The 57,173-nt window shown below is 71.5% G+C and carries 50 protein-coding genes and 1 riboswitch (2 of these 51 running past the window's edge); of the genes, 30 read left to right on the forward strand and 20 right to left on the reverse strand.

Features of this window, described 5'->3' with window-relative positions:
- The 3 genes from OG584_RS29895 to OG584_RS29905 all read right to left on the reverse strand — a co-directional run.
- Positions 1-339: the 5' end (the start) of a DUF5995 family protein gene (locus OG584_RS29895; protein ID WP_405782473.1), read on the reverse strand. 369 nt of this gene lie to the left of the window's left edge; the window shows 339 of its 708 coding nt (coding positions 1-339); it begins with the start codon at positions 337-339; the stop codon falls past the left edge of the window.
- 171 nt (positions 340-510) lie between these two features.
- On the reverse strand, positions 511-1,944 hold the full coding sequence (locus OG584_RS29900) for a uracil-xanthine permease family protein (protein ID WP_405782474.1): 1,434 nt from the start codon (positions 1,942-1,944) through the stop codon (positions 511-513).
- Between the two features lie 212 nt (positions 1,945-2,156).
- Positions 2,157-3,371, reverse strand: coding sequence for an MFS transporter (locus OG584_RS29905; protein WP_405782476.1), 1,215 nt, complete (start codon positions 3,369-3,371; stop codon positions 2,157-2,159).
- Between the two features lie 116 nt (positions 3,372-3,487).
- Here OG584_RS29905 and OG584_RS29910 point away from each other — a divergent pair, with 116 nt between their 5' ends.
- The 11 genes from OG584_RS29910 (at position 3,488) to OG584_RS29960 (ending at position 13,659) form a co-directional block, all read left to right on the forward strand.
- Complete coding sequence (locus OG584_RS29910; protein ID WP_405782477.1) at positions 3,488-4,663, forward strand: ROK family transcriptional regulator; 1,176 nt, start codon at positions 3,488-3,490, stop codon at positions 4,661-4,663.
- Between the two features lie 114 nt (positions 4,664-4,777).
- Positions 4,778-4,908, forward strand: a riboswitch (FMN riboswitch).
- A gap of 191 nt (positions 4,909-5,099) precedes the next feature.
- A complete protein-coding gene (gene ribD, locus OG584_RS29915) occupies positions 5,100-6,164 on the forward strand; it encodes a bifunctional diaminohydroxyphosphoribosylaminopyrimidine deaminase/5-amino-6-(5-phosphoribosylamino)uracil reductase RibD (protein ID WP_405784355.1) in 1,065 nt (354 codons plus the stop codon).
- A 5-nt stretch (positions 6,165-6,169) separates the two neighbouring features.
- Positions 6,170-6,799 carry a riboflavin synthase gene (locus OG584_RS29920; protein WP_405782479.1) on the forward strand — a complete coding sequence of 210 codons (630 nt, stop codon included), beginning with the start codon at positions 6,170-6,172 and terminating at the stop codon, positions 6,797-6,799.
- On the forward strand, positions 6,796-7,449 hold the full coding sequence (locus tag OG584_RS29925) for a nicotinamide riboside transporter PnuC (RefSeq protein WP_405782481.1): 654 nt from the start codon (positions 6,796-6,798) through the stop codon (positions 7,447-7,449). Before OG584_RS29920 ends, OG584_RS29925 begins: the two co-directional genes overlap by 4 nt.
- Positions 7,446-8,729: a bifunctional 3,4-dihydroxy-2-butanone-4-phosphate synthase/GTP cyclohydrolase II gene (locus OG584_RS29930; protein WP_405782483.1), complete on the forward strand. Its 1,284-nt coding sequence runs from the start codon at positions 7,446-7,448 to the stop codon at positions 8,727-8,729. The genes OG584_RS29925 and OG584_RS29930 overlap by 4 nt, the downstream gene beginning before the upstream one ends.
- 22 nt (positions 8,730-8,751) lie before the next feature.
- Entirely contained in the window at positions 8,752-9,237 is a 486-nt protein-coding gene (gene ribH / locus OG584_RS29935) for a 6,7-dimethyl-8-ribityllumazine synthase (protein WP_405782484.1), read from the forward strand.
- Positions 9,238-9,271: 34 nt separating this feature from the next.
- A complete protein-coding gene (locus OG584_RS29940; protein WP_164266345.1) occupies positions 9,272-9,544 on the forward strand; it encodes a phosphoribosyl-ATP diphosphatase in 273 nt (90 codons plus the stop codon).
- An 85-nt stretch (positions 9,545-9,629) separates the two neighbouring features.
- On the forward strand, positions 9,630-10,478 hold the full coding sequence (gene hisG, locus OG584_RS29945) for an ATP phosphoribosyltransferase (protein WP_405782486.1): 849 nt from the start codon (positions 9,630-9,632) through the stop codon (positions 10,476-10,478).
- Positions 10,479-10,513: 35 nt separating this feature from the next.
- On the forward strand, positions 10,514-10,981 hold the full coding sequence (locus OG584_RS29950) for a PH domain-containing protein (RefSeq protein WP_405782488.1): 468 nt from the start codon (positions 10,514-10,516) through the stop codon (positions 10,979-10,981).
- Between the two features lie 237 nt (positions 10,982-11,218).
- Positions 11,219-12,562: a hemolysin family protein gene (locus tag OG584_RS29955; RefSeq protein ID WP_405782489.1), complete on the forward strand. Its 1,344-nt coding sequence runs from the start codon at positions 11,219-11,221 to the stop codon at positions 12,560-12,562.
- The gene (locus OG584_RS29960; RefSeq protein ID WP_405782491.1) at positions 12,559-13,659 is read left to right on the forward strand and encodes a hemolysin family protein; all 1,101 of its coding nucleotides are present in this window, start codon (positions 12,559-12,561) and stop codon (positions 13,657-13,659) included. Before OG584_RS29955 ends, OG584_RS29960 begins: the two co-directional genes overlap by 4 nt.
- A 137-nt stretch (positions 13,660-13,796) precedes the next feature.
- Here the strand turns inward: OG584_RS29960 and OG584_RS29965 are convergent, their stop codons facing one another.
- Positions 13,797-15,686 (reverse strand): AAA family ATPase, encoded by a 1,890-nt coding sequence (locus OG584_RS29965; RefSeq protein WP_405782493.1) that lies wholly within the window; start codon positions 15,684-15,686, stop codon positions 13,797-13,799.
- Between the two features lie 442 nt (positions 15,687-16,128).
- Positions 16,129-16,710 carry a uridine kinase gene (locus OG584_RS29970; RefSeq protein ID WP_405782494.1) on the reverse strand — a complete coding sequence of 194 codons (582 nt, stop codon included), beginning with the start codon at positions 16,708-16,710 and terminating at the stop codon, positions 16,129-16,131.
- A 172-nt stretch (positions 16,711-16,882) separates the two neighbouring features.
- Between OG584_RS29970 and OG584_RS29975 the strand changes: the two genes are divergently transcribed.
- Positions 16,883-18,271 (forward strand): peptidase C39 family protein, encoded by a 1,389-nt coding sequence (locus OG584_RS29975; RefSeq protein ID WP_405782496.1) that lies wholly within the window; start codon positions 16,883-16,885, stop codon positions 18,269-18,271.
- A gap of 130 nt (positions 18,272-18,401) precedes the next feature.
- Here OG584_RS29975 and OG584_RS29980 read toward each other — a convergent pair whose 3' ends face one another.
- The gene (locus tag OG584_RS29980) at positions 18,402-21,167 is read right to left on the reverse strand and encodes an AAA family ATPase (protein ID WP_405782497.1); all 2,766 of its coding nucleotides are present in this window, start codon (positions 21,165-21,167) and stop codon (positions 18,402-18,404) included.
- A 618-nt stretch (positions 21,168-21,785) separates the two neighbouring features.
- On the opposite strand from OG584_RS29980, the gene OG584_RS29985 reads away from it, so the two are divergent.
- The 4 genes from OG584_RS29985 (at position 21,786) to OG584_RS30000 (ending at position 26,425) form a co-directional block, all read left to right on the forward strand.
- A complete protein-coding gene (locus tag OG584_RS29985) occupies positions 21,786-23,522 on the forward strand; it encodes a putative Ig domain-containing protein (protein WP_405782499.1) in 1,737 nt (578 codons plus the stop codon).
- Between the two features lie 426 nt (positions 23,523-23,948).
- Positions 23,949-24,539, forward strand: a complete 591-nt coding sequence (locus OG584_RS29990; RefSeq protein ID WP_405782501.1) for a hypothetical protein — start codon at positions 23,949-23,951, stop codon at positions 24,537-24,539.
- Between the two features lie 50 nt (positions 24,540-24,589).
- A complete protein-coding gene (locus OG584_RS29995) occupies positions 24,590-25,672 on the forward strand; it encodes a hypothetical protein (RefSeq protein WP_405782503.1) in 1,083 nt (360 codons plus the stop codon).
- A 147-nt stretch (positions 25,673-25,819) separates the two neighbouring features.
- Positions 25,820-26,425, forward strand: coding sequence for a GPP34 family phosphoprotein (locus OG584_RS30000; protein ID WP_405782504.1), 606 nt, complete (start codon positions 25,820-25,822; stop codon positions 26,423-26,425).
- A 51-nt stretch (positions 26,426-26,476) separates the two neighbouring features.
- Here OG584_RS30000 and OG584_RS30005 read toward each other — a convergent pair whose 3' ends face one another.
- The 3 genes from OG584_RS30005 to OG584_RS30015 form a co-directional block, all read right to left on the reverse strand.
- Complete coding sequence (locus OG584_RS30005; RefSeq protein WP_405782506.1) at positions 26,477-28,714, reverse strand: SpoIIE family protein phosphatase; 2,238 nt, start codon at positions 28,712-28,714, stop codon at positions 26,477-26,479.
- 643 nt (positions 28,715-29,357) lie between these two features.
- Entirely contained in the window at positions 29,358-29,843 is a 486-nt protein-coding gene (locus OG584_RS30010; protein WP_405782508.1) for an ATP-binding protein, read from the reverse strand.
- 73 nt (positions 29,844-29,916) lie between these two features.
- Positions 29,917-30,270 carry an STAS domain-containing protein gene (locus OG584_RS30015; protein WP_405782509.1) on the reverse strand — a complete coding sequence of 118 codons (354 nt, stop codon included), beginning with the start codon at positions 30,268-30,270 and terminating at the stop codon, positions 29,917-29,919.
- A gap of 266 nt (positions 30,271-30,536) precedes the next feature.
- Between OG584_RS30015 and OG584_RS30020 the strand changes: the two genes are divergently transcribed.
- The 3 genes from OG584_RS30020 (at position 30,537) to OG584_RS30030 (ending at position 33,397) form a co-directional block, all read left to right on the forward strand.
- Positions 30,537-32,096 carry a diacylglycerol/lipid kinase family protein gene (locus OG584_RS30020; protein WP_405782511.1) on the forward strand — a complete coding sequence of 520 codons (1,560 nt, stop codon included), beginning with the start codon at positions 30,537-30,539 and terminating at the stop codon, positions 32,094-32,096.
- Positions 32,097-32,415: 319 nt separating this feature from the next.
- Positions 32,416-32,571 (forward strand): hypothetical protein, encoded by a 156-nt coding sequence (locus tag OG584_RS30025; protein ID WP_405782513.1) that lies wholly within the window; start codon positions 32,416-32,418, stop codon positions 32,569-32,571.
- Positions 32,572-32,755: 184 nt separating this feature from the next.
- The gene (locus OG584_RS30030; protein WP_405782515.1) at positions 32,756-33,397 is read left to right on the forward strand and encodes a TetR/AcrR family transcriptional regulator; all 642 of its coding nucleotides are present in this window, start codon (positions 32,756-32,758) and stop codon (positions 33,395-33,397) included.
- 118 nt (positions 33,398-33,515) lie between these two features.
- On the opposite strand, the gene OG584_RS30035 is transcribed toward OG584_RS30030, so the two are convergent.
- Entirely contained in the window at positions 33,516-34,781 is a 1,266-nt protein-coding gene (locus tag OG584_RS30035) for a glycoside hydrolase family 18 protein (RefSeq protein ID WP_405782517.1), read from the reverse strand.
- A gap of 296 nt (positions 34,782-35,077) precedes the next feature.
- On the opposite strand from OG584_RS30035, the gene OG584_RS30040 reads away from it, so the two are divergent.
- The 3 genes from OG584_RS30040 to OG584_RS30050 all read left to right on the forward strand — a co-directional run bounded on the left by OG584_RS30040 (position 35,078) and on the right by OG584_RS30050 (position 39,153).
- The gene (locus tag OG584_RS30040) at positions 35,078-36,250 is read left to right on the forward strand and encodes an acyl-CoA dehydrogenase family protein (protein ID WP_405782519.1); all 1,173 of its coding nucleotides are present in this window, start codon (positions 35,078-35,080) and stop codon (positions 36,248-36,250) included.
- A 543-nt stretch (positions 36,251-36,793) separates the two neighbouring features.
- Positions 36,794-37,918, forward strand: coding sequence for a hypothetical protein (locus OG584_RS30045; protein ID WP_405782520.1), 1,125 nt, complete (start codon positions 36,794-36,796; stop codon positions 37,916-37,918).
- Between the two features lie 68 nt (positions 37,919-37,986).
- Positions 37,987-39,153 carry a phosphotransferase family protein gene (locus OG584_RS30050; protein WP_405782522.1) on the forward strand — a complete coding sequence of 389 codons (1,167 nt, stop codon included), beginning with the start codon at positions 37,987-37,989 and terminating at the stop codon, positions 39,151-39,153.
- Here the strand turns inward: OG584_RS30050 and OG584_RS30055 are convergent.
- The gene (locus OG584_RS30055) at positions 39,109-39,510 is read right to left on the reverse strand and encodes a hypothetical protein (RefSeq protein ID WP_405782524.1); all 402 of its coding nucleotides are present in this window, start codon (positions 39,508-39,510) and stop codon (positions 39,109-39,111) included. The two genes, OG584_RS30050 and OG584_RS30055, sit on opposite strands and share 45 nt — an antisense overlap.
- 202 nt (positions 39,511-39,712) lie before the next feature.
- On the opposite strand from OG584_RS30055, the gene OG584_RS30060 reads away from it, so the two are divergent.
- The 4 genes from OG584_RS30060 to fxsA all read left to right on the forward strand — a co-directional run bounded on the left by OG584_RS30060 (position 39,713) and on the right by fxsA (position 43,786).
- Positions 39,713-40,153, forward strand: coding sequence for an Lrp/AsnC family transcriptional regulator (locus OG584_RS30060; protein WP_164266613.1), 441 nt, complete (start codon positions 39,713-39,715; stop codon positions 40,151-40,153).
- Positions 40,154-40,219: 66 nt separating this feature from the next.
- Positions 40,220-41,860, forward strand: coding sequence for an amidohydrolase (locus OG584_RS30065; RefSeq protein WP_405782526.1), 1,641 nt, complete (start codon positions 40,220-40,222; stop codon positions 41,858-41,860).
- Between the two features lie 539 nt (positions 41,861-42,399).
- Positions 42,400-43,167 (forward strand): polyprenol monophosphomannose synthase, encoded by a 768-nt coding sequence (locus tag OG584_RS30070; RefSeq protein WP_405782528.1) that lies wholly within the window; start codon positions 42,400-42,402, stop codon positions 43,165-43,167.
- 46 nt (positions 43,168-43,213) lie between these two features.
- Positions 43,214-43,786, forward strand: a complete 573-nt coding sequence (fxsA, locus tag OG584_RS30075; protein ID WP_405782529.1) for an FxsA family membrane protein — start codon at positions 43,214-43,216, stop codon at positions 43,784-43,786.
- A 105-nt stretch (positions 43,787-43,891) separates the two neighbouring features.
- On the opposite strand, the gene OG584_RS30080 is transcribed toward fxsA, so the two are convergent.
- From OG584_RS30080 to OG584_RS30095, 4 genes are all read right to left on the reverse strand, one after another.
- Positions 43,892-44,266, reverse strand: coding sequence for an RNA polymerase-binding protein RbpA (locus tag OG584_RS30080; protein ID WP_161311542.1), 375 nt, complete (start codon positions 44,264-44,266; stop codon positions 43,892-43,894).
- Between the two features lie 255 nt (positions 44,267-44,521).
- Entirely contained in the window at positions 44,522-45,892 is a 1,371-nt protein-coding gene (locus tag OG584_RS30085; protein ID WP_405782531.1) for an MFS transporter, read from the reverse strand.
- A gap of 17 nt (positions 45,893-45,909) precedes the next feature.
- On the reverse strand, positions 45,910-46,674 hold the full coding sequence (locus tag OG584_RS30090) for a glycerophosphodiester phosphodiesterase (protein WP_405782533.1): 765 nt from the start codon (positions 46,672-46,674) through the stop codon (positions 45,910-45,912).
- A complete protein-coding gene (locus tag OG584_RS30095; protein WP_405782534.1) occupies positions 46,671-47,315 on the reverse strand; it encodes a YitT family protein in 645 nt (214 codons plus the stop codon). The genes OG584_RS30090 and OG584_RS30095 overlap by 4 nt, the downstream gene beginning before the upstream one ends.
- Before the next feature lie 110 nt (positions 47,316-47,425).
- Between OG584_RS30095 and OG584_RS30100 the strand changes: the two genes are divergently transcribed.
- Positions 47,426-48,925 carry a PLP-dependent aminotransferase family protein gene (locus OG584_RS30100; RefSeq protein ID WP_405782535.1) on the forward strand — a complete coding sequence of 500 codons (1,500 nt, stop codon included), beginning with the start codon at positions 47,426-47,428 and terminating at the stop codon, positions 48,923-48,925.
- Between the two features lie 6 nt (positions 48,926-48,931).
- On the opposite strand, the gene OG584_RS30105 is transcribed toward OG584_RS30100, so the two are convergent.
- Together OG584_RS30105 and OG584_RS30110 are read right to left on the reverse strand one after the other, a co-directional pair.
- The gene (locus OG584_RS30105; protein ID WP_405782537.1) at positions 48,932-50,596 is read right to left on the reverse strand and encodes an ATP-binding protein; all 1,665 of its coding nucleotides are present in this window, start codon (positions 50,594-50,596) and stop codon (positions 48,932-48,934) included.
- A gap of 40 nt (positions 50,597-50,636) precedes the next feature.
- Entirely contained in the window at positions 50,637-50,831 is a 195-nt protein-coding gene (locus tag OG584_RS30110) for a hypothetical protein (RefSeq protein ID WP_164267853.1), read from the reverse strand.
- 254 nt (positions 50,832-51,085) lie between these two features.
- On the opposite strand from OG584_RS30110, the gene OG584_RS30115 reads away from it, so the two are divergent.
- Complete coding sequence (locus OG584_RS30115; RefSeq protein ID WP_405782538.1) at positions 51,086-51,478, forward strand: ankyrin repeat domain-containing protein; 393 nt, start codon at positions 51,086-51,088, stop codon at positions 51,476-51,478.
- A 200-nt stretch (positions 51,479-51,678) separates the two neighbouring features.
- Positions 51,679-53,097, forward strand: a complete 1,419-nt coding sequence (locus tag OG584_RS30120) for a HEAT repeat domain-containing protein (RefSeq protein ID WP_405782540.1) — start codon at positions 51,679-51,681, stop codon at positions 53,095-53,097.
- 60 nt (positions 53,098-53,157) lie between these two features.
- Here OG584_RS30120 and OG584_RS30125 read toward each other — a convergent pair whose 3' ends face one another.
- Genes OG584_RS30125 through OG584_RS30135 form a run of 3 tightly spaced genes read right to left on the reverse strand, consistent with a single transcriptional unit; the run spans position 53,158 to position 55,491 of the window.
- Positions 53,158-54,036 (reverse strand): biotin-dependent carboxyltransferase family protein, encoded by an 879-nt coding sequence (locus OG584_RS30125; RefSeq protein WP_405782542.1) that lies wholly within the window; start codon positions 54,034-54,036, stop codon positions 53,158-53,160.
- Entirely contained in the window at positions 54,033-54,653 is a 621-nt protein-coding gene (locus OG584_RS30130; RefSeq protein ID WP_405782543.1) for an allophanate hydrolase subunit 1, read from the reverse strand. The genes OG584_RS30125 and OG584_RS30130 overlap by 4 nt, the downstream gene beginning before the upstream one ends.
- Positions 54,654-54,702: 49 nt before the next feature.
- Positions 54,703-55,491 (reverse strand): LamB/YcsF family protein, encoded by a 789-nt coding sequence (locus tag OG584_RS30135; protein WP_405782545.1) that lies wholly within the window; start codon positions 55,489-55,491, stop codon positions 54,703-54,705.
- A 193-nt stretch (positions 55,492-55,684) separates the two neighbouring features.
- Here OG584_RS30135 and OG584_RS30140 point away from each other — a divergent pair, with 193 nt between their 5' ends.
- Positions 55,685-57,173: the 5' portion of a hypothetical protein gene (locus OG584_RS30140; protein WP_405782547.1), read on the forward strand. It continues 38 nt past the right edge of the window; only the first 1,489 of its 1,527 coding nucleotides appear in the window; it begins with the start codon at positions 55,685-55,687; the stop codon falls past the right edge of the window.

Here is a 57,173-nt window from a genome sequence, read left to right on the forward strand (position 1 = left end):
GAACTGCAGCGGCCGCACCCCTGGATGGCGGCGGTGCTGGAAGAGCGGCCGCCAGCAGGCGGGCGGTCTGCGCCCGGCGGCCACCGCGTCGACGGCGGTCAGATAGCGCTCGGCGAACGCCACATCGAGGGTCGTGGCGTCGCGCGGATCGGGGAATTGCCGCCCCTCGATGCGACGGCCGACCTCTTCGGTGACCGTCAGATAGACGTTGTTGAAGACCGCCACCCCGTCCGTGGACGGCCAGGACGCGCGCAGGGCCCGCATCCTGGCCACCACACCGTCGACTGAGCGCCCGGCGGTTACCCCGGTCCGGGCCGCGAGTTGATCCGTCTGTGCCATGGGGGCAGCCTGGCAGCAGCGAGCTCCCGGACAGCGGCATCGCGCCCGTACTTCCTCAGAACGGGCGAAGGCCCCGTGTTCCGCACAGGGGTCGCGGACGGCCCGGCAACCTCTGGGCGGTGTCCGCGGCGTCGCGTCTTCGCACGCCAGGCGCGACGTCGCGGACACCGCCTAGGCGTCGTCGCGCGGTTCGCCGGGCGCCGGCTCGTCGCCGTCCTCGTTCTTCTCGTACGAGGAGGTGCCCGAGTCCAGCAGCGGCGTCTGCGACTTGAGATGCGGCGGTGCCATGGCCCGCAGGGCGTGATAGCCGGTGATCACCACGATGGTGCCGAGCGCGATCCCGCTGAGCTGGAAGTTGTCCGTGATCTTCAGTGAGACACCGCCGACACCGATGATGATGCCCGCGGCCGCCGGAACCAGATTCAGCGGATTGCGCAGATCCACCTTGCCGTTGATCCAGATCTGGGCGCCGAGCAGGCCGATCATGCCGTAGAGGATGACGGTGATTCCACCCAGCACGCCGCCGGGGATGGCGGCCACCACGGCACCGAACTTGGGGCAGAGGCCGAAGAGCAGCGCGAAGCAGGCGGCGGCCCAGTAGGCGGCGGTGGAGTACACCCGGGTCGCGGCCATCACGCCGATGTTCTCGGAGTACGTGGTGTTGGGGGGACCGCCGAGACCGGTGGAGAGCATGGAGGCGACACCATCGGCCGCGATGGCGGTGCCCAGCCTGTCGTCCAGGTTGGACCCGGTCATCTCGCCGACGGCCTTGACGTGCCCGGCGTTCTCGGCGATCAGCGCGATGATGACGGGGAGCGCCACCAGGATGGCCGACCACTGGAAACTCGGTGCGTGGAAGGACGGCAGTCCGACCCAGTCCGCCCGGCCCACACCGGAGAGGTCGAGGCGCCAGTGATCGGCGACCTTGCCGTCCGCGCCGACCGAGTGGATCTTCCCGAAGACCTGGTCGAACACCCAGGAGATGCCGTATCCGAACACCAGCCCCAGGAAGATCGCGATCCGGGACCAGAAGCCGCGCAGACAGACCACGGCCAGGCCGGTGAAGAGCATCACCAGGAGCGCCGTCCACTGGTCCTGGGGCCAGTAGGTGGAGGCGGTCACCGGGGCCAGGTTGAAGCCGATCAGCATGACCACCGCGCCGGTGACCACCGGCGGCATCGCCGCGTGGATGATCCGTGCGCCGAACCGCTGCACGGCGAGACCCGCCGCGAAGAGGACCGCACCCACGACGAAGACCGCACCGGTGACGGTGGCACTGCTGCCTCCGGTGGCCCGGATGGTCGCCGCGACCCCCACGAAGGAGAGCGAGCAGCCCAGGTAGCTGGGGACCCGGCCGCGGGTGGCGAGCAGGAAGATCATGGTCGCGACACCGGACATCATGATCGCGAGATTCGGGTCGAGCCCCATCAGTACGGGCGCCACGAACGACGCGCCGAACATCGCCACGACATGCTGCGCGCCGAGCCCCGCGGTACGTGGCCAGGTCAGCCGTTCGTCGGGGCGCACCACAGCCCCCGGAGCGGGGGTCCTCCCGTCGCCGTGCAAGGTCCAGCGCACGCCGAGGCCGCCCATGATCGCTCCCATTCGTTCAGTTCTCTGCTGATTCTCTGTCTCGCCTGGCAGCTGTCCGTGCGCTTTGCGGCAGAAATGGCCAGGACAATGTTAATCCGGAGCTTGGCCTTCCCCTTACCGGTGCTCACCGCCGCGCAGCCACGTCTGCGGGAGCGGCGGCGCCGGTGAACAGCTGGGCCTCCGCTGCGCTTCCCCGGCTCCGGCGCCCGCCGCCCGCCGGCCTCTCAGGGCCACGGGCCCCCGGCCTCCGCTCCGGCGGAACCGGCCTCCGTCGCCACCCTGTTCGCCGAGCGCAGCACGCCCGCTGCCAGCACCAGGCCGAACGCCAGCACCGTGACCAGGATGAAGGAACCCACCAGTGAGGTCGCGCTCGCGATCCCGCCGATCGCGGACGGGGCGACGAGCCCCGATGTGTATGTGATCGTCGCGACACCCGCGATGGCCTGGCTGGGGTTGGGGCCACTCCGCCCGGCCGCCGCGAACGCCAGCGGGACGACGACCGCGACCCCGAGTCCGATCAGCGCGAACCCGCCCATCGCCGCGAAAGGATTGTGGACCAGTACGACCAGCAGCCCGCCCAGCGTGGCCAGGACTCCGCCCGCGCGCACCGTCCGTACCGCGCCGAAGCGGTCGACCACCCGGTCCCCGACGAGTCTGGCCACCGCCATGGTGAGCGAGAAGGCGGTGGTGGATCCGGCGGCGACACCGGCCGAGGTGTCCAGGGTGTCCCGCAGGAAGACCGCCGACCAGTCGAGGCTGGCGCCCTCAGCGAAGACCGCGCAGAAACCGACAGCGCCGATGACCAGCGCGGATTTCGGCGGCAGCGCGAAGCGCGGCGGCGGTGTCTCCTCCGCCGTACCCCGCAGGTCGAGCACCCCCTGGCAGGCGGCGAGTCCCAGTACGGTGAGGGCGCCGGCGGCGATGCAGTGGTGCAGGCGGGCGTCACTGCCCAGGTGGGCGGCGAGCGTGCCCGCGGCCGACCCGATCAGCGCGCCCGCGCTCCACATGCCGTGCAGCCCGGACATGATGGAGCGGCCGAGCCGGTTCTCGGTCTCGACCCCCAGCGCGTTCATCGTCACGTCCGACATGCCGGCCGCGGCGCCGTAGAAGCACAGCGCGGCGCAGAGCGTGAGCAGGTTCGGTGCGAACGCGGGCAGCGCGAGTGCGAGAGTCCAGAGCGCGAGCAGCCCGCGCAGCGCGTTGCGCGCCCCGAACCGGTGGGCGATCGCACCGGAGACCGGCATCAGCAGCGACGCCCCGATCGCCGGGAAGGCCAGGGCGAGGCCGAGCTGCCCCGCACTCGCCCCGGTGTGCTCCTGGATCCACGGGATGCGGGTCGCGAAACTGCCGCTCACCGCGCCGTGGACGCAGAACACGGCAGCCAGGGCGTACCGTGCCCGCTTCACCGTCCGCAGGCTGAAGCCGGTCTCCCCGGTCATGCGCCCTCCCCGAGCGTCGTGTTCGCCGTCCCGTGCGGCTGCTGGGGACGGCCGTAAACTATCAGGCAGCCTGCCTGATAAATAGACCCGCTGAAGAACTCTGGAAGGATTCCGGCATGCCCGCATCCTCGATCACCGCTCGGGCCGTCAACGACCGCCGGGCCCTCGATCTGCTCCAGGGGGAAGGCCCGTTGACGGCAGGACAGCTCAAAGTCCTCACCGGTCTGTCCCGGCCGAGCATCGCCGACCTCGTGGAGCGGCTGCAGGCGGCCGGGCTGATCTCCGTCGTCGGTGAGGCGGGCGCGGACCGCCGCGGCCCGAACGCCCGGCTGTACGGGATCGTGGCCGACCGGGCCCATCTCGCCGCCCTCGACGTACGGACCGGAAGCGTCGCCGTCGTCGTCACCGACCTGCTCGGCGCGGTGCTGGCCGAGGCCACGCTGCCCGTCGGGCACGGCACAGGGCCCGGTCCCGCCGACGCCGTGGAGGAAGTGGCCGCACTGCTTGAGCGCACCGTGCGGCGGGCGGGCGCCGCCCGGCTGCACAGCGTCGGGATCGGCGCCCCTGGCCTCGTCGACCCGGCCACCGGGGAGCTCCGCTCGACCATCGGTCTGCCGGCCTGGCACCGCAGCCTCGTCGCCGCGCTGCAGGAACGGCTGCCCGCGACCGTCCTCGTCGAGAACGAGACCAACCTGGCCGCCGTCGCCGAGCAGCGCAGTGGAGCGGCCCGCGGACTCGACACCTTCGTCCTGCTCTGGCTGGGTCTCGGAGTCGGTGCCGCTGTCGTGCTCGACGGGAAGCTGCGCCGGGGTGCCTCGGGCGGGGCCGGCGAGATCGGTTTCCTCCCGGTACCCGGCGGGGGACCCCCTTCGGCCACCGACTGCGGGGACGGCTTCCACGGCCTGGCCGGCAGCGCGGCCATCTGCGCGCTCGCCGCCCGGCACGCTGTCACGGCGGTGCCGGAGCCACGGGAGCCGGCGGCGGCCGCGGCCGTACGGGCCGCGCGGTCGGCGGGACGCCGCGGCGAGGACTTCCTGGAGGCCGTAGCCGGACACGTCGCTGTCGGGGCCGCAGCCGTCGCCGCCGTGGTCGACCCGGGCTGTGTGGTGCTGGGCGGCGAAATCGGCCAGGCGGGCGGCGAGGGCCTGGCGGCCAGGGTGGAGCGGCACCTGGCCGCGCTCTCCCCGCTGCGCACCGAGGTGCGGGCGGGGAGGCTCGGCGGTGCGGCGGTGCTGCACGGTGCGCTGCTGACCGCGCGCGACGCTGCCCAGAACGACATCTTCGGCGGCTGAACGGTCACCTGCCACACGCTGTGACCGGGCCGTCGCACCCGCTGTGAGCCAGGCCACAGCAGGTAGCCCGCATGGCCGATGGCCGGACGTGGCAGACTTGTCCTGTACCAGCAGCAGCGCACTCCGGGGTCGGTGTAATTCCGAACCGGCGGTTATAGTCCGCGACCCGTCCGCATCCAGCGGGCGGTTGACCAGGTGTAATTCCTGGACCGACGGTGAAAGTCCGGATGGGAGGCAGTGCGCGGCGGGCCGTATTGGTACGTCGTAGCCGGTGGCGTGTCGTCCGGATTCCCGGATCACACCCACTCCTTTGGCCCGGCGTCCCTGTGTGGTCCCGCTCTCTGTCGTCATCGACAGGCCCCGGAGTCCGTGCCCGAAGAGGCAGGAGGACCCGGTGGCCACCGCAGCCGCTCCATCGCCGCAGGCGGTCGACGCCATGCGCCGAGCCGTCGCGCTCGCGGCGCGCGGACTCGGATCCACCAGCCCCAATCCCGTCGTAGGCTGCGTCATCCTCGACGCGTCGGGCGAGACCGTGGGCGAGGGCTTCCACCAGCGGGCCGGCGGGCCGCACGCCGAAGTGAACGCACTGGCAGCCGCGGGCGGCAGAGCGCGCGGCGGCACCGCGTACGTCACGCTGGAACCCTGCAACCACACCGGCCGGACCGGACCCTGCTCCCAGGCACTCATCGACGCCGGTGTCGCCCGTGTGGAATACGCGGTCGGCGACCCGAACCCGCAGGCCACCGGCGGCGCCGACACCCTGCGCGCGGCCGGCGCCGAAGTAGCGTCGGGCCTGCTCGCCGACGAGGCGGAAGCGGGCAACGCCGCCTGGCTCACCTCCGTACGCCTCGGCCGCCCCCACGTCACCTGGAAGTACGCGGCGACTCTCGACGGCCGGACCGCGGCCGCCGACGGAACCAGCCGCTGGATCACGTCGGCGGAGTCCCGCGCCGACGTCCACCGGCTGCGCGCCGAATCCGACGCGGTCCTCGCCGGCTCGGGCACCCTGCGCACCGACGACCCCCACCTCGCCGCCCGGGGCGTGGCGGGCGCCACCCAGCCACTGCGGGTGGTCCTGGACACCCACGCCCGCGCGCTCACCCCCACCGCCCGGGTCCTCGACGACGCGGCACCGACGCTGGTCGTCGTGGGCGAGGGTATCGCCGCCCCCCGGCTCCCCGCCGGTACCGGGGCCGAGGTGGCGCATCTGCCGTACGACGGAGCCGGTATCGCCGTCGAAGCCCTGCTGGCCGAGCTGCACGCGCGCGGTGTCCGCTCCGTACTCCTCGAGGGCGGCCCGACCCTGGCCGGCTCCTTCGTCGCCGCGGGCGCCGTCGACCGGGTCGTCGGCTACCTCGCCCCTGTTCTCCTCGGCGCGGGCCCCGCGGCCCTCGCCGACGCCGGAATCACCACCATCACCGACGCGTTGCGACTCGACGTCACCGAGACCGTCCGCATCGGCCCCGATCTGCGGATCACCGCCACCCCGAAGGAGCGCTGAGCGCCGTGTTCACCGGAATCGTCGAAGAACTGGGTGAGGTCACCGCCGTCGAGGACCTCGGCGACGCCTCCCGCTTCCGCCTGCGCGGACCGGTCGTGACCGAGGACGCCAAGCACGGCGACTCCATCGCCGTCAACGGCGTCTGTCTCACCGTGGTCGACTCCGGCGGCGGCGAGTTCACCGCCGATGTCATGGCCGAGACACTCAACCGCTCCAGCCTCGGCGCACTCGCCGCCGGCTCCCGGGTCAACCTGGAACGCCCCATGGCACTCGGCGGCCGCCTCGGCGGACACCTCGTCCAGGGACATGTGGACGGCACCGGCACCGTCGTGGAGCGCAAGCCGTCCGACCACTGGGAGATCGTGCGGATCGCACTCCCGGACGGGCTCTCGCGTTACGTCGTCGAGAAGGGCTCCATCACGGTCGACGGTGTCAGCCTCACCGTCGTCGACGCCGGACCGGACTACTTCACCATCAGCCTCATCCCCACCACCCTCGCCCTGACCACGCTCGGCATCAAGCAGCCTGGCGACCCGGTCAACCTCGAAGTGGACGTACTCGCCAAGTACGTCGAGCGGCTGCTCGGAGCCGACGGCGCGCGCCCCGCACCCGACCCGGAGGGACCGCTGAAGTGAGCGCACTGACCTGGCTGAACACCGAGGCGTTCACCGTCATCGGCCAGCACATCCTGTGGTCCGACATGATCGGCAACACCATCGGGCTCATCGCGCTCGCCCTCGGCTGGCGCCGCTCCATCCTGACCTGGCCCGCGCAGTTCCTGTCCGGCGTCATCCTCGTCGGGGCGTACTCCACCGCCCATCTCAGTGGCGGCGTCGGCAAACAGCTGCTGGTCATCGGGGTGGCCCTCTGGGGCTGGCGGGCCTGGACCCGTGGCAGGCAGCAGGCCCAGGACGGCAGCATCGCCGTGCGGTTCGCCACCTGGCGTGAACGCGGACTGCTGCTGGCGGGCGCGGTGGCCGGCACGGTCGCCGTCGCCGCCCTCTTCCTGGCCGTGCCCTCCCTCTCCTGGAGCCCGTGGGCCGACGCCTACATATTCGTCGGCACCCTGGTCGCGATGGTCGCCCAGGCGCGCGGGCTCGTCGAATTCTGGTTCGCGTGGCTGCTCGTCGACCTCGTCGGTGTGCCCCTCGCCTTCCACAGCGGCCTGGCCTTCTCCGGCCTGGTCTACGTGGTCTACTTCGCGCTCGTCCTCTGGGGCATGCGCGACTGGTGGCTCCGCTCCCGTACGAGCGTCAAGCCCGCCCTGGAAGGAGCAGCAGCATGACTGCCGAGCCCGTCTGGTACTCGACCGACAACACCGAGGACCTCTCCCTCGACCCCGTGGAGCAGGCTGTACGCGACATCGCGGCGGGCCGGCCCGTGGTGGTCGTCGACGACGAGAACCGCGAGAACGAGGGCGACCTCGTCATCGCCGCCGAGAAGGCCACCCCTGAGATCGTCGCGTTCATGATGAGCGAGTGCCGGGGGCTGATCTGCGCGCCCATGGAGGGCGACGAGCTGACCAGGCTCGACCTCCCGCAGATGGTCGAGAACAACACCGAGTCGATGAAGACGGCCTTCACCGTCTCCGTCGACGCGGGCGCGGCGCACGGCGTCACCACCGGCATCTCCGCCGCCGACCGTGCCACCACCCTGCGGCTGCTCGCCGACGGCCGCGCCGGCGCGGAGGACTTCGTACGCCCCGGGCATGTCTTCCCGCTGCGGGCCAAGCCGGGCGGGGTCCTCGTGCGCAACGGTCACACCGAGGCGGCGGTCGACCTCGCCCGGCTCGCCGGTCTGCGCCCCGCGGGCGCGATCGTCGAGATCGCGGGGGAGGACGGGGTGATGCTGCGGCTGCCCGAGCTGATCCCGTTCGCGCGCAAGCACGGCCTCACGATCATCTCCATCGAGGACCTGATCGCCTACCGCCGCAGCTCCGAACCCCGGGTCCGCCGCGAGGCGACCGTCCGCCTCCCCACCTCCTACGGCGAGTTCACCGCGTACGGCTACCGCTCCATCGCCGACGGCATCGAGCACGTCGCCCTGGTCCACGGGGAGATCGGGGACGGCGAGGACGTCCTGGTGCGGATCCACTCCGAGTGCCTCACCGGCGACATCTTCCACTCGCAGCGCTGCGACTGCGGACCCCAGCTGGAAGCCTCCATGGAGCGCATCACCACGGAGGGGCGCGGCGTGGTCGTCTACCTCCGCGGCCACGAGGGGCGCGGCATCGGGCTGCTCTCCAAGCTGCGCGCCTACGAGCTGCAGGAGCGCGGCCGCGACACCCTGGACGCCAACCTGGAACTCGGGCTGCCCGCCGACGCCCGCGACTACGGCGCCGGAGCCCAGATCCTGGCGGACCTCGGGGTGCACAGCCTGCGGCTGATGACCAACAACCCCGAGAAGACCGCCGCACTCGTCCGGCACGGTCTGGACGTCACCGGCCGGGAATCGATGCCCGTCCAGGCGGGCGAGCACAACCTCCGGTACCTGCGGACCAAGCGGGACCGGATGGGACACGATCTGCCGTGGCTGGACACCAAGTCCGCCTGCGGCAACCAGTAAGAAGCAAAAGGGAGAGACAGACATGAGCGGCAAGGGCGCACCCGAACTCACCGTGAAGAACTGCGGCGACCTGCGCGTGGCCGTCATCGCGGCCCAGTGGCACGAGAAGGTCATGGACGGCCTCGTCGACGGCGCGCTGCGCGCCCTGGGCGAGCTCGGCATCGACGAACCGACCCTGCTGCGGGTGCCGGGCAGCTTCGAGCTCCCGGTGGTCGCCAAGGTCCTCGCCGGCCGTGGTTACGACGCGATCGTCGCTCTCGGCGTGGTCATCCGGGGCGGCACCCCGCACTTTGACTACGTCTGCCAGGGCGTGACGGTCGGTCTCACCCAGGTCTCGGTCGAGACCGGTGTCCCGATCGGATTCGGGGTGCTGACCTGCGACACCGAGCAGCAGGCGCTGGACCGGGCAGGCCTCGAAGGCTCCAACGAGGACAAGGGGCACGAAGCGGTCACCGCGGCCGTCGCCACCGCGACCACACTGCGCACGGTCAGCGAACCCTGGCGCTGAGTGGAGACGCAGACCCCGTACTCTTAGCAGCATCATGGCGAACAAAACCTTCGAAGAGCTCTTCTCCGAGCTCCAGCTCAAGGCCGCCAACGGCGACCCTTCCACATCCCGCACCGCCGAACTGGTGGGCAAGGGCGTGCATGCCATCGGCAAGAAGGTCGTCGAGGAGGCAGCCGAGGTGTGGATGGCAGCCGAGCACGAGGGTAAGGAGGCCGCCGCCGAGGAGATCTCGCAGCTGCTGTACCACGTCCAGGTGATGATGGTCGCCCGCGGGATCTCGCTCGACGACGTCTACGCCCATCTCTGAGCACCTGCCCACGCGCCCCCTTTTTCCGTACATCCAGTCCCGCCATACCCCTGCCCCGCCACTCCGCACGAAGGAAGCCGACCTCATGCTGCGCATCGCCGTCCCCAACAAGGGTTCACTCTCCGGGCCTGCGATGGCGATGCTCCATGAGGCCGGCTACCAGCAGCGCAAGGAGTCCAAGGAGCTCGTCCTCGTCGACCCGGAGAACCAGGTCGAGTTCTTCTACCTGCGCCCGCGCGACATCGCGATCTATGTCAGCTCCGGCAAGCTCGACATCGGCATCACCGGGCGCGACCTGCTCCTCGACTCCGGGGCCGAGGCCGAGGAGATCCTCCAGCTCGGCTTCGCCCGTTCCACCTTCCGCTACGCCACCAAGCCCGGCACCGCGAAGGGTCCCGAGGACTTCGGCGGCCTGACGATCGCGACCTCGTACGAGGGAATCGTCGCCAGGGCCCTGGCCGACCAGGGTGTCGAAGCATCCGTCGTCCACCTCGACGGTGCGGTCGAGACGGCGATCGAGCTGGGCGTCGCCCAGATCATCGCGGACGTCGTGGAGACCGGCACCTCGCTGCGGAACGCCGGGCTCGAAGTGATCGGCGAACCGATCATGAAGTCCGAGGCCGTCGTCATCCGGCGTGTCGGTGCCGAGGCCGAAGAGCCCAAGGTCCAGCAGTTCCTGCGCCGTCTCCAGGGAGTCCTGGTGGCACGGAGCTACGTGATGATGGACTACGACTGCCGGGTCGAGCACCTGGAGCAGGCCGTGGCCCTGACCCCGGGTCTGGAGTCGCCGACCATCTCCCCGCTGCACCACGAGGGATGGGTCGCCGTCCGCTCCATGGTCGCGGCGAAGGAGGCCCAGCGGATCATGGACGACCTCTACGCACTCGGCGCCCGCGCCATCCTCACCACGGCCATCCACGCCTGCCGTCTCTGACCAGCACGTCCGACCAGCCCGAAGGACGCACGGACATGACCGCCCCCGAAGTTCCCGCCCTCCCGGTCACCTTCAGGCCGACCCGGACCCGGGTGGTGCTGCTGACCGTGGGGACGGTCATGTTCGTCGTCCTCACCATCGTCTCCCTGATGCTGGAGACCCTGACCCCCGGTGAGCGCGTCTCGTTCATCTTCACCGCGGCGGTCTTCTTCGGGGTACTGGCTCTGCTCAGCCGCCCCAAGGTCGTCGCGGACGAGGACGGCGTCACCGTCGTCAATCTCACATCCAGGCGCCGGCTGGCCTGGCCGGAGATCCTGCACGTGAATCTGCGCCCCGGTGACGCCTGGGTCTTTCTCGACCTCAGCGACGGCACCAGCCTTCCCGCCCTCGGCATCCAGCCCGGTATCGCCAAGGCCCAGGCGATCCGCGACGCCCGCGCGCTGCGCGCCCTGGCCGACTCGCGAGGCCCGGCCACGACCGGCCGCACCGCCGCGGAATCGTAGCCCCACCCGCCCCGCCCGACCGGTGCGGTGGCGCCGCGGGAGCAGGCGCGGCGGCCGGGTACCTGACGCATCGGGCTGCTGTTTGATTACTCTGGAGCGGGGCGCCAGGTGCGCCCCGCCCCGCTTCTGTGACCTCGCGGTCCGCGGGGCACCCCTGCGACATGAGGAGTGATTCCCTCCAGCAATGGACGGATCATCCGGTAGTACGTGCGCCGCCCCCCTCCTGGAGGCGGCGGCATGACCATTCCCCTTCTGCTCCTCGGAGCAGCCTTCCTTCTGATCCTCGCCAACGGATTCTTCGTCGCGGCCGAATTCGGCCTCGTCACCGTGGAGCGGCCGGACGCCGAACGCGCCGCCGCCGACGGCGACCGGCGGGCCCGCACCGTCGTCCGGGCCCTGCGGGAACTCTCCTTCCAGCTGTCCGGCACCCAGCTGGGCATCACCATCACCTCGCTGGTGGTCGGCATGCTCGCCGAGCCCGCGCTCGCCGAACTGCTCGACGGGCCCCTGAAGGCCACCGGACTGCCCGAAGGGGCGGTTTCCGGGATCAGCGTGGTGCTCGGCATGATGCTCGCCGCCGCCGTGCAGATGGTGATCGGCGAGCTGGTCCCGAAGAACTGGGCGGTGTCCAAGCCGCTGCAGGTGGCCCGCTTCGTCGCCGGCCCCCAGCACCTCTTCTCGACCGCGTTCCGGCCGGTGATCACTCTGCTGAACACGGTCGCCAACCGGCTGGTCAGGGCGCTCGGTGTCGAGCCGGCCGACGAGCTGGCCTCGGCCCGCACCCCCGGTGAACTCGTCTCCCTGGCCCGGCACTCGGCGCAGGCCGGCACGCTGGAGCAGGACACCGCGGACCTCTTCGTGCGGACCCTCTCACTGGCCGGGCTCACTGCCCAGCACGTGATGACCCCACGGGTGAAGGTCAGCGCCCTCCAGTACTCGGCGACCGCCGCCGACGTACTGAACCTCACCCGCGCCACCGGTCTCTCCCGCTTCCCCGTCTACCGGGAGCGCATCGACGAGGTCGTCGGCATGGTCCACCTGAAGGATGCGCTGGCCGTGGCACCGCAGGACAGGCACCGGACCTCGGTGGCCCGGGTAGCCGTCGCTCCGCTCCTGGTGCCCGAGACGCTGCCGGTGCAGCAGCTCCTGGGGCGGCTGCGCACCGAGCAGCCGATCGCCGTGGTGGTGGACGAGTACGGCGGCACCGCCGGAGTGGTCACCCTGGAGGACATCATCGAGGAACTGGTGGGGGAGGTCAGGGACGAGCACGACGGCGCCGACGCCGACCGGCCCGAACTGTCCCCGGCGCCGCCCGAGGACGGCAACCCCGCCTGGGAGGCCGACGGCAGCTGCCGGGTCCTCACCCTGCGGCGGATAGGTCTTGAGGTCCCCGAGGGGCCGTACGAGACCGTCGCCGGGCTCGTCGCGGACCTGCTGGGACGCATCCCGGCCCCGGGCGACCGGGCGGAGCTCCCCGGCTGGCGGCTCTCCGTCCGCAGGGTCGACCGCTACCGGGCCGAGAGGGTGCGGCTGGTCCGCACCGCCGACGTGCCCGTCCCGGTGATGGAGGGCGCGCGATGAGCTTCTTCCAGCTCCTCTTCGCCGCTGCTCTGGTGCTCGCCAACGGATTCTTCGTCGGCGCCGAGTTCGCCCTGGTCTCCGTACGCCGCAGCCAGGTCGAGCCGCTGGCCGCCGAAGGCTCCGCACGTGCCCGCAAGGTGCTGTACGGCCTGGAGAACCTGCCGCGGATGATGGCAGCCGCGCAGTTCGGCATCACCGTCTGCTCCCTGACGCTCGGAGCGGTCGCCGAGCCGACCGTCGCGCACCTCCTGGAGCCGGTCTTCGAGGCGGTCAGGCTGCCCGGCGGGCTCGTCCATCCGCTGGGGTACGCGATCGCGCTTGCCCTCGTGGTGTCCCTGCACCTGGTCATCGGCGAAATGGTCCCGAAGAACCTCGCCATGGCGGCGCCCGAGAAGACCGCGCTCTGGCTCAGCCCCGGTCTGGTCGGCTTCGCCCGGATCTGCCGGCCCGTCACGGTCGCGCTCGGCGCCTGTGCCCGGCTGATCCTGAAGCTCTTCGGGGTCGAGCCCAAGGACGAGGTCGAGGCTGTCTTCACCAGCGAACAGCTCAACCGGCTGGTCGAGGACTCGGGCCAGGCCGGCCTGCTGGACTCGGAGGCACAGGAGCGCCTGGAGGACGCGCTGGAGCTGGGCAGCAGGCCCATCACGGACGTGCTGATCGGCCGCTCCGAGCTGATCACCGTCGCGCCCTCGGTCACACCGCTCCAGATCGAGGAACTGACCGTGCGCACCGGATACTCGCGCTTCCCGGTCTGCGCGGACGGCGGCGCGTTCATGGGCTACCTGCACGTCAAGGACGTACTCGACCTGGAGGACCGCGAGCGGGCCGTCCCGCAGCAGGTCTGGCGCCCGATGGCGACGCTCCGCGCCGAGCTGCCGCTGGACGACGCGCTGACGGTCATGCGCCGCGCGGCGACCCATCTGGCGCAGGTGGCCGACGCGTCGGGGCGGGTGCTCGGTCTGGTGGCGCTGGAGGACGTACTGGAAATGCTGGTCGGTGAGGTACGTGACCCGGCGCACCGGGAAGTGCCGGCGCCGCCGGTGACGCGGGTGTCCGAGCCGCGCACGGACCGCAGCGAACAGGCACTGGCGGGTTAGGGGTCCTCGCACTGTGCCCGTCCGGACCCGGACGGGCACAGTGCGAGAGTCCCTTGGGCCCTGTCCGGTCGGTCCTGGCGGGCGGCCCACCAGGACCGACCGCGCAGCGCCCGGCCGGAGCTGCGGGGCGGACCCGTTCAGAGCGGTGGCTCCTGTTGTCCCCGGCCGACCGGCCCCCGCCCCGAAAGCACTTCCCCGTACGCCTGCATCAGATCGGGCAGCCGCAGCGTCGACAGATCGTTCCGGCTCGGAGTGGTCGCGTACCCGGTCAGCCGGAGATCGCGGTACGCGCAGCTCTTCTCGTACAGCGTGCGCAGGAACCGGCCGTTGCCCAGTTCGTCGATCCACCCCTGGTCCACCACATGGCCGGCGATGGAACCGAGCTCGTCCAGTGACTCCTCGTCCCACGCGTCACCGTTCTCCGTCGCCAGTACCTCACCGATGGCGGTCAGCTCCAGCGGCCGGTAGCTCGGGAAGTCGACCCGTGAGGTGAAACGCGAGGAGAGCCCCGGATTGGTCGCGAGGAGGCGGTCCATGCCCTCGGGGTACCCGGCCAGGATGACCACCAGGTTGTCGCGGTTGTCCTCGGCCCGTTTCAGCAGGACCTGGAGCGCCTCGTCGCCGTAGGCGTCGCCCTTGCTGTAGCCGGAGTTGGCGAGGCTGTAGGCCTCGTCGACGAAGAGCACACCGCCGAGTGCGGAGTCGATCAGCTCGTTCGCCTTCACGGCGGTCTGTCCCAGGAACTCGCCCACCAGATCGGCGCGCTGGGCCTCGACCAGATGATCGCCGCCGAGCAGCCCGAGTGCGTAGAAGACCCGGCCCAGAATGCGGGCCACCGTCGTCTTTCCGGTGCCGGAGGGGCCCGAGAACACGAAATGGCGCTTCGGGGGCTGCACCGGCAGCCCCTGACCGGCTCGCAGGCGGGCCATGTTCAGCTGCGCCGATAACGCCTTGACCTGCCGTTTCACAGGTTCCAGGCCGACCATGCCCTCCAGCTCGGCCAGTGCACGCGCCAGCAGTTCGGGATCGGTGGGCCCCGCAGGAAGATCCGGCGGTAACTGCTCCACGGGCGCCAGATTCCTGTTCCGTACGGTGTCGGCAGGCGCGCCGGGGCCGCCGAGCGGATCGCCGCCGGCGCTTCCCGGGCTCCCCGGCCAGGGATCCCGTCCCTCCGCCGCATCGCCGTCCGCGAAGGCGCCCTCGCCCTGCCCGTCCACGGCGTCCTGCCCGAACCCGGCGAGCGACACAGCGGCGTAGTCCGCCGCGTCGTCGAACCCGTCGCCCTCGGAGATCGCGGCCAGCCGGGCGGCCGTGTCCATGAACGCGGGATCCACCCGGTGCACCGCCCGGTACAGGGGCAGAGCAGCCGCACTGCGTCCGGTGCCCTCGTGGGCGCGGGCGAGCCAGTAGCGCAGCTCCTTGCGCTGCGGCTGTTCGCTGCGGCAGCGCATCAGCGCGGCCGAGAGCAGCGGTTCCGCCTGTCCGTACATCTCGAGGCGTACCCGCGCCATCCCGCCGAAAAGCCCCGCCTCGATTCCCAGGACCGGGTCGTCGACCAGTGAAGCGGTGTAACGCACCAGGCGTTCCCAGTCCTTGGCGAGGTAGGCGCGGCACGCGTGCAGGAACCGCACCTGCTGATCGGTGTCGACCGGCGGCAGCCCCGCCAGGGCCCGGTCCAGCTCGGGCACATGGCGCCCGTCCAGCCAGTGCGAGGCGTGTGCGAGCAGCAGATCGCGTGGGCTCTCCAGTACCGGCTGCACCCACCAGCCGAGCCAGTACCAGGAGTTGAGAGTGCGCCGCAGCCTGCCGCGCTGCTCGCCGAACCGCTCCCGGTGCCGGAACATCCGCAGCAGTGCCGTGGTGGTGTCCACCCGCAGCGCGTGCAGGCCGAGCCAGCCGTCCGCCATTCCCGGGTCGAGCCGCACCGCCGCCCGGAACTCCTCCTCCGCCTGTGGGTACGCCCCCATGGTGTAGGCGTCCACCCCCCGCAGCCAGGCGAGATCGGCCGGGGCGTGCGAGCCCTGCATGCCGAAATCCATCACGTCCCCCACAGACCGTGCCCCCGTACCGTGCCGCCGGGCTCAGCGCCCTGCGGCCTGTGAACCGCTGTACAGCGGACGGGAATTGACCGGTGCCGCCCGAAGGGCATCGTACCTGCGCAGAGGCCCCGTGCCGAAGGGCGCGTGGGGCACTGATCGCGGCGAGGAGCGGTTGGCTCACGGTGACCGAGGGTGAGCGATCAGCGAGACCGGCTGTCCGGTTGGGGAGGGTGTGGGCAGAACGAAGCCCCCGATCACGGGGGAACAACCGGGGGCTTCGCGTCTGCGGCGGCTTCGAAAAGCCGCACATTGAGAACGTAAGACCTGTACGGGCCCTGGGTCAAGCGGAGTTGAGGCACCGGAACGGCGGTTTTCCGCCGGGTCGAGGTCTTACGGAGAGGCCATGACTGTGAGTGACCAAATGGATCGCTCACGCTGTCGCGGAGGGAGGCTCGAACCACTCGTAACCCGCACCGCACTCACGTACCAGCAGATCCGCGAATGGCTGGGAAGGGTCTCCGGCGAAGTGCCGGGCCTCGGCCACCGTCCAGCCGTCCCAGAAGCCCGTCAGGCCCGGTCCGTCGCGTCGGCGCCCCCGTGCCCAGGACGCGTCGGCACCCCGGTCCATCCAGAGCAGCTGTGTGAGGTACGGGCGCAGGGCCCGGCGGCCGGCACCCACGCCTTCGACAATGACGACGTCAGCGGCGTCGATGGTCCGTGGGGCGCCGAAGCGTCGCACCGTCCAGTCGTACGGCGCGTACCGGGCGGCCTCGCCGCGGGTGAACGGCCCGAGCACCTGCGCGCACAGCCGCCCGGTCCACTCGAACAGCTCCTGGTGCGTGGCGAGATCATCCAGATGGAGTACGGGCACACCGCCCAGCGCGGCGGCGAGCTTGGCCGAGAAAGTGCTCTTCCCCGAGCCCGCGTGGCCGTCGACCGCGACCAGCCGGACGGGCCCGCAGGAGACGGGCCGTGAACGGAGCGAGGTGGCTAGGCGGTCGAGGTCTCTCATGGGGCCAGCCTAGGAGCAGTTGACGGCACCGCAGGTCACGCCAGTGGTCGAGACCAATATTGGTTGCAGGACGCGAGGTGAATCACTGGCAGAAACACGTCGGAAGCCGGGATAGTTGTCCCACTGTCGTGCACTCGTCGCCCCATCCGTATCCGACTGGGGGTCCACCAACGTGACCAGTACCACTCCGCGCAGAACCGTCCTCACCGCCGCGATCGCCGCCGTGGCGGCAGCCGTGTCCGCCACACCCGCCGTCGCCGCTCCCGGCGCACGCGCCGGCACACCCACCACCCGGCGCACGCCGCCCGACGCGGGAGGAAGGAAGGCCGCTCCACTCGTGGACAACAGTGTCTGGGCCTCCTACGCCGACTGGCGCTGCGGTGACGCCAATGGCACCGAGGCCGTCCGGGGCCGGGGCGCCGGGCTGGTCGTCGGAGTCCCGGCAGGCCGCACCGACTACACCGATCCGCACAACGGGAAGACCGCCACCTGGGAGTACGCGACCTGGACCTCGCCGGTCCACCGCTCCCGCGTCCCGGCCACCGAGGTCATTGCGTCCTGGAACGCGCACACTCCGCCGGGCACCTGGATCCAGACCGAGCTGCGCGGCACGTACACCGACGGCACCGAGACACCCTGGTACGTGATGGGCCGCTGGGCGTCCGGAGACGCGGACATCCGGCGGACCTCCCTCGACGGCCAGAGCGACGGCAAGAGCTCCATCTCGACCGACACCTTCGCCGTGGACGACGCCGCGAGCGGGCTCCGGCTGGTCTCGTACCGGCTGAGGCTCACCCTGTACCGCACCCCCGGCACCCGGCTCACGCCCACGGTCCGGCGGGTCGGCGCGATGGCCTCCGACATTCCGGACCGGTTCACCGTCCCGGCTTCGGTGCCGCGGATCAGCCGCGAGCTGACGGTCCCGCGCTTCTCGCAGAACCTCCACGCCGGGCAGTATCCGCAGTACGACAACGGCGGCGAGGCCTGGTGCAGCCCGACCTCGTCCTCAATGATCATCAAGTACTGGGGGCGCGGGCCCGCCGCCGCCGACCTGGCCTGGATCGACCCGTCCTACGCCGACCCGGAGGTCTGCCAGGCGGCCCGCTACACCTACGACTACCAGTACGAGGGCTGCGGCAACTGGCCCTTCAACGCCGCGTACGCCGCGTCGTACGAGGGCATGAGCGCCGTGGTCACCCGGCTCGGTTCGCTCGACGACGTGGAGTCGCTGGTCGGGGCAGGCATCCCGGTCATCACCTCGCAGTCCTTCCTCAAGGAGGAACTGACCGGGGCCGGGTACGGCACATCGGGCCATCTGATGACGGTGATCGGCTTCACGGCCGACGGCGACGTGATCGCCAACGACCCGGCCTCGCCGGACGACAACGCCGTCCGCCATGTCTACCGGCGGGCTGAGTGGGAGAACATCTGGCTCCGCACCAAGCGGCACGACGCGACCGGCAAGGTCGTGAGCGGCACGGGCGGTGTCTGCTACCTCTACTGGCCCGTTGACCTGGCCCCGGGTCAGCGCCGGGTCCTGGAGTCGCTCGGCCTGCTGTGAGAGCGTGCGGCGCCACGGTTCTCGTCGCGGACTCGCTCAGCGGCGGCAGGAGCGCGCGCGGAGGGGAAGACTTCGGCGACGAGGCGTCCGCACACACCAGCACACCAACCGTGAGCTGAGCGGCGCACGATCAGACCACGGTCGAGGTGAGGGCGGCAGCCAGTTGGGTGCGTGAGCGGATGCGGAGTTTTCGGTAGATCCGGCTGAGCATGCTCTCAACGGTTTTGACGGAGAGGTACATCTGCTGTGCTGCCTGCTGGTTACTGGCGCCCTGGCTGACGAGGCCGGCCAGGCGACGCTCGGATGCGGTGAGTTCGGCTTGCCCTGGCACGGTGCGCTGCGGGTGACCGTTGAGACGGGTCAGGAGCTCGTCGGCGGTGGCCAGCAGGGGCAGCGCCCCGGCCACGGTGAGGAGGTGCGCCGCCGTCTGCAGCGCCGCGCGGGCGGCGGCCTGGCGTCGGCGGGCGCGTTCGGCGCGTCCGAGGACCAGGCATGTGCGGGCTTCCTCGAGCGGCAGTCCGGCGCCGTGGAAGACGGCGGCGGACTGCCGAAGGAGCAGAACCGCCCGGTCGACGTCACCTGCGCGGGCCAGGACAAGCGCACGTGCACGCATCCATCCCGCCCCGGTGCCCGTGTCCTGTCGCACCGCGTCGTCGTGTCGCCGGATCAGATCGCGTGCCGCATCCAGCATTCCGCCCGCGACGAACGCCTCGACGGCGTCCGGCTGCCAGCGGAACATGGACGGATCACCGGACGGCCGGCCGCTCTCTGACCGGTCCAGCCGGGTGAACAGGGCAACGGCCTCGTCGATCTCCCCGGTGTGCAGGCGGACCGTGCCGGCGACCCACAGATTCCGGGCCAGATGCAGAACGTCTCCCTCCTCCCGCGCGGCGCTCTCACCGCACGCCGCGTAGCGCAGCGCCGCGGCGAAGGAACCGCCCGCACTCTGGGCGAGGGCCGCGGTGTAGCAGGCCGGCCCGAGTGAGAGTCCCGAGTCGGCGGATGCCTGGAGAGCCGTGCCCGCCCACACCACGGCCTGCGCACACGCGCCGCTACGGACCTCGACCTCGGCGAGGCTGCGCCAGATGTCGACGAGGTCCTCGCTCTGGCCGTGTTGCTCCGCTATCGCCAGAAGAGTGGTCAGGCGGGTTCTGGCCTCGGCCAGTCGGTCGTCGAAGACGGCATGCCGTGCCGCGAGGTACTGGGCGCTGTTCCCGATACCGCCCTCGTGCACAGGTACGTTCAGGGCCAGTGCACGGCTGAGGGTCCGGGCGCTCTCCTCGCTGCTCAGTACGCGCTCCATCCGCGCCCGCATTGTCAGGGCCGCCGCTTCCAGACGGGGTTGGCCGGTGTTCCGGGCCAGATCCGCGGCGTGCTTGGCGGCTCCGAGCGCCTCGTCGGGGCCGCTGTGGGAGACATTGGCGGTGATCGCGGCGCGCAGTTCCACGGCGGCCAGCAGCTCCGGGGCGTTCGAAGCGATCTGCCGGCAGCGCTCCAGCAGCCCCGCCACCCCGGCCAGGGCCTGGCTGTGGGCATCGACCACGGCCAGCAACGCCGTGACGTGCTCCGCAGGCGTAGGTCTGGAAGCGGCGACGGCGTCCGCCGCCTGCCATGCGAGGTGACTGTCGCCGGAGGCCGCGGCTTCCCGCGCCCCGGACAGGAAGCGCTCCAGACGCAGGCGCGGCCGGGAGACAGGGGTCAGTTCAGCGGCGAGGAGGAAGAGCTCGGCCGACAGCGCGCGGTCGCCGTCCCTGTGCGCTCGGGCGGCGGCCTCCGCTGTGTCCTCCGCCAGGCACTGGTCGGTTGCGTCCTCGCAGCCCAGAGCCCGGTGGCGGACCTGCTGCACCGGATCAGCGACCGCACCGGCCAGCGCTCGGTGCGCACATGTCCTCTCCTGTCTGCCGGCTCCGCTGGTCAGCGCTTCGGCCACCACCCGCGCGGTGAAGCGGACGGCTCCGGACCGTTCGTGGCGGACGATCCCTGCGGCGACCGCGAGGCGCAGGTGGCCCTCGGCGTCCCGGCGCCCGGCCCGCTCCAGCAGGCACAGTGTGGGGGCCACGGCCGATGCCGCCGTCAGAAGTGTCGCGAGCACCGGGGCGGGAAGTACGGCCAGCCACGCCTTCGAGGTCTGCACCGTCGCCGTCGGCGTGACGTACGCGTACCGGTCGCCCGGCCTCTGCTGCGCCAGTGCCGTGCAGGTGACTGCGGTGAGCAGGCGATGCCCGCCGCAGCTCTGGTACACGGCTGCCGCCCAGCGGTGGGGGAGGCCTCGGGCCGCTGCGACGGCTGCGGTGTCTGCCACATCCAGCGCCGGGACCGGCACATGCGCCGGATGCCCGCCGAGCAGCCGGGCCGCGGCCCGGGGCCTGCCCTCGACCCGTTCGCTCACCAGGACGCCCAGGTGCGGTGCCGCGACCGTGCGTACGGCATAGCCCAGGACATCCGTGCTGGCTTCGTCGAGCCACTGAGCCCCGTCGACAGCGAGGACGAAGCCGGGGGAGGACCGCAGCAGACCTGCCACAGCGAGTCGGGCCGCGCTGATCTCCTCCAACGCCGCCGGTTCGGCGGGGGAGCGGCGCAGCAGCCGTTCCACCACCGGGCGCCACCTGGCCGGTTGCCCGGCGAGGACCCGAGAGGGAAGCTGCGACAGCAGCTGCGCCACGCCACCGAACACGTGGGCCCGGTCCTCGTCCGCGCACGTCACCCGCACCAGGATCCGGTCCTCGTCGCGGACTTCGCCGAGGACTTCGGCGAGCAGTGTGGTCTTTCCCGCCCCCCATACACCGGTCACGGCGACCCGGCCCTCACGCCGCAGCGCCCGTACGACCTCATGGACCGCGTCCTGCCACGACGAGAACTCGGTCTCCGAGCCCGCTGCCGCTTCGACATCCCTCACAAGCAGGCACGGTAGGACCGGACGGCGACATGTGACAACGGCCGGGTGGCAGGCCCGTCAGGTCAAGGGTTTCCCCTGATGGCACGACAGATCAGAAACCGCATCGTTTGTGGCGTGTTGAGCCGCCCGGCCTCCGGAGACGGGACGGCGCCCGCTGCCGGGAGCCAAGGTCTCCGGCACGGGGGCTCATGGCCCGCCCGCCGGTGCCCTCCCGGCGAACGTCCGGCAACCGGTGGACATGCAGGCGGCCTTGGGCCGTGCGGCGCGGCCGGCCGCAGTCGGGCACATCTCCACCCACACGGGGCCGGCGGTCCTCCCAGGACGCTCCTCCCGGGGTGAGGACCGCGCCGTGGCGCCGGGGTGCGCCGGGGTGCACGGCCCCCGCGTCCTCCTCCGCTGCCCGGCCCTTCTCCGGCCGGACTCCGGCTGCGCACGAGGGAATTCTCCGATGCTCCCGACCCCCTTGCGAGCGGATCGTGTTGGCCACCCCCGGACGGCGTCCGGACCGGCCCGCCGATCCAGGGCTCCCTCCGGGGGCTGCCCCCGGCCCCCAGCCGGTTGGGGCCCGGCTCGTGCGGGTGTCCCCACCGGTGCGCTCCCTTCGAGAGGAACACCTCCGTGCGTGCTCTCCCACACCGGCCCTTGCTGGCCGGCCTCGCAGCAATCGCCACCCTCACCGGGCTCGTGGCCCTCCCCGCCACGGCCGAAGCGGCCTCCGGCCCCTCCGTACCGCCGCAGGTCATGGAGGCCATGCAACGCGACCTCCACCTCACCGCGAACGAGGCCCGGCACCGCGTCGCCGACGAATCGGCGGCCGGGCACAGTGCCACCCGCATCCGCGCCGAGCTGGGCGACCGCGTCAGCGGCATGTGGTTCGACGCCGCCTCCGGCAGGCTCAACGCGGCCATCGTCGATCACAGGGACGCGGACTCCGCCCGCGCCGCCGGTGCGGTCGTCCACCGGGCCGCCTACACCGGGGCCCAGCTGGCCGCAGCCACCAGGAGCATCTCGGCTGCCGTCGGCGCCGGAGTCCACGGTGTGCGGGCGTGGGGTCCGGACGTCCGTAACAACCGCGTCGAAGTAACGGTTGCCCGAACCGGACGTACGGCTGCCACCGAGTCGTTCCTCACCGAAGTGGCCGAGCTGGGTGCGATCGTGCACATCAACGAGTCAGACCAGGTCCCCCGCCAGCAGGCGGACGTTGTCGGCGGGGAGAAGTGGATACCGGGTACCGAGAGCCCCTGTTCGATCGGCTTCCCCGTCACCCGTACCAGCGGTGGGGCCAAGGCTTTCCTGACAGCCGGACACTGCACCAACGACGCCGACCAGGCTGCTTACGGCAAGGACGGAAGCCGGGTCGGTACGTCCAACAAGAACGGCGTCGGCAGCGTCGACGCGCGTGAGGGCGACATGGGCATAGTGGATGTCGACCAGCCCGGCTGGAACCTCGCCCCCACGGTCTCCGGTTACACACAGGGCCCCGACATCACCGTCACCGGGTCCGCCGACGCGGTCGTGGGCACCGCGGTCTGCCGCTCGGGACAGACCACCGGCCTGCGGTGCGGTGAGGTGACCAAGGTCGACCAGAGCGTGGACTACGGCAGCGTGGTCATCGACGGCCTCTCCTACTCCAGTGCCTGTTCCGACGGCGGAGATTCGGGCGGCGCCTACGTCACCGCCACCGGCGGCAAGGCGGTCGGCCTCCACTCCGGCGGTGGCAGCGCTACCTGCAGCTCCGGCAGCGGGGAGAAGTTCACGATCTTCCAGCCCGTCAACGAGGCCCTCACCCGCTTCGGTGCCACCCTCGTCACCTCCGCCCCGCAGCCCGGCGATGTCACCGTCTCCGCGGTCTCCGCGCGAACCACCGCCGTGGGCAGTGCCGCAGAGGTGCGGAACACCGCCGAGGGCGGCACCGCCCCGTACACGTGGAAGGCGACGGGTCTGCCCGCCGGTCTGTCCATAGCGTCCGCTACCGGCACCATCTCCGGCGCCGCGACCACCGCCGGGACCTCCCACGTGACCGTCACCGCCACCGACAGCGCGGGCAAGTCGGGCTCCACCAGCTTCTCCTGGACCGTCACCACCAGCCAGGGGGGAGCTCCCACCCTGGCCGATCCGGGCAGCCAGACGTCCTACATCGGCAAGCCGGTCACCCTGGCCCTGCGGGCTTCCGGCGGCAGCGCCCCGTACACCTTCAAAGCCACCAACCTCCCGGCAGGCCTGACTGTCGGCCCCACCACCGGAATTGTCACCGGGACCCCGACCACGTGGGGTCTTCGAACCAGCACCTTCACCGTGACCGACAGCAGCGGGAAGGCCGGCTCGGTCAGTCTCACCTGGAGCATCTACTCCTAGACGGCCGGGAGAACCGACCGCGCCCGGGGCCGAACCTGCCCGGCGCGTGCCCGCGGACAGGCGACCGGCGGTGCTCCTACCGGAGTACCGCCGGTCGGCATACGGCACGGCTGCGGCTGCCGGGCTGCCGGGCAGCCGGGCGAGAGACGCGTGGACTCGGCGCACCGTGGCTCTCCCGCATCCCGGCCCGCGTAACGGACCGGTGTGCGGGCCGCGGACGTCGGGGGCATGACGCCGGGACGGCCCAGGGCAGGATTGTCACGGTCTTGTCATACAGCGATCAAGCCGCGAACTTCCTGGTCCCACCCCGCCATCACACCTCGCAGAACCACGGCAAGAGACCAAGGGGCACCGGCCGGCCGGCCGATGCCCCTGATGGCCGGAAAGCCTGCTCACCAAGGGCAGGGACCTGTTGAGGAGAGAATGATGCTCGTTCGGAAGAAGAAGATCTCGGTGTTCGCCCTTGCCGCTGTGGCTGCCGGTCTGGCACTCACGGCCTGTGACAACCACGGCACTGACGCGGCCTCCTCCTCCCGGACCGGCTCGTCATCCTCCTCTTCGAGTACGCGGTCGCCCGCTCCCGCGTCCCACTCCGCCCAGGGCTCGGCAGCGGGTACGTCCGCGAAGACGGAGGTGAGCTGCACCAACCGGATCAACTACGCGGGCGACTCCCGTTCCAACGCCGAGATCAACACCATCGGTGAGAGGACCGGCCACTGCCCGGCGCCGGAAGAGCAGACCGGGTCCGCGGGTACCGCCAAGGAGTCCGGGACCAGTTGCACCGACCAGATCGACTACGCGGGCGATCCCCGTTCCAACGCCGAGATCAACACCATCGGTGAGAAGACCGGCCACTGCCCGGCGCCGGAGAAGCAGACCAGGCCCGCGGGTACCGCCAAGGAGTCCGGGACCAGTTGCACCGACCAGATCGACTACGCGGGCGATCCCCGCTCCAACGCCGAGATCAACACCATCGGCGAGAACACCGGATACTGCCCGCCGGTCAAGCACCAGTAAGGGACAGCGGACACCGTCGTCGTGGGCACGGCAGGAGAGAGGTGGGAGCGGTGACGCGGCAGGAGCGCCGGGCGGCGCAGGACGGAGCGGAGCAACAGGAGTTCCCGGAGAGCGGGGGAGCCCCTGAGAGGGCGCCGCGCCGGCGCGGACTCACCACAGGCACCTTGGGGCTGTTCCGCAGTAGATGGCGTGGCCTGTACGGCTTCTCCTTCGGCGTCGCGCTGTTCGCCGCGCTCGTGGGCTCCGTGCTGGTGGCAGCGGCATTCGCCGTCTGCCGGCACGACTTCGCCCTCACCTGGAAGTCCGCACGCTCCGATATAGCTTATGAGGACCCGCCCCTCGGCTACTACCCGGACCAGAGGGTCTCCATCTTGCTGAGGAGCCTGCCCTTCATGGGGCTGCTGCTGCCTCTGGCCGTCTTCGTCCTCGCCCTGCTGCACAGTGCGTACGCCGTGGCCGCCCGTGACACCGGGGCGGCGGAGCGCCGCCCCGGTCCCGGCGAGCTGTGGCGGCGCAGCCGCCCGTACACCTGGCTCGCCCTGCGCGTGCAACTGCTGACGAGTGCGTGCGCGGGAGCACTGGTCCTGCCGGCCCTGCTCGGCTGGATGTTCTTCGAGAACGGGGGCGTGGGAGGCATCGACATCGAGGTACTTTCACGGTCGGCCAGCACGCCCTACCGGCTGCTGGGCCACGGGCTGCCGCTCGTCGTCCTCGGCCTCGCCTTCGCCGTGTGGTTCCGCCTGGGCCTCGCCACCGCCGCCGCTGTGAACGGCGCGTCCACCGCGCGGGCCGCCGTGCGCCGGTCCTGGACACTGACGGGTGGCGCGCGGCGGTGGCGGGCGTGCAGCGTGTGCCTGCTGCTCACGGCCGTCGTCGTCGCGGCGTACGGGGCCCTGTCCCACGCGACGGAGCCCCTCGCTCATCCGGTCGGTCTCGCCGTGCTGTGGCTCACGGACGACAACCCGTACGCCGCCGGTGCTGTGATGGAGATCGTCCCGGCCGCGGCGGGCCTGCTGCTCCTGACGGCACTGGTCGTACCGCCGGTCAGCGCGGCGCTCGCGCTCCTGCGCACGGAGTTGCTCCCGGCAAAGGCCGGTACGGCGCGGATGCCGTCAGCAGACCTCCTGCCCTGACACCGCCGTCTCCTCGTTCGCGGCTCCGGCGTGCTCCTGCGTGCTCCCGCCGGTCGCGGGGGCCAGAATCGACCGGGGGCGTCCCGCCTGACGCGGTCGGCCCCGAAGCGCTCGCCCGACATCCGGCCAACTGACGTGGAGCCGCTCATGACCACCGCACGGGACCTGGCGATTGTCGCCCTGGAACTCAAACCCGGCCTCCCCGTGGCACAGGGTGAGCTGTCGCTCGCGCTCGCGGGAGCCGAGGTGTTCGACCTCATGGAGGCCAGGGCTCTGGTCGTGGAGGGTGACCGCCTGCTGCCCAGTGCTCAATCGCCCACGGCGGACGGCCTGTTGGACGAGGCCGCTGGGGCGCTCGTGCGGGAGGCGCCGTACGAGTCGGTGGAGGACTGGCTGTGGCGCAGGGGCCGCGGGCTCTTTTCGGCGTACGCCGACGACCTGGAGCGGGCAGGGCTGACGGTCCGGCCGCGGGGCCGCCGGATTCCGCTGCGGAAGGGGCGGGCGGAGCTCGTCGACTCGGCTGCCCGGCGCCGGGCCGCGGATCGCTGGGCGGCGGGCGAACCGGTGCTCACGGCTCTGGCGTCGGCCGCCGGAATCCGCGACGAGTCCGCCGATGACGTACCGGAACCCTCCGACGACACGGTCGCAGGGGTACTGGCCGCTGTCGGCGGTGCTGTGCAGGAGCTGCGTGCCGTACGGCAGCGCAGGGAGATCGAGGACGCGGCGTTCGACAACGTCTGGCGCGGCTACTGAGCGGTCGGCTCCGAAGACCTCCGGGCCGGCCAGGCCCCGGACGGACATCCTCTACTGGCTCACCCCGGCGGCGTCGATCGCCCGGGTCGCGGTCAGTACGAGAGCGGCCTGGTCGTCGTCCATGTGCTGGGCTCCGGTGAAGGCGCGTACCGCGTGGACGAGGACGTCGAGGATCTCGGGTCCTGTGGTGTGGTGCGGAGCGTTCGTGAGTGCCCGCGCCAGGCGTTCCTCGCCGAACTGCTCTCCGCCCGGCGCTCGGGCTTCGGTGATGCCGTCGGTGTAGAGGAGCAGGCTTTCGGTGGGGCGCAGGTGGACGCGGTGAACCGGCAGGTCCGGGTCGGCTGTGATGCCCAGGAGCGAGCCGTCGCTCTCGACCGGTCGTACGGTGCGCTGCGTGTCGATGAGGACGGGGAGAGTGTGGCCGGCCCGTACCAGGGCGATGTCGAGGCCGTCAGCGGTGGGGGTGAGGTGCCCGTAGACGAGGGTGACGAATCCGTTCCCGTGGCTGTCGGGGCGGTCGAGCAATGCCCTGTTGACCGCTCGGACGACGGCGTCGGGGCCGGGCAGCAGCGGGGCGACGGCACGTGCGGTGTGGCGGACAAGAGCGGTGGTGGTGGCTGCGGTGGCACCGCGTCCGCAGACGTCACCGAGCAGGAAGGCCCACGCGCCGTCGCCCAGTTCGAAGACGTCGTAGAAGTCGCCGCCGATGTCGAGTCCTTCGCCGGAAGGGTGGTAGTAGGTGGCGATTTCGGCGCCCGGCAGGTCCGGTACTTCGGGCAGGAGCAGACCGGCCTGCAGGTCACGGGCCAAGGTGACGCGCTCGGTGTACTGGCGGGCGTTGAGGGCCGCTGACGCGGCGCGCCGCGCGAGTTCTTCGGCCAGCGCGACGGCGTGACCGTCGAAGGTCTGCTCGCCGGTGGTGAGCAGAGTCATCGCACCGAAGGCAGCGCCGCGGTCCAGCAGAGGAACGCACAGGTATCCGGTGACCTTCAGGTCCTGCCATGGGCCGGGCCCGGTGGGTGTACGGCGGGCGATCTCGCTCACGCCGGAGGCGAGGACACGGGCGACGGCGTCATCGGCGGCGTCGTACACGGGGATGTGGGACGCGAGGAGTTCTTCCTCTTCACGGGTGGGCCCGGTCGTGGCGATGCGGCGCACGCGGCCGGCGCCGACGACATCGATGGTGCACAGCGGTGCCAGAGCCGGAGCGCAGGAGCCGGCCAGGCGCTGGAGGGTCTGGGCGTAGTCCAGGTCGGCGGACAGCGTGGTACTGGCCTCCAGCAGGAAAGCGAGGTCGTCGCGTGCTGCCTTCTCCCGGGCCTCGGCGGCAAGGCGGGCCTGCTCGGCCCGGTGGCGCTCGATGGCCAGCGCCGCGGTGTCGGCGAACACCCTGGCCAGGGCGAGGTCGGACTCCTGCGGACTGCGGGGTGTGCGGTGGTACATCGCGAAGGTGCCCAGCAGCGAGCCGTCTCTGGCGAGGATGGGCGTGGACCAGCAGGCTGCCACGCCTGCCCGGTCGGCCAGGTCGCGGAAGTCGTCCCAGAAGGGGTCGGTGGCGATGTCGGTGACAATGACGGGCTCCCGCCGGTGGGCGGCGGTACCGCAGGAGCCGACACCGTCACCTGCGGCGATGCCGTCGATGGCCTGGTTGTAGAAGCCGGGCAGGCTCGGTGCGGCCCCGTGGCGCAGGTGGCGGCCGTCGGCGTCGGCGAGCAGGACGGAGACGAGGACCTCGTCGGGTGCGAGGTCCTCGATGATCCGGGCCATGCCCTCCAGCACCTGGTCCAGCGGGGCCTGACGCGCGATCTGTTCCAGCAGAGCACGGTGCTCGGCCGTCAGCTGCTGTGCGTGCTTGACCTGGGTGGTCTCTATCCCGATCAGGCGTACCCCCATGACGTTGCCGCCCGCGTCGAACCGGGGTTCATACGTGAAGTCGAAGAACACCTCACGGGTGTCGGCGCCGGAGCCCAGCAGGAAACGGGTGTCGCGCCCGGTGTAACGCTCGCCGGTGCGGAAGACCTTGTCCAACAGCTCAACGAAGCCCTGGGCGGCGAGTCCGGGCGTCAGCTGCCCCAGCGGCACCCCGGTACGAGCACGCCCGCCGCCCATCGCGGCGAAGAATGCGGCGTTGGCCGACTCCACCATGTGCGCCGGCCCCGCCGTGGAGGCGAATACGGCAGTGGACAGGCCGAACAGAGCCCGGAGATCATTCTCCGCAGTCTCCTCCCCGGTGGTGCCCCTGGCTGGGGCGGCGGCCAGGGGAGGCCGCTGGTCCGGAACGCGTGTCATCGCCCTGTTACCTCTCACTCGCCGAACGGACCGAGGACAACATGCCCTCGCTGTATGGCCGATGCGCACCACGGCCCCCGGCCGGCGCCTCCTGTGCCGTGCCGCACAGGACGATCACCCGGCCAGGCCCGCCGGCGCGAGGAACCGGGCCACCGCGGCGGTCGACGCGGCCGGACACAGCAGACCCCCGCATGCGGACCGCTGCCGGCAGATCCCGACCGGGCCGCCGGTACCGGTGCGAATCGCACAAGCCGAGGGCGCCGCAGCCGGTCACCACAGGCAGTGGTGACCGCGCCCCGGCCAGTGGTGAGTCAGCCGTCGGCCGAAGCCGGACAGCGCCTTCGAAGTCCAGGTCGCCGCGCAGAGTGAGCGCCTCTCCGGCCGGACTGCCATCCACCGAGAACACCCTTCGCTGCCTTCCGCTTCGACCTGACGACGAACAACCGACCGTGCACAACCGGCCGAACAGCCGGTCACAGAGACCTCCGAGCATCCACCGGGAGCCGCTGACGGCCAGCACCACCTACCCCCGACTACCCTCGATGCGCGCTTTGCACCTCATCACGTGCCGCTTGAGCTGTACCCCGCGATTCCCTGTCGAAAGCTGTCAGGCAGGACCGGCGACCGGCCCCCACCTGTCTGTTCAGGTCAGGGGGATCAGCGCGGTGATGCGCTTGCCACCGGAGTGACAGGTGATGGACACACGCGTGGCCAGGCGGAGCACCAGCGGCCAGCCGTAACCGCCGATCCGGGCTGCTCCGCTGTCACCCTCGTGATGGCCGACCGGTGTGTCGGTACTGGTGTCGCTCACGGCGACGCAGAGTCCCTCATCGGTGAGTTCGGCCGAGAACCGGGTGAGGCCACCGCCGTGCCGGAAGGCGTTGGTCACCAGCTCGGAGGTGACAAGCAGCGCGTCGGCGACCACCACGTCCGCGAGGCCTTCCGCCTCCAGTTCACAGAAGTGCGAAGTCAGCAGCCGCGCGACCGCGTCACGCGCCGCTGCGGCGTTGTGGGGTACCGGTGATGCCGACTGCGCCGCCGGGGCTGCCGGCCGTGCGGCAGGGGCCTGCGCCCCGACCGGTGCTTCATCCGGATGGGGCGGACCTGATGCCTCGCGCCTGGAAATCATTGCTCGGACCGCCTGCCCTCCAGGGCGCGGGCCACACTCCGTACACGGTCGCGGCGGTGCACGGAGCGTGGGCTCAGCATGTGCGCGCCTGCTCGACACTGTCTGCGAACCGGAACGCCGCGTGCGTACCGGTGACTTCGAAGAGGCGGCTCACCGACGGGTGCAGCGGGCCCGCCAGCACCAGCGGTATCCCGTTCTCGGCGTGCTTGCGCAGGCCGTGCAGCAACGCGTGCAACGCGGTGGAATCGGCGAATGTCAGCCGGGACAGGTCCACCACCGTCTGCTGGGTACTGCCCTGGGCGGCACGGCTCAGCGCTTCGGCCAGGGCGTCGCAGTCCGACCATCCGTCCAGGCTGCCCCGGACACTGATCAGCACCACGTCGTCGGCACTGGTCTCCACCGCCACAAGCAGGTCATCACTCGGCATGGCCCTCATTTTGCTACAGGACCGATGGGGGCGACGGTGCGGGGCGGCCGGAGGCATCGCACCCGCCGCGGGATCCCGGAATTCGATCCCGCTCGGGTGGGAGCGCGGTGGGCAGGCGCCGTCGCGGACGAGCACGGCAGTCCCGGTGTTCTCCGCACCGCAACCACTCGTCGGACGGCGGAGCCCGTCGCGGGTAGGGTGAGGCGGCGCTGCGGTCGGGCCCGGTCGCGCGCAGCGGACTCTCTGTGCAGGGGTGGGGCGGGCGTATGAAGCGACCTGGACGGCTGTGGACGATACCGCGGCAGGGGCGCCGGCTGGCCGCGTCCCTCGATATGGCATCCCCCGCGCGGGGGAGTGCCGCGGTGCAGCTGCTGCGCAAGGCCTCCGGGCACGACGCCGTCTGGCTCGGCGCCGCGACCGTGCTGGGCCTTTCCGGAGGCAGGAACGCCCGCCGGGCCGCGCTGCGCGGTATCGGTTCGGTGGCGATCGTCGCGGCGATCAATCACACACTCGCCAAACCGGCGGCCCGCAGTGCCCGCCCCTTCCGGGACGCGTTCCCCGCCGTGTTCCCGCGCCCGCGTACGGCCTCACTGCCGTCCAGCCCGATGGCGTCGGCGGCCGCCTTCGCCTCCGGCGTCGCCCTGGAGTCGCCCCGTTACGGTCTTGCCGTGCTGCCGTTCGCCGCGGGGCTGGCCCGCGTACGCGGCCGTGAGGGTCTCGATCACCGGGGCCGTGCGGCCGCCGGCGTGCTCGTCGGCGTGGGCGCGGCCCTGCTCACCTGCCGCTGGTGGCCGGTGAAGCCGGAGGCCGCGGCGGCCGCCGCTCCGCCGCGCAGGCCGGCCCCCGCCCTCAAGGAGGGCAAGGGGCTGTATCTGGTGGTCAATCCGTCCTCCGGTATCTCCTGGACCAAGGACACCGCCGAACGCCTGCACACACTGCTTCCCGAGGCGGTGATCACTGTCTTCGAGCCGGGTGACGATCTTGTGGCCCTGCTCGACGAGGCGGCCGGGCGAGCCGTCGCGGACGGCGGGGCGCTGGGTGTGTGTGGGGGTGACGGCACCGTCAACGCGGGCAGCGCGACGGCCGCCCGGCACCGAGTGCCACTCGCGGTCTTCCCCGGCGGCACGTTCAACCACTTCGCCGTGGACCTCGGCAACCAGGCCCTGGAGGATGTGGTCCGTGCGATCCGGGCGGGCGACGCGGTCACTGCCGACGTGGGCCGGGCGTCCTCATGCGAGAGCCCGGGGAAGGAAGCGCGGGCCGGCTCGCCCGCCGGTCCCGCCGAGGTCTCCCCGAGCGGCGGTGAACAGCAGCTCTTCCTCAATACGTTCAGCATCGGGGTGTACTCGGAGCTCGTGCACGCCAGGGAGCGGCTGGAGAAGCGCATCGGCAAGTGGCCCGCCCTGGCCGTGGGCCTGGCCAAGGTGCTGGCCACCGGCAGCCCGCTCTCGGTGGTCATCAACGGTCGCCCCCGCAGTATCTGGCTGCTCTTCGCGGGCAACGGGATCTACCACCCGGCCGGATTCGCCCCTACCTACCGCACCCAGCTCGACGACGGTCTGCTCGACGTGCGCGCGGTGGAGGCGGGCACCCCGCTGGCCCGCACCCGGCTGCTCCTCGCTGTCCTGACCGGGACTCTGCACAACTCCCGGGTGCTGACGACCGGGCAGGTGCGCCGGCTGGACCTCGAAGTCCTGCGGGGCGAACCGCACTTCGCGTACGACGGAGAAGTGACCGAAGTCCCGTACCGACGCCTGGTGCTCGACAAGATCCCCCGGGCGGTCACGCTGTACCGCCCCGCCGACCAGGACCAGTGGTTGCGCTGACACCGCTGCCCCCGCGTACCGCACGTACCGCACGTACCGCCGTCCCCCTGCCGTAACGGGACGGCGGTAGTCGCACATCGCAGGGGATCGGCAGTCCCGTACGCGGCCCGGCACATCCGGCTGCGGTCGTCGGTCTGCGGCCGCATGGGTGGCGGAGCGCGGGGCACACGGAGGTAGCAAGACAGAGACCCGGTAGCCGCCGAACACGCGGCCGACCGGATCTCACCCGGACCGGGTTACGCAGCGGACGGGAAGAGGGGGCAGCGGGCCTGGCGAAAGGGCCCGCCGCACCGAAGAGACTTGAAGATCGGAAACCACAATGATCATCCTCGGCGTCATTCTGCTCATCATCGGCCTGCTGGTCGGTGTCTCGTTGCTGACGACCGTCGGCGGGATTCTCGTCGTGGTCGGTGCGCTCCTGTGGATCCTCGGCGCCACCGGGCGCAAGATCGGCGGGCGTAAGCACTACTTCTAGAGGCTGTCCCGGCTTCCCCGGGCTGTCCGGTACCGCACGAAGCGGTACGGAGGCGTCCGCCGACCCGGCAGCTCCAGGTCAACGGCCCTGCAGCTGGACGCGCTTGACCTCAGGGGGGTCTGCCATACTTCGGGCTTCCGAGGCAGTGGCAGCCTCCTGAGGCAGTTGCGGGGCAGGGCCGGACGTGAACCAGAGCGGACCGTACATACACCAGCGCACGCCGACCGAGCGCTCTCAGCTCCGTCGCGCGGAACTCATCGCCACCGGGCGGAGACTGTTCGCCAACACCTCGTACGACGCGTTGTCGATGGATGACATCGCCCGGCACGCAGGGGTCGCGAAAGGGCTCATCTACTACTACTTCAAGAGCAAGCGCGGCTACTACCTCGCAGTCGTCGAGGAGTCGGTGGCCGATCTCGTCGCCCGCGCGGCCGGCGAGACCGAGCTGCCCAGCGCGGACCGCGTGCACCGTACAGTCGAGGGCTATCTGCTCTACGCCCAGAACAACAGGGCGGCCTTCCGCACCATCGTGACCGGTGGCGTCGGCTTCGACACCGAGGTGCAGGGGCTGCGCGGAGCGGTCCGCGAGGAGCTGATCGCCACCATCGCGGAGGGTGCCTACGGGCACCGGGACATCCCGTTGCTGGCCAGGCTCGCGCTGCTCGGCTGGCTGAGTGCCGTGGAGGGCATCGCCCTCGACTGGCTCGGCCACCAGGAGCTGGACCGTGCCCAGATCCGTGAACTGCTGGTGCGGATGTTGCGCAACACCCTCGACACCATCGGTGAGTTCGTCGCCGAGTGCCCGTCGCCGCCACCACCGCAGTGACACAGCTGGCACAGCTGGCACAGCCGGACACCGGGCGCAGACTCCGGGCACAGGGCGGGGCGGGAGCCGTAACGGCTCCCGCCCCGCCCTCGCGGTGTGCTGATCCGGGCGAACGGCTCTAGCTCACGGCGTGGATGAGTTCCCCGTTGGAGGTGTCACCACTGAGCTCCCAGAGGAAGGTGCCGCCGAGGCCCTGCTGGTTCTTGTAGGCCATCTTGCCGGCGATGGTGGCAGGGGTGTCGTAGCTCCACCAGTTCGAGCCGCACTTCGCGTACGCGGTGCCGGCGACGGTGCCGGTGGCCGGGCAGCTGGTCTTGAGGACCTTGTAGTCCTCGATGCCCTGCTCGTACGTGCCGGGGGCCGGGCCGGTCGCCGTGCCGCCGGGGGCGTCCTGGGTCACGCCGGTCCAGCCGCGGCCGTAGAAGCCGATACCGAGCAGCAGCTTGCCCGCGGGCACTCCGAGCCCCTTGAGCTTGGTGATCGTGGCGTCGGTGTTGAAGCCCGCCTTGGGGATTCCGGTGTACGAGGTGAGCGGCGAGTGCGGGGCGGTCGGCCCCTGCGCGTCCCAGGCACCGAAGTAGTCGTACGTCATCGGGTTGTACCAGTCGACGTACTGCGCGGCCCCCGCGTAGTCGGCGGAGTCCATCTTGCCGCCGTCCGAGGCGTCAGCGGTGATCGCGGCGGTGACGAGCGACGACGAGCCGAACTTGGCACGCAGTGCGGCCATCACGTTCTTGAAGGCCTCTGTCCCGCTGGTGTCGCAGGAGAGCCCGCAGTTGTTGGGGTACTCCCAGTCGATGTCGATACCGTCGAAGACATCGGCCCAGCGCGAGTCCTTGACCAGGTCGTAGCAGGACTGCGCGAAGGCGGCCGGGTCCTTCGCCGCCTCGCCGAAGCCGCCGGACCAGGTCCAGCCGCCGAAGGACCAGATGATCTTGAGGTTGGGATGCAGTTTCTTCAGCTCGCGCAGCTGGTTGAAGTTGCCCGCCACCGGCTGGTCCCAGGTGTCGGCGGTGCCGTCCACACTGGAGGAGGCGTCGTACGTCTTCTGGTAGTCGGCGTAGGCGTCGCCGATCGCGCACTTGCCGCCGGTGACGTTGCCGAAGGCGTAGTTGATGTGGGTGAGCTTGTCCGCCGAGCCCGAGGTCTGGATGTTCTTGACCTGGTAGTTGCGCTGGTAGACGTCCCAGTCCGCGTAGTAACCGACGACCTTGCTGCCCGCGGCCGCCGTCGTGCCCGCCTTGGTGCCCGCGGCCGTCGTGGCGTGGTGCTCACCGGCGGCCGCCGTGCCGGCCCCGGCGAGCAGGGTGACGCCGAGCGCCGCCGTACAGGCGGTGGCCAGGAGGGCCCGGAGCCGGACCCGTGGTTGGAATCGTCCGAACATGCTGTCTCCTCGTGAGGGAGGGGGCGTTGGGAGAGCCGCCTGGTGGTTTTTGGCATGAACGCGAAAAGCCGGTAGGGGGAAGGTAGAAGGACTAGACCAGTGTGGTCAATGGTTCGGACCAATTTCCGCCCCCGTGACGGAAGTCCGCCGATCGGGCATACTCAAGCCGCCACAGCCTCTGGTCAGCCCCTTCCGCGATCCGGGAGGGCAGCATCGGCTGATGGCGAGACCCGGCGGCGTTGCCACACCCTGGCCACGCGTACGCCGCAGCGCCCGACAGGGAGGAGAGCGTCGCCATGCCCGACCGCGCCCCGCAGTTGGTGGACCGCCAGTTGCCCACCGAGGAGTCCCGGGATCTGCTCGCGCTGGTGCGCGACATCGTCCAGCGGAAGATCGTGCCCGGTGCGGCCGCCGGTGAGGAAGCCGGCCATTTCCCCCGCGAGATCTTCACCCTGCTGTCGGAGGCCGGGCTGCTCGGCCTCCCCTACGAATCGGCCTACGGCGGCGGCGACCAGCCGTACGAGGTCTATCTCCAGATCCTCGAAGAGCTGGCGGCCGCGCGGCTGACGGTGGGGCTGGGTGTCAGCGTCCACTCCCTCGCCTGCCACGCCCTCGCTGGATACGGCAGCAAGGAGCAGCGGACCGCGCATCTGCCCGCCATGCTCGGCGGCGGCCTCCTCGGCGCGTACTGCCTGTCCGAGCCCTCGTCGGGCTCCGACGCCGCCTCGCTCCGGACGAAGGCAGTCCGGCAGGGGGACGAGTGGGTCATCACAGGCACCAAGGCGTGGATCACACATGGCGGTGTCGCCGATTTCTGCACGGTCCTGGCGCGGACCGGCGGCGACGGAGCCCGGGGGATCTCGGCGTTCCTGGTGCCGGGGGACGCGGACGGCCTGACTGCGGCCGTCCCCGAGAAGAAGATGGGGATGAAGGGGTCACCCACCGCCCAACTGCACTTCGACGGCGTGCGGGTGTCCGGTTCACGGCTGATCGGTGAGGAGGGCCAGGGCTTCGCCATCGCGCTCTCCGCCCTCGACTCCGGGAGGCTGGGGATCGCCGCCTGCGCCATCGGCGTCGCCCAGGCGGCGCTGGACGAGGCGGTGCTGTACGCGACGGAGAGGCAGCAGTTCGGCCACCCGATCGCGGACTTCCAGGGGCTGCGTTTCATGCTCGCCGACATGGCCACACAGATCGAGGCCGGCCGTTCCCTCTACCTCACGGCCGCACGGCTGCGGGACGCCGGAAGCCCCTTCTCCCGGCAGGCCGCCATGGCCAAACTCTTCTGTACGGACGCGGCGATGCGCGTCACCACCGACGCCGTCCAGGTGCTCGGCGGCTACGGATACACCGCGGACTTCCCGGTCGAGCGCTTCATGCGGGAGGCCAAGGTGCTGCAGATCGTCGAGGGCACCAATCAGATCCAGCGGATGGTCATCGCCCGTCACCTCGCGGGACCTGAGTCGAACTGAACTGACCCGGCTGTACGGTCGCCGTTGTGAGGCGTGCCCACTCCGGGTCGCGGCGGCCCGGCAGTGTGCGGCCCGCCCGCCCCCACTGGCGGATCATGGACTGGTAGATCGGCGCGTCCACGCTCTGCGGAAGCGATTCTTCGGGAGCGGGCGTGGCGAGCCGCCGCAGTCCGGTACCGGCCCCGTAGTGCAGAAGAGTCATGCACGGTCAACGCGGTCGGGCGCCGCCTGGTCACCGCCCGGTCGCGTCGGGCGTCTGTTCGCGCGGTAAGGGGCCCTTGCGCTGCGCCCGATGAGGTCGCGTGGTCCGGCACCGCGTCCCGCGGTGTTGCCGGAGAGCCCAGGCAGCTCCGCTGCGTGGGTCTCCGGCGCCTTGCGGTGCACGGCAGGGCGCCAGTCCACGCGACCTCATCGGGCGCTCATGGCGCAAGGACCCCTGCGGCCCGTCCGGGTGGTGACCGGCCGGATCCCGCGGTGATGCGGGTCTGGCCGTCCGCACCGTTTCTGACGTACCGTCATCTTCCCTGTCAGCAGGAGGATGCCGTGGCCGACGACCGACCCATCGCGCTCGACGAATACCCCGTCCACCAGGTGCCGCTGTCGATGAAGCACGTCGCGACGGGCGACCGCAACGCCTATGACCGCTGCATCTTCCACGTCTTCGACCACCGGGGCAGGGCGCTGCTCGTCGTGGGCCTCGGCGTCTACCCCAACGCGGGCGTGATCGACGCGTACGCGACGCTGCGCACGGGTGACACGCTGCACGCCGTACGCGCGTCCGACGCCCTCACCGACGACCGGATGAACCTCTCCGTGGGCCCCCTGCGCATCACGGTCGACGTCCCCCTCCAACGGCTGTCGCTGCACTGTGCCGCCGACCCCGCCGATCCGGACTCACTCTCGTACGACATCGAGTGGACCGCGGACTTCCCCGCTGTCTGGGAGCCGCACCACGTGCAGCGGCGCGGCGAGCGGCTGATGCTCGAAGGCCGCCGCTTCGTGCAGGCGGGCAGCTGCTCCGGCGTCATACGCGCCGGGGGCGACGAGATCCGCGTCGCGGCGGGGGAGTGGACGGGTACCCGGGACCGCAGCTGGGGTGTTCGGCCCATCCCCGGCGAGGAGGGCGGTCGCGCCGAAGCCGAGTACCGGCCGGCAGGATTCCACTGGCTCTGGATCCCGGTCCGCTTCGAAGACCGCTTCGTCCTCGTCATCGCCCAGGAGGACGCCGACGGCTACCGGACCCTGAACGAGGCACTGCTGGTGCGCGAAGGCCGGCGAGACGTCCAGCTCGGCTGGCCCCGCACGGAGATCGGCTACCGGTCCGGAACGCGCCACCCCGAGCGCGCTGTCGTCCACCTGACGGGGCCGGGGAGCCGGCCGATGGAGCTGACCGCCGAAATACTCTGCTCGTCGCCGCTCGCGCTCGGTGCGGGCTACCCGCCGGCAGCCGACTGGCAGCACGGAAGCTGGCAGGGGAGGGGCTGGACCGACCGGCGCAGCTACGACATGAGCGACCCGGCCGCCCATCCGGCGGCTGCCTACGGCGTCACCGACCACGCGGCCCGCTTCACGCTCGACGGCCGGATCGGGCACGGGATATTCGAGCACGGCAGCTTCGGCCGCCACGACCCCAGCGGGTTCGCCGGATACACGTCGGTGGCGCCCTGAGTATCCGGGCCCGGCCCTTTCGGGTCTTCCCCTCCCGCGCACCGCCTCCCACAGCGAGGACCACCGTCATGGCCACGGCACCACGCCCCCGCACCACCACCCGCGATCCTCAGGAGGTCGGCCGCAGGCTCGCCGCCTGGCTGAGTACCCGGCTGCCCGGCGCCCGCATCGGCGACCTCACGGCCCCCGCGTCGAACGGCATGTCGAGCGAGACACTGCTCTTCGGCGTGGACGGAACCGACCGGGCCGGCACCGGTGCTCCCGGCGCCGCCGCCCCGGTGACGTCCTGCGCCCTGCGCCTGGCCGCCGACCCCGCCGCGTACACCGTCTTCCCGGCCTACGACATGGAGCGCCAGTACCGGGTGATGGGCCTGGTCGCCGCGCACACCGACATCCCGGTGCCACGCGTCCTGTGGCTCGAAACGGATCCGGGCCCGCTGGGGGCGCCGTTCTTCGTCATGGAACAGGTGCACGGCAGGGTCCCGCCCGACGTCATGCCCTATACGTACGAGGGTAATTGGCTGCACTCCGCGACCGACACCGAACGCGCCGCCCTGGAGGACGCGACCCTGCGGGTCCTGGCGGGGCTGCACCGCCAGTTCCCGCCCGCCGAGGCGGAGTTCCTGCTCCCCGCCGGAGACGGCAGCCCGCTGCGCCGCCATGTGGACGGCCAACGGGCCTACTACGCATGGGTGGTGGACGGGCTGCCGCCGTCACCACTCATCGAGAGCGCCTTCGAGCGCCTGGAGACGCTGTGGCCGGTGGACGAGGGGCCCGCCGTGCTCTGCTGGGGAGACGCCCGTATCGGCAACATCGTGTACGACGGCTTCGAGCCCGCCGCCGTGCTCGACTGGGAGATGGCCGCCTTCGGTCCGTGCGAACTCGATCTCGGCTGGACGATATACCTGCACCGCTTCTTCCAGGACCTCACCGAGGCATCCGGACTGCGGGGCCTGCCTGGCCTGCTGCGCAGGGAGAACGCCGAGCGGCGGTACGCCGGGCTCACCGGCCACACACCGCGCGACATGGACTTTCATCTGCTGTACGCGGCCCTGCGGCACGCGATCGTCATGCTGCGCATCGCTTACCGGCAGGTGCACTTCGGTGAGGTCCGGGCCCCGGCCGACCCGGACGCCATGATCCTGCACCGGGCTTCGCTGGAGGCCCTGGTGCACGGAACGTACGACTGGTCAGGCGGCTTCGCCCCGCACCCGAGCCGTCCTGACGGGGCGTGAACCAGGCCCGCCGACGTGTGAGAACGGCTGCTTGCGCCAGTCGAGCCCCTGCGGCAGCGTCAGCAGCAGCGCGGTGTCCTGCTCCTGTGCGTCGAGGGAGGCGTCGGCGGGCTCGGCGTCCGCCGCCGCGCGGCCGGTGCCCGTGCACGTGGTCAGCCCGAACGGGTTCCAGGGGCTGGCGCACAGTGCGTGCCGGGGCAGGACCACTTCGTCCGCGAGCAGGGCGATCGGCTGCGCGCAGTCCGGGCAGATCACCCGGTACATCTCGAAGGTGTCGTAGGCCGCGAGGCCCGGATCGTTCTCAATGGCGGCGAGCTCCGCGGGCTCGATGGAGTCAGCGCTCTTCAGCTTGTGCATGGAGATTCTCCCCCTAGGGTGGGCCGACCAGAACTGTGGTCTCGACCACAGCAAGCACTTCCCGTCCGGTGTCCGCGGTAATCGCGAGCCACCGGCGGACACGGCTCCAGCTCTGTGGTCTTCGTCACACGACCGTGCGAGGTGTCCCTTACCGGCCCCCTCCGGCTGTGCCGCAGTGGCGCGGGGCCATAGGTTGATCCGTATGGAGGAGCTGGATCGCCGCATCGTGGAGTTGCTCGTCAAGGACGGGCGGATGAGCTACACCGACCTGGGCAAGGCCACCGGCCTGTCGACATCGGCGGTGCATCAGCGCGTCCGCCGTCTCGAACAGCGCGGGGTCATCCGCGGTTACGCCGCTGTGGTCGACCCGGAGGCCGTCGGGCTGCCCCTGACCGCCTTCATCTCGGTGAAGCCCTTCGACCCGAGTGCTCCGGACGACATCGCCGAGCGGCTCGCCGGTGTCCCCGAGATCGAGGCCTGCCACAGCGTGGCGGGGGACGAGAACTACATCCTCAAGGTGCGCGTCCCGACACCGCTCGCGCTGGAGAACCTGCTGACCAGGATCAGGTCCCTGGCCGGAGTCTCCACCCGTACCACCGTCGTGCTCTCCACTCCCTACGAAGCGCGCCCCCCGGAGATCTGAGCGCAGCGGCCGCACGCACGGGCCCCCTGCGCGGACCGGAGCCGCGCAGGCGGGAGACTGGTCCCCATGACCGAGAGCACCGCCCCCCAGGCCGACCACCGCACCGTACTGCTGCGTGGTGGAGACATCCACAGCCCCGCCGACCCCTTCGCCACCGCGATGGTCGTGGAACGCGGGCACGTCGCCTGGGTGGGCTCCGAAGGGGCCGCCGACGCCTTCGCCGAGGGGGTCGACGAGACCTTCGACCTCGAAGGCGCCCTGGTGACACCGGCGTTCACCGACGCTCATGTCCACACGACATCGACGGGGCTCGCCCTCACCGGCCTCGACCTGTCGGCGGCACGGACCGCGCAGGAGGCACTCCGCCTCGTCCGGGACCACGCCGCGGACCGCCCCGGCGACCGGGTGCTGCTCGGCCACGGCTGGGATCCGTCCGGCTGGCCGGACGGACGGCCGCCGACCCGCGCCGCGCTCGACGAGGCCGCCGGCGGCAGGCCGCTCTACCTGCCGCGGGTCGACGTCCACTCGGCGGTCGTGTCCACGGCGCTGCTCGACCTGGTCCCGCAGGTCACCTCGCTCCCCGGCTACCGCCCCGACGCCCCCCTCACCGGCGCGGCACATCACGCCGTCCGCGCCGCCGCCCACGCGCTGATCACCCCGCAGCAGCGGACCGCGGCGCAGCGCGCCGCCCGCGAACGGGCCGCCTCACTCGGCATCGGCGCGCTCCACGAGTGCGGAGGTCCCGACATCTCCGACGAGGACGACTTCACGGGCCTGCTCGCCCTCGCGGCGCAGGAGAACGGACCGCGCGTCTTCGGCTACTGGGCCGAACGGGTCGCCGGGGCCAAGGACGCGCAGCGGATCAGGGAGCTGGGCGCGATCGGCGCGGCCGGTGACCTCTTCGTCGACGGCTCCCTGGGCTCGCACACCGCGTGCCTGCACGAGCCGTACGCCGACGAGGCGCACACGGGCACCGCGCACCTCGACCGGGCCGACATCGCCGCCCACGTCGCCGCCTGTACCGAGGCGGGGCTCCAGGCGGGCTTCCACGCCATCGGGGACGCGGCGCTCACCGCGGTCGCCGACGGGGTGCGGGACGCAGCGGAGAAGCTCGGCCTCGCCCGGGTGCGCGCCGCCCGCCACCGCGTCGAGCACGCGGAGATGCTCTCCCCCGAGACGGTCGCCGCCTTCGCCGAACTCGGGCTGACCGCCTCGGTACAGCCGGCCTTCGACGCGGCGTGGGGCGGCGGCGAAGGGATGTACGCCCAGCGTCTCGGCGCCGAGCGGGCCCGCACCCTCAACCCGTACGCGGCCCTGCTGCGGGCCGGGGTCCCGCTCGCCTTCGGCTCCGACAGCCCCGTCACCCCGCTCGACCCCTGGGGGAACGTGCGGGCCGCGGCCTTCCACCGGACCCCTGAGCACCGGATCTCCGTACGCGCCGCTTTCACCGCCCACACCCGTGGCGGCTGGCGGTCCATCGGCCGGGACGACACCGGGGTACTCGTGCCGGGAGCACCCGCCGACTACGCGGTCTGGCGCACCGCCGATCTGGTGGTGCAGGCCCCCGACGACCGGGTGGCCCGCTGGTCGACCGACCCGAGGTCCGGCACACCGGGGCTGCCGGACCTCAGCCCTGGCGCCGAACTCCCCGTGTGCGTGCGGACGGTGGTCTTCGGACAAACTGTCTTCGTGAGGCCGAACGAGTGACATCACGGTATTTCGTGCGGCCGATCGATGCCGGAAAGTCTCTCCCGTCACCTGCGGCTCTTCCGTACTGACCTGGCCATTCATCAGAACACCGCAGGTCGGGCGAGTGTTGACAGGAAGCGGCCACCGGCGGGTAGGTTCGGCCGAGTCCACCACAGGACGTCCGACCGGCAAACCTCCACGCAGTCGTCGAACGCCGCTGGGTCATGGGGCGGTACGCCGGAAGGCGCGCCACCACTGGGAGCCAGGTTCAGCGCCCGCGCCTCGGGGGCGAGGGAGGTTTCAGCCGGAAGGGGGTCCGCCCTGCTCCTTGGGAGTTCGCGGGCAGGTGCGACCCGGGTGGGGCCCGGACGTTCAGTAGACAACGGCTCTCGGTCGACCCGCAGCCAGCGGGCCCCAGGTCGGCCCGAAGGACGCCGGGCCCCGATCCGAAGTTCCCCTCTCCCCTCAGGAGTCCCTCCGGCCGACGCGGCTGCGTTCCGCATGTCCGGCGCTGGATAAGGTAATGGCTCGGCGTAGGGACACAGTGAGGGGCAGTAGTGAACGACGGCGGTGAGCGGCGGTTCGGTCCGCTCGGTAAGGCCTTGGTCATCATTCCGACCTACAACGAGGCCGAGAACATCGAGCCGATCGTCGCCCGGGTCCGCGCCGCGGTGCCGGAAGCGGACATTCTGGTCGCCGACGACAACAGCCCGGACGGCACCGGGAAGATCGTCGACGAGATGGCCGAGGACGATCCGCAGATCCAGGTGTTGCACCGGAAGGGCAAGGAGGGCCTCGGCGCCGCGTACCTCGCGGGCTTCCACTGGGGTATCGAGCACGGCTACGGGGTCCTGGTGGAGATGGACGCCGACGGCTCGCACCAGCCCGAGGAACTTCCCCGGCTGCTCACCGCGTTGAAGGGCGCCGACCTGGTGCTCGGCTCGCGGTGGATGCCGGGCGGACGGGTCGTCAACTGGCCCAAGTCCCGGGAGCTGCTCTCGCGGGGCGGCAGCACGTACTCACGGCTCCTCCTGGGTGTACCGATCCGTGACGTCACCGGCGGCTTCCGGGCCTTCCGGAAGGAGACCCTGGAGGAGCTCGGTCTCGACGAGGTGACGTCCCAGGGGTACTGCTTCCAGGTTGATCTCGCCCGGCGGGCCGTCGAGGCGGGCTGCCATGTCGTCGAGGTTCCGATCACCTTCGTCGAGCGCGAGATCGGCGACTCCAAGATGAGCAAGGACATCGTCGTCGAGGCCCTGTGGCGCGTGACGGCCTGGGGAGTCGGGTCGCGGGCGGGCCGCCTGCTGGGGCGGCAGCCCTCCTGAGTTCCCCGGCACGTCATCCGTGCGCGCCTGCAGGCACACTGGGAGTATGACGACCGGCACACAGCCCCCGACCGCTCCCAAGCGCTCCCGGGCGCGCACCTTCGTACCTCTGGGTATCGCCGTCTGGGTGATCCTGGAGATCTGGCTGCTGATCATGGTGGGCGAGGCCGTCGGCGGACTCGCCGTTCTCTTCCTGCTCGTCGGCGGCCTCGTGCTCGGTGCCGCCGTCGTCAAGCGGGCCGGGCGGCGGGCCTTCCGTAATCTGACGGAGACCGTCCAGCGCCAGCAGTCGGGAGCGGAGCCGGCCCAGGAGCGCGAGAGCGGCGGGAACGGCTTCCTGATGCTCTCAGGGCTGCTGATCATGGTCCCTGGGCTGATCAGCGACGTGCTGGGGCTGCTCCTCCTGGTACCGCCGCTGCGGTCGCTGCTGAGCCGCCGCACCGAGCTGACCCTGGAACGCCGGATGAGCAGGGCGGCTCCCGGCACGGTCGGGGACGCGTTCCAGCAGGCACGCATGCACCGTCCGGACGGCAAGGTCGTCCAGGGCGAAGTCATCAAGAACGACCGCCCGGAGCCCCACGGGGACGACGACGACCCCCGGCCGCCGCTGACGCGCTGACCGGCGGGAGCACGCACAAAGAGCTGAGGGCTCCGGCAACACCCTGAAGTGTGCCGGAGCCCTCAGCCCCTGATGTCGTCGTGCTGTACGCGAAACGCCTGGGCGTTAAGCGGACTTGCGGCTGTCCCGCGGATGCACGGCAATGTTCATGGCGCCGGAACGAAGGACGGCCAGCCTCTCGGCCAGCACCTCCTCCAGCTCCTCGCGTGTGCGCCGCTCCATGAGCATGTCCCAGTGCGTGCGCGCGGGCTTGCCCTTCTTCTCCTCAGGGCCGTCCCCGTCTACCAGGAGTGCTTGGGCGCCGCAGGCCTTGCACTCCCACTCCGGCGGAATGTCCGCCTCTACAGAGAACGGCATCTCAAAGCGATGTCCGTTCTCGCATGCGTACTCCACCGCCTGGCGCGGAGCCAGGTCGATGCCGCGGTCGGTCTCGTAGCTGGTCACCACGAGGCGCGTACCGCGAAGAGCTCGCTCACTCATGAATCGTGCCTCCCGGGCTTGTCGCCCACAGGACAGGTGTCGCTGTCGTCGTCATCCGGTCAACGTCCGGTCGGCGGTAAAGATTCCCGTTGCGGGTCATACGTCGCCCGTCGTGCCGCCCCTTGTTGTACCCACCAGTGACCTCTTTGTCACATCTGCTCAAAGATGTCACCCTGCGTTTTCAACTGATGATCACGCAGTAACGGTCCGCCTGGTGAGCCAAAGGCGTACAGTACCGGCCTTTCACTTCAATGCCTAAACCCGCTCCGGTACCGCGTTTCCCGCCGCCGTCACGGCCTCCCTCACACGTACCCGTGCCAGCAGGAAGAAACCCAGTACGAAGAAGACCACCAGCGAAATGATCGCGGCCCGGTAACTGCCGGTCAGCTGGTACGCGAGCCCGAACACCAACGGGCCCAGCCAGCTCAGACCGCGGTCGCTCATCTCGTACGCCGAGAAGTACTCGGCCTCCTTGCCCGCAGGCACCAGATGGGAGAAGAGCGAACGGGAGAGCGCCTGGCTGCCGCCGAGGACCGCACCGATCGCCGCCGCCAGCGCGAAGAACCAGACCGGGGCGCGGGCCGGCAGGAAGTATCCGGCGCCGAGGATCAGCGTCCACACGGCGAGGGACCCGAGCACGGTGCGCTTCGCCCCGTACACCCGCGCCAGCCGGCCCATGCCGAGCGCGCCGGCCACCGCGAGCACCTGCACCAGCAGGATCGCGGTGATCAGTGTGGTCTGGCCGAGGCCGAGCTCCTCCGAGCCGTACACGGACGCCTGGGAGATCACCGTCTGGATGCCGTCGTTGTAGACGAGGTACGCGAGCAGGAACGAGAGCGTCAGGGGATAGCGGCGCATGTCCCGCAGCGTCGCGAGCAGCTGCCGCCATCCCGCGCCGACCGAACCGCGACCGGCGGCCGGGCCCACCCGCCGGTCGCGCAGCCTGCGCAGCGGTATCAGGGTGAACGCACCCCACCACACGCCGGCGGACGCCAGACAGATCCGTACCGCGGTCGACTCCGAGACCCCGAAACGGTCGTGGCCCGAGTAGAGCACCAGATTCAGAACCAGGACGAAGGCACCCGACGTATATCCGAAGGCCCAGCCGCGCGAGGAGACGGCGTCGCGCTCGTCCGGCTCGGAGATCTGGGGGAGATAGGCGTTGTAGAGGACCATCGAGACGGCCAGCGAGGCGTTGGCCACGATCAGCAGCAGCGCACCCAGCAGATAGCGGTCGCCGTCCAGGAAGAACATCCCGGCCGTGGCCCCGGCGCCGAGATAGGCGGCGCCCGCGAGCAGTGGCTTCTTGCGTCCGGTCCGGTCCGCCACGGCACCCGCCAAGGGCATGACCAGCACCGCGACGACGACGGACACCGAGACCGTGTAGGCGAAGACGGACCCCGCGCGTACCGGGACGCCGAGCGGATGGACGTAACCCGCCGCGTCGGCGGCGGACCTGGCGACCGAGGTGAGGTACGGGCCGAGGAACACCGTGACCACGCTGGTCGAGTAGACCGAGGACGCGAAGTCGTAGAAGTACCAGCCGTGCTGCTCGCGCCTGCGGCCGGCGGCGGCAGCGGCCGTGTCGGCGGCGCCCAGCGCACTGTCCGCGGTTCCAGCGCTCAAACCGCGCCCCCTGATCGTCAGTTCCACGCCCCCCGCGTGGTGAGAACCGCGCGCAGTGACTCCAGATGATCGGTCATGATGCCATCCACGCCCAGGTCGAGGAGGGCGGCCATCCGCGCGGGGTCGTTGACGGTCCAGACGTGGACCTGGAGTCCACGGGCGTGCGCGGCTCTGACGAAGCGCCGGTCGACCACCCTGATCCGGCCGTGGAATTCAGGGACCTGGGCGCAGACGCCGGTCGCCCGCAGCGCGGCGGGGACTCCGTACGAGCGCAGCCGCAGCGCCGCGACGCCGCTCATGCCGTACGAGGTGGCGAGGCGCGGGCCCGCGAGGCGCGCCGCCGCCGCCACCCGGCCCTCCGAGAAGGATCCGACGCACACCCGGTCCCAGGCGCCGGTCCTGCGGATCAGCCCGATCAGCGGGGCGAGCGCGGGTGCGGCCTTGACGTCGATGTTCCAGCGGGCACCGGGGAACTCCTCCAGGAGGTCGGCCAGGAGCGGCAGGGGTTCGGTCCCCGCGACCCTTGCCCGGCGCACTTCACTCCACGGGAGGGAGGCGATCCGGCCCCGGACATCCGTGACCCGGTCCAGGGTCGCGTCGTGGAATGCGACGAGGCGGCCGTCGGCCGTGGCGTGCACATCGGTCTCGAAGTAGCGGTATCCGGCGCGGTCCGCCCGCCGGAAGGCCGCCGCGGTGTTCTCCAGGCCGTCCGCGGAGCCGCCCCGGTGGGCGAAGGGGATCGGTCCCGGGTGGTCCAGATAAGGGTGTCGCGTACTCGTCACTCGGGCAGTATCGCCTGCTCGGCAGCGGGGAGCCGAGGTGCCCGGTCACCCGCCCGAGCGGGCCGGCTGAACATCCGGAGGAACATCTGGGCGAGCGGCCCGATGGACAGGGCGTACACCACCGTGCCCACCCCGACGGTCCCGCCCAGCGCGAAGCCGGTGGCGACGACCGCGACCTCGATGCCGGTGCGCGCCAGCCGGATGGAGAGCCCGGTGAGCTGGTGCAGTCCGGTCATCAGGCCGTCCCGCGGGCCGGGGCCGAAGCGGGCGGAGATGTACAGCCCGGTGGCCGCGCCGTTGAGCAGGATGCCCGCGGCCATCAGAGGGATCCGGCCCGGCAGACCCTGGACCGCGGGGACCAGGCCGAGGGTCGCGTCCATGGCGAGGCCGATGACGAAGACGTTGGAGACGGTGCCGAGCCCGGGTCGCTGCCTGAGGGGGATCCACAGCAGCAGCACGGCGGCGCCGACGATGATCGAGACGGTGCCGATCGTCAGACCGGTCAGCCGGGCCAGTCCCTGGTGCAGTACCCCCCAGGGCTCAAGACCCAGACCCGCGTCGACCAACAGGGCGGAACTGACCCCGTACAGCGCCAGACCGACATAGAGCTGCACGAGCCTGCGTACGAGATTCCTGGACAATATGGCCCTCCCTGGGGTGCTGGGTAGTCGCAGTGGACTGGTACGTGACACTCTGTGGCTTGGGATCCAAGGTCAGCCATGGCCAATTCGGGGAAGGTGGACTGATATTTATGACGCAGTGGACTTCGGCGGTCGGTGCCGCCCAGTTGGCCCGGCTGCTCAGCACCCAGCAGGCGCGGCCGGCCGGCCCCGGAACCCGAAAGCCGCCGGCCTACCGGGCGCTCGCCGACGGCATCAGGGTGCTCGTGCTCGAAGGCCGGGTCCCGGTGGCCGCGCGGCTGCCCGCCGAGCGGGAACTGGCGGTGGCGCTCGCGGTGAGCCGCACCACCGTGGCCGCAGCCTACGAGGCGCTGCGCGCGGAAGGTTTCCTGGAGTCGCGCCGTGGCGCGGGCAGCTGGACCGCCGTCCCGGCAGGCAACCCGCTGCCCGCCCGCGGTCTTGAGCCGCTGCCGCCCGAGACGCTCGGCTCGATGATCGACCTCGGCACCGCGGCGCTGCCCGCGCCGGAGCCCTGGCTCACCCGCTCGGTGCAGGGTGCGCTGGGGGAGCTGGGGCCGTACGCGCACACGCACGGCGACTATCCGGCTGGGCTGCCGGCGCTCCGCCAGAAGCTCGCCGACCGCTACACCGCGCAGGGCATCCCGACCATGCCCGAACAGATCATGGTGACCACGGGCGCCATGGGTGCGATGGACGCCATCTGTCACCTCTTCGCCGGGCGGGGCGAACGCATCGCCGTCGAGTCCCCGTCGTACGCCAACATCCTCCAGCTGATGCGCGAGGCGGGGGCCCGGCTGGTGCCCGTCGCGATGGCAGAGGGGCTCAGGGGCTGGGACCTTCCCAGATGGCGGCAGGTGCTGCGCGACGCGGCTCCCCGGATCGCCTATGTGGTGGCGGACTTCCACAATCCGACCGGCGCACTCGCCGACGAGGAGCAGCGGCGCGGGCTGGTGGACGCGGCGCGCTCGGCCGGCACGGTACTGGTCGTGGACGAGACCATGACCGAGCTGATCCTCGACGAGGACACCGAGATGCCGCGTCCGGTCTGCGCCTTCGATCCGGCCGGCAGCACGGTGCTCACGGTGGGCTCGGCGAGCAAGGCGTTCTGGGCCGGTATGCGGATCGGCTGGGTGCGCGCCGCGCCGGACGTGATCCGCAGCCTGGTCTCGGCACGGGCCTACGCCGACCTGGGGACGCCCGTACTGGAGCAACTCGCCATCAACTGGCTGATGAGCACCGGGGGCTGGGACGAGGCGGTCGCTATCCGCCGCGCGCAGGCCAGGGAGAACCGCGACGCGCTGGTCACTGCCGTCCGCAGAGAGCTGCCCGGCTGGGAGTTCGACGTGCCGCACGGCGGGCTGACGCTGTGGGTGCGGACGGGCGGGCTCTCCGGCTCACGGCTCGCCGAGGTCGGGGAGCGGGTGGGGGTCCGCGTCCCCTCCGGACCGCGGTTCGGGGTCGACGGGGCCTTCGAGGGGTACGTGCGGCTGCCGTTCACCGTCGGAGGCAGGCTGGCCGACGAGGCGGCGCAGCGGCTGGCGGCCGCCGCGCGGCTCGTCGAGACGGGCGCGAGCACCGGTACGGACGCCCCGAGGACGTTCGTCGCCTGACGCTCCTCAGCCTTCGGCCGCCACCGGCGCCGCCTCCATGGGCCGCGGGGCGGTCTCCATCGGACCGGCCTCGATCAGGCCGGGCTCCAGCAGGCCGGTCTCCATCGGGGCGGCCTCCACGGGACCGGGGTCCGCCGCGGCCGCGTGCGGCACGGGGTCCGGCTCGCCCGGACGTCCGGGAAGCAGGCCCAGTACGGCTTCGCGGTGCGCCTCGCTGGTCGCCTCGTCGTACGGGTCGGGCGTGGCGGGGACCTGGAGCCGCAGTACGGCCCCGGACCCGAGCCGTGCGTAGCCCCGGCCGGGCGGGATGTCCGGCGTCGGCGTGGTGTGGGGCGGTGCGCCGAGCAGGGCCTCGATCTGGCCGTGGGTCGCCGGACCGAGCACCACACGGGCACGGGTGTGGTGCCGGACGGTGTCGCTCAGCGCGTCCACCGTGTCGAACTGGTCGGCCACGACCACCGTGACGCTCGCCGCCCGGCCGTGCCGCAGTGGGACCTGCAGCAGCTCCACGGGGTCGGTGCGTCCGTCGGCCGCCGCCAGATGCCCGAAGATGCTGGGCCGGTCGAGGATGATCCAGAGCGGGCGCCTGATGTCGTCGGGCGTGGGGTGCCCGGACTGCCGGGCCCGGTTGGCCGTGACCAGCCGCCGCTCGGTTTCGTGCGCCGCCCACTCCAGCGTGCTCAGGGCCCCGGCGAGTCCGCATTCGATGGCGAGGACTCCGTTGCGCCCGGTGAGGCACGAGTACTCGCCGGTCCCGCTGCCCTCGATGATCACCACGTCGCCGTGGCGCAGGGCCTGGAGTGCGATCGAGCGCAGCAGTGTGGTGGTGCCGCTGCCGGGCTCGCCGACGACGAGCAGGTGCGGCTCCGTCGAGCGCGCCCCCGTACGCCAGACGACGGGCGGTGCGTCGCTGTGCTCCTCGCCGTCCCGCACCGGCATGGTCCGGCACACCGCGTCCGGGTCGGTGAAGCCGAGTACGGTCTCGCCCGGCCCGGTGACGAAGGGCTGCGCCGCGATCGTGGCGGACAGGGCGGGCAGCACGCTCATCGCGAGCCGGTTGCCCTCCTCGTCCCAGTCGAAGCGGTACTCCCGTCCGCGCCCCGACTTGGCGTGGAGGAGCTGTTCGATCCGGGTGCGCGAGGCGGCTTCGCCGTCGGTGAAGTGCGCCGGGTAGGCGACGTGCAGTGCGGTGAGCCGTCCGTCGCCGTCGAATGTGTAGTCGCTGAGGGCCTCGTCCCACTCGCCGCCGTGGCTGAAGAGGGGAGCCGGGTCGTCGGGGACGGAGAAGTACGGCACCAGAGCCTCGTACAGCGCTCGGAGCCGCGCTGTCTCCGCCTCGTCGGGCCCGCTCTTCACCACGGTCCGCTCGTGCCCCTTCCAGGCGGCCGCGGCCATCACCGTGATCAGGGCGAGCAGCGGCCCGTACGGGATGAGCGCGACCACCAGGACGCAGGCCGCGACGAGGAACAGCGCGGGACCGCGCCGGTCCTTGGGTGTCGCGGCCCACCGTTGCCGCCCCGCCGAGGCCAGCTTGCGCAGGCCGCGTCCGACGGTGATCAGCGGATGGAGGACATCGGTGGCGCTGTCGGCGGCCGTCCGCGCGATCTCGCGGCTGCGGGTGATCGATGCGCTGCTGCTGCTCAGAATGCGGGGAAGTGGTCGCCGGGCCACAGCTGTCTCCTGGGGTGGGTGGGGGAACGGTTACCGAGGGTCAGAACTTGATTCCGCCCAGCATGCTGGCGAGGCTCGCGCCGCCGGCCGTGATGCTCGGTGCGATGGCGGTACCCGCCACATAGAAGCCGAAGAGGGCGCAGACGAGCCCGTGGGATGCCTTGAGTCCGTCCTTCTTGAAGAAGAGGAAGGCGATGACTCCCAGCAGTACGACGCCTGAGATGGAAAGGATCATGAGTGTTCTCCTGGTTGGGGGGACAGTCACCATGAGTTCTTCCAGGTTCACAGAAAGTATCTATACGACAAAAGGTGCAAATGGGTGAAATACCCGCTAATTCACCTGACTGGCCGAAGAGGACGTGCGGGTTGTGCCGGTGGTTCGGGGCGGGCAGTAATCTGTCGGTTCACTCGTACGGCTTCACGCCGTACACGGCAGTCACGGCAGTCACAGCAGTCACAGCAGTCACGGCATGGAAGGCGGTACGCGAGATGAGCGAGGCACCGGACCCCGAGGTGGTCGAGCTGGCGACGAAGGTCTTCGACCTCGCGCGGCAGGGGCAGGCCGACGCACTCGCCGCGTACATCGACGCGGGCGTGCCCGCGAACCTCACCAACGACCGCGGAGACACCCTCGTGATGCTCGCCGCCTACCACGGCCACGCCTCGGCGGTGGAGGTGCTCATCGCCCGCGGTGCCGAGGCCGACCGCGCCAACGACCGGGGGCAGACCCCGCTGGCCGGGGCGGTCTTCAAGGGTGAGGACGCGGTGATCCGCGCACTGCTCGCCGGCGGCGCCGATCCGGAGGCCGGGACTCCGTCTGCGACGGATACCGCGCGGATGTTTGGGAAGGCAGAGCTGGTGGAGCTCTTCGGCGCACGGTGACCGGCCTGTCGTAAATGTGGTCGCGGTGGCGATATGGCTGGGTCATCATGACGTCGCGGGTCCCCATCGGACCACCGACGAGAGGCAGAGGAAGATGGACTGCACCAAGCAGAGGGCAACGGGCGGCCGTACATGTTGTTGCGCGGCCAGGTGAATCCCCCGTCCCGGTTGCGTCTACAGCTTGATGTGAGGCTCCTTCCATGATCGATCCAGTCATAGCGCCGAGCGGTACCTTGCTCGGCCTTCTCCAGCGAGGCCGCGGTGACGGCACGCTGCACGCGCTCGCCGCACCACGCAGGGAGGCGCTGGCCGCGCTGAACCACTGCGTCCTGAGCGACCCGCGTCACGACTGGCAGGTCGAGAACCGCTCGCTCTACTACGCACGCCTCTACCTCGACCTCGACGGCGGGCTCGGCGAGATCGAGCGTCACCTCTTCCTCCCCGACGACCACATCGTCACCGAGGACAGCAGGACCGGACTGGCCCTCGCGGTGCTCGGACACCTCGCGTCCTACGACAGGGGTGACGCACTCGGTCTGCTGAGGCGGTACGCGGCGACCGGCACCAACTGGGCCTGGGCCCTCGACGAACTGGCCCTTCGCGACGACGACGCCGGGCTGCGCGCCCTCGCCCTCCCCGTGCTCAGCCGGTTCCCCGCCACCGCGCAGGGCGAGGCCGAGCTGGCAGCGGCCGTGCGCGACGCCTACGAGCCCCGGCCCTGGCGGCTGTGGGCCGACGACCCGCGGGAATCGGTCGGTGGCCGGGTCAGGGCCGCGGGGGAGCAGGGGTCCTTCGACCGCTGGCAACGGCAGATGCGTCCCACGGGCCCCCGCCCCGGCTGGAGTGTGCAGGCCGTCTTCGACTGGGCGCAGCAGGCACTGGAGCGCGGCAGCGAACTGCACCTGCCCGCCGCCCGCTGTCTCACCGCGGTGGCCGGTCCCGGGGACCGCGCCGCGATCGTCGAGGCCGCACGGAGCGGCACGGACGGAGCCCGCTGCGCGGCGCTGCACTATCTCGCGGAGGCGCAGGATCCCGCGGTCCTGGACCTGATCGAGGCGGCGGCGGACAGCATCTCCCGTACGGTCGCCGAGACAGCCGTGGCCGCTTTCGAGCGGATGTGCGGCGACGCAGCGGTGAGCCGGGCACGCCGCTGGGTGCAGCGGCCCGACGCGCTGGGCGCATCGGCCGCGGGTGTGCTGGCCGCTCGCGGCGGGGCACAGGACGCGCAGCTGGTCCTCGGCGCACTGCGCGAGACCGTCCGGGCCGACGGCCCCGACGCTGCCCTGCTCTGGACGCTCGTCGACGGGGCGGGGCGGCTCGGCATCGCCTGCGCGGCGCCCGTCCTGCGACATGTGTACCGCGAGACGGCCTCCTCACATCTGCGCGGCAGCGCCGCCCGCGCGCTCGCCGCCACCGACCCTTCCTTCGGAGCCGGGTTCGCCGTCGAATGCCTGTGGGACTGCGAGGAGACCACCAGGGAGGTGGCCGCCCTGCACGCCGCGACCGGCGACATCCGGGTGGTCGACCGGCTCCGGCGGCTGGCCGCCGATCCCGCCGAGGAGGCCGAGGTGCAGACCGCGGTCCGCAGCCGGATCGCCACGGAGGGAACCGCGCACTGACGCGGCCGTGCCGCCCGTCCGGCCACCCGCGAAACCGGCCCCGGCGAACCTGTGGCCGGATCAGCGCGGGTGCCGGCCCGGCTGGGCGTGTACGGGAAGGAAGACCACCGGGGTCCCCGGGACCGCCTGTGCCGCGGCTCCGAGCCTGTCCTGCGGGACAACCCCGATCACCGGATAGCCCCCGGTCACCGGGTGATCGGCGAGGAAGAGCACGGGCAGCCCGTCGGGCGGTACCTGGACCGCGCCCAGTACCACCCCCTCACTCGGCAGTTCGGCGCCGTCCGAACGCTCCAGCGGCGGGCCATCGGTGCGCAGGCCGATGCGGTTGCTCGCGGCCGAGACCCGGTAGCCGGCCTCCGGCAGAGCCCGGAGCGCCGCATCCGTGAACCGGTCGGCACGGGGCCCCGTGATCAGCGGAAGCACCAGCTCACCCGGGGGAGCCGGCAGCGGAACGGCCTCCACGGTGCCCGGGGACTCACCCGGAACACCGAGCGGCAGCACCTGTCCGCCCTCCAACGGCGCGGGGCCCAGCCCGGAGAGGAGGTCGGTGGACCGGCTGCCGAGAACCGGAGGCACGGTGACGCCGCCGCCGAACGCCACATAGCTGCGCAGGCCGCTCACGGCCCCGCCCACATCGAGCACAGCGCCCGCGGGCACCCGGACCGGTGCGCCCCAGGCGGCCGGGCGGCCGTCGATCCGCACGGGGCACGGTGCGCCCGTCACCGCGGCCGTGACATCCGTGGTGACGCGTACCGCGGCGCCGTCGAGGGTCGTCTCCAGAGCGGCGGCGTCATCGGGGTTTCCGGCGAGCAGGTTCGCCAGCCGGTGCGCGGCGCGGTCCAGGGCTCCCGAACGCGGAACGCCGAGATGCGCGTATCCCGGACGCCCGAGGTCCTGCACGGTGGTGAGCGTGCCGGGGCGTACGACTTCCAGGCTCATGCCGGCTCCTCCGCGGTGAACCGCACCCGGGTGCCGGGAGCCAGCAGCGCAGCGGGGTCGCGCTCCTGGTCCCACAGCACCGCGTCGGTGGTGCCGATCAGCTGCCAGCCGCCGGGGGAGGAACGGGGGTAGACACCCGCGTAGGTGTCGGCGAGGGCGAGTGACCCGGCGGGCACAGCCGTACGGGGCGTGGCCCGGCGCGGCAGCCGGAGCCGGTCGGGGAGCCCGGACAGATAGCCGAAGCCGGGGACGAAGCCGCAGAACGCCACCCGGAACGGGATGCCGCCGACGATGCCGGGGACTTCCGCAGGAGCCACCTGCCACCGGTGTGCGACCTCCGCGAGATCGGGTCCGTCGTAGCGCACGGCGATCTCGATCTCCGGGCCTGCGGTGCCGGCCGACGGCGGCACGGTCCAGGTGGTGAGCAGGGCGGCGAGCTCGTGCGGCCTGGCCAGACCGTCAAGAAGCACTGTGCGGGCGGCCGGCACGATATCGGTCAGCGCGGGCAGTTCGCCGGCGTCGCGCCGGCGCAGCACTTCCGCGTGGAAGGCTTCCGTCGCGGCCGCCGATCCCAGCTCGACGAGCAGGGCGTGTTCGCCCACCGGCAGGACCCTCATCCGCGCTGCCCTCCGTGTGCCGTGTCCGCGCTCCGCCGTGCTCGTGTGCTCATGCGAACGGCTCCAGGACCACGCCGGCGGCGAGCAGTTCACGGCGTACCCGCAGCGCGAGCCCGGCGGCCCCCGGGGTGTCGCCGTGCAGACAGAGGGACCGCGCGTCGACGCCGACGCGCTCACCGCTCACCGCGGTGACCGAGCGGTCGCGCACCATGGCCAGCGCGCGGGCGACCACCGCGTCAGGGTCGTGCACCACCGCGTCGGGAAGGGTGCGCGGAACGAGTGTGGCCCGCGCGGTGTACGCGCGATCGGCGAAGGCCTCCGGCACCGCGGGCAGTCCCGCGTCGGCGGCCGCCGTGAGGAGCCGGGAGCCCGGCAGCCCGAGCACCGGCAGCCCGCCGCCGGCGAGCCGTACGCCTTCGACGACCGCGGCCGCCTGCTCCTCGTCGTGGACGGCGCGGTTGTAGAGCGCGCCGTGCGGTTTGACGTACGACACCCGGGAGCCGGCGGCCCGAGCGAAGATCTCCAACGCGCCGATCTGATAGGCGACTTCGTCGGTCAGCTCAGCGGCGGGAACGTCCATGGCCCGCCGGCCGAAGCCCGCCAGGTCCCGGTATGAGACCTGGGCGCCGATCCGTACGCCACGCTCGGCGGCCTGCTCACAGACCCGGCGCATGGTCGACGGGTCGCCCGCGTGGAAGCCGCAGGCGACATTGGCACTGGTGACGACGGAGAGCAGCGCTTCGTCGTCGGTGAGCGTCCAGCGTCCGAACCCCTCACCGAGGTCGGCGTTGAGGTCGGTCACGGCCGGAGCGGCAGCGGTCGGGGCGGTCGTCGTCATACGGTCCCTCCGGGAGCGGGACGGCGGACTCCCCGGCGCCCGTCCGGGGTGGAACCGGGGCTGATGCGGGGAGAGTCCGGTAGGTGCGGGGGCGTCCGAAGCCTAGCCGCCGGAGGCCGGGCGGGCCCGGTGGACAGGCGTCCCATCCGCGCCGTTTCGACCGTTGTCAGTGCGAGGACCTAATCTGTGCAGCGTGACTTCGCCTGCCCCGACGGAATTCGTTCCGCCCCAGCTCAGCGCGGGGCCGCGGCCCGCACCGGGTCCGGCCGCCGACGAAGGGCTGGCGCGTCGGCTGCGCGCGCTCGCGTGCACGGCCCCGCTGCACGACCTCGATGTCCGCAAGGCCAATCTGGCCGGCGAGTACACGGTCTATGCCATGGCGGAGGTGGCACTCGCCGCGATCGATCTGATCACGCTCAACATGGACTTCGACACCGGGGCCGACCACGACCAGATAGTGGCCAGACTCCTGCCGCGTGTCGCGGCCCAGGCCCCCCGGCGCCCGGCGGACGAGCACGAGCGGGTCGCCCGCTGGGTGCTGGAGAACCTGATCAACGTCGGCAGCGTGGACCGCGGGTTCCGTGCGGTCTACGGCACTTTCGGCCCCGACGGTGAGTACGTCCGCCGTGACTACGACTTCAAGCTGGTCGAAGAAGTCCCCGGGCACGGCGGCACGGTCTATCTGCGTACCACCGACGAAGCGGTCAACGTCCTGGTGGGCGCGCTCGATACCGATGTCACCAGTGCGCAGATCGCGGCCGAGGTGAAGCTGGAGGTGCTCATCAGCCGGGGCCGGCTCGCCGACGCGCAGCTCGCCGCGGAGCAGGCCAGATACCGGACCGTGCAGTACGCGGAGACGCTGCGCAGGACCCTGGAGGCGACCCGGCGCAACGTCCGCGCGGTCGACTGGCTCAGGGCCGTGCCCGACATGATCGACGAAGCCCTCGACCACGTGGCCGACCGCTACCGCCATGAGAACGCGATCCTGACCAACATCCGCAAGGCAAGGGACGAGACGGAGGAGCCCGAGCACAAACGCCGTGCGGCGGAGCTCGTCGACATCGTCAAGGACTGCATCCGCCGTCACACCCAGCTCCAGTCCCGGCTGCTGGAGGCGGGCCCGCTCTTCCGGGCCGAGCAGGACCGCCAGGCCTTCGCGGCGCCGACGGCGAGCTCCGGACTCGACCTGTACGGGCAGCTGGTCGCGCCGGTGCTGCCGCTGCCGCTGGAGCAGGCCATCCGGGTCACCGACGCGTTCTTCGCCCGGGGCGCCGGACTGCGTACGCCCGTGTCCGTGCGGGTCGGTGACCTGGTCGACATTCTGCTGACCCCGCCGGCCGAACGGGAGCACCTGGGCGCGGAGATGCCCGAGCCCGACCTCATCGCGACACCGGACGACAGCCGGTTCAGCGAGGCGCAGCTGGCGCAAGCCATGGAGCTGCTCGACCTGGAGCACGACGCCCCGCGCCGCCTCTCCGGCCTGCTGGCCGACGCGCGGCGGCGCGATCCCGAACTGCCCTATCTGGTCGCCCTGCTGGCCATCCACGCGGCGAGTCCGCCGGTCGGTACCGCGTACCGGCAGGGCGAGGAGCGCCTGCTCTTCGCCGTGGACGACGGCACCGGTCTGGACGACCCGGAGTTCGGCGGCGCGGATCTCATCGTGGGGACGGCCCTGCTGGACA

It is taken from the genome of Streptomyces sp. NBC_00859 (assembly GCF_045161865.1).
In the GTDB taxonomy this organism is placed as follows: domain Bacteria; phylum Actinomycetota; class Actinomycetes; order Streptomycetales; family Streptomycetaceae; genus Streptomyces.

Bases quoted from the DNA above. Each gene is read 5' to 3' on its own strand.
- OG584_RS29940 (WP_164266345.1), top strand. From the start codon at position 9,272: ATGGCGAACAAAACCTTCGAAGAGCTCTTCTCCGAGCTCCAGCTCAAG.
- OG584_RS30080 (WP_161311542.1), bottom strand. From the start codon at position 44,266: ATGAGTGAGCGAGCTCTTCGCGGTACGCGCCTCGTGGTGACCAGCTAC.
- OG584_RS30065 (WP_405782526.1), top strand. From the start codon at position 40,220: ATGACCGAGAGCACCGCCCCCCAGGCCGACCACCGCACCGTACTGCTG.
- OG584_RS30120 (WP_405782540.1), top strand. From the start codon at position 51,679: ATGATCGATCCAGTCATAGCGCCGAGCGGTACCTTGCTCGGCCTTCTC.
- OG584_RS29970 (WP_405782494.1), bottom strand. From the start codon at position 16,710: ATGAGAGACCTCGACCGCCTAGCCACCTCGCTCCGTTCACGGCCCGTC.
- OG584_RS29990 (WP_405782501.1), top strand. From the start codon at position 23,949: ATGCTCGTTCGGAAGAAGAAGATCTCGGTGTTCGCCCTTGCCGCTGTG.
- OG584_RS30025 (WP_405782513.1), top strand. From the start codon at position 32,416: ATGATCATCCTCGGCGTCATTCTGCTCATCATCGGCCTGCTGGTCGGT.
- ribH (WP_405782484.1), top strand. From the start codon at position 8,752: ATGAGCGGCAAGGGCGCACCCGAACTCACCGTGAAGAACTGCGGCGAC.
- OG584_RS30060 (WP_164266613.1), top strand. From the start codon at position 39,713: ATGGAGGAGCTGGATCGCCGCATCGTGGAGTTGCTCGTCAAGGACGGG.
- OG584_RS29955 (WP_405782489.1), top strand. From the start codon at position 11,219: ATGACCATTCCCCTTCTGCTCCTCGGAGCAGCCTTCCTTCTGATCCTC.
- OG584_RS29900 (WP_405782474.1), bottom strand. From the start codon at position 1,944: ATGGGAGCGATCATGGGCGGCCTCGGCGTGCGCTGGACCTTGCACGGC.
- OG584_RS29960 (WP_405782491.1), top strand. From the start codon at position 12,559: ATGAGCTTCTTCCAGCTCCTCTTCGCCGCTGCTCTGGTGCTCGCCAAC.
- OG584_RS30125 (WP_405782542.1), bottom strand. From the start codon at position 54,036: ATGAGCCTGGAAGTCGTACGCCCCGGCACGCTCACCACCGTGCAGGAC.
- OG584_RS30005 (WP_405782506.1), bottom strand. From the start codon at position 28,714: ATGACACGCGTTCCGGACCAGCGGCCTCCCCTGGCCGCCGCCCCAGCC.
- OG584_RS29930 (WP_405782483.1), top strand. From the start codon at position 7,446: ATGACTGCCGAGCCCGTCTGGTACTCGACCGACAACACCGAGGACCTC.
- OG584_RS29950 (WP_405782488.1), top strand. From the start codon at position 10,514: ATGACCGCCCCCGAAGTTCCCGCCCTCCCGGTCACCTTCAGGCCGACC.
- fxsA (WP_405782529.1), top strand. From the start codon at position 43,214: ATGACGACCGGCACACAGCCCCCGACCGCTCCCAAGCGCTCCCGGGCG.
- OG584_RS30015 (WP_405782509.1), bottom strand. From the start codon at position 30,270: ATGCCGAGTGATGACCTGCTTGTGGCGGTGGAGACCAGTGCCGACGAC.
- ribD (WP_405784355.1), top strand. From the start codon at position 5,100: ATGCGCCGAGCCGTCGCGCTCGCGGCGCGCGGACTCGGATCCACCAGC.
- OG584_RS30135 (WP_405782545.1), bottom strand. From the start codon at position 55,491: ATGACGACGACCGCCCCGACCGCTGCCGCTCCGGCCGTGACCGACCTC.
- OG584_RS30050 (WP_405782522.1), top strand. From the start codon at position 37,987: ATGGCCACGGCACCACGCCCCCGCACCACCACCCGCGATCCTCAGGAG.
- OG584_RS30130 (WP_405782543.1), bottom strand. From the start codon at position 54,653: ATGAGGGTCCTGCCGGTGGGCGAACACGCCCTGCTCGTCGAGCTGGGA.
- OG584_RS30115 (WP_405782538.1), top strand. From the start codon at position 51,086: ATGAGCGAGGCACCGGACCCCGAGGTGGTCGAGCTGGCGACGAAGGTC.
- OG584_RS30055 (WP_405782524.1), bottom strand. From the start codon at position 39,510: ATGCACAAGCTGAAGAGCGCTGACTCCATCGAGCCCGCGGAGCTCGCC.
- hisG (WP_405782486.1), top strand. From the start codon at position 9,630: ATGCTGCGCATCGCCGTCCCCAACAAGGGTTCACTCTCCGGGCCTGCG.
- OG584_RS30035 (WP_405782517.1), bottom strand. From the start codon at position 34,781: ATGTTCGGACGATTCCAACCACGGGTCCGGCTCCGGGCCCTCCTGGCC.
- OG584_RS30000 (WP_405782504.1), top strand. From the start codon at position 25,820: ATGACCACCGCACGGGACCTGGCGATTGTCGCCCTGGAACTCAAACCC.
- OG584_RS30110 (WP_164267853.1), bottom strand. From the start codon at position 50,831: ATGATCCTTTCCATCTCAGGCGTCGTACTGCTGGGAGTCATCGCCTTC.
- OG584_RS29965 (WP_405782493.1), bottom strand. From the start codon at position 15,686: ATGCAGGGCTCGCACGCCCCGGCCGATCTCGCCTGGCTGCGGGGGGTG.
- OG584_RS29910 (WP_405782477.1), top strand. From the start codon at position 3,488: ATGCCCGCATCCTCGATCACCGCTCGGGCCGTCAACGACCGCCGGGCC.
- OG584_RS30020 (WP_405782511.1), top strand. From the start codon at position 30,537: ATGAAGCGACCTGGACGGCTGTGGACGATACCGCGGCAGGGGCGCCGG.
- OG584_RS30040 (WP_405782519.1), top strand. From the start codon at position 35,078: ATGCCCGACCGCGCCCCGCAGTTGGTGGACCGCCAGTTGCCCACCGAG.
- OG584_RS29905 (WP_405782476.1), bottom strand. From the start codon at position 3,371: ATGACCGGGGAGACCGGCTTCAGCCTGCGGACGGTGAAGCGGGCACGG.
- OG584_RS30010 (WP_405782508.1), bottom strand. From the start codon at position 29,843: ATGATTTCCAGGCGCGAGGCATCAGGTCCGCCCCATCCGGATGAAGCA.
- OG584_RS30100 (WP_405782535.1), top strand. From the start codon at position 47,426: ATGACGCAGTGGACTTCGGCGGTCGGTGCCGCCCAGTTGGCCCGGCTG.